Consider the following 56343-nt stretch of genomic DNA (forward strand, 5'->3'; position numbering starts at 1 on the left):
GCCCGGCCGGGGCAGCGGCTTCTCCCTCGAGGCCCCGGAAGGCGTGCGTTTCCTCATCCGTTCCCGACTGGTCGGCACCTAGCCACCTGCCCTGCACCCATCCGGCGCTGCCCTCTGGTGCACTTTCTGACCGACCCTCAGACTGGGGCGGTTGGACGGCCAGAAGGACTTCAGGGGGCTACGGGTGGCATCACCGCACAAGCACATCGTGGGACGGTTCAGAACGGCGAGAGCGGCGCTCTCAGTATTGACGGCATTCGGAACGCTGGCCGGTGCGGCTCTGATGGGAGCGGCACCGGCCGGCGGCGTGGAGGCGGACGACAAGACTGCGGCGTCGCGGATCGCGCCGGGCGTGGAGTACCGGCAGTTCGACATCCCGGCCTCCCACGGCACGGCCCGCGCGCACGTACTCGACATCGATCTGAACAACAAGAACACGGGAGTCGACCTGCTGTATCCGGGCGCGGTGGGCGCCCGCTCCGTCGTCTCCGCGCTCGCGGACGAGGCGGGGGCGGTCGGCGGGATCAACGGCGACTTCTTCAACATCTCCGAGACCCAGCATCCGGGCGTCGAGCCCACCGGCGCGCCCGTCGGCCCGGCGGTCGCACGGGGCCGGGCCCTCAAGGCGGCGGTGCCCAACGGTCAGCGCTTCGGGCCCGCGATGCCTCCCGGCGTGACCACCGAAGCCGTGCTCGGCGTGGGCTTCGACCGCAGGGCCCGCATGGACAACCTCAGCCTCGACGGCGAAGTACGGACCGCGCAGACCCGTTTGCCGCTCGGCGGACTCAACCAGTACGCCATCCCGGTGGGCTCCGTCGGCGCGTTCACCAGCGACTGGGGCAGCACATCGCGGGTGCGCTCCACCTGCGGCACCGACACCAGCCGCGGCGCGCCCTGCAGCACGGACACCCATGAGGTGACGGTGCGCGACCGCCGTGTCGTGGCGTCCGCGGGCACACCCGGCAGCGGTCCGGTGGCCGCCGGCACCACGGTCCTCGTCGGACGCGAGGCGGGCGCCCAGGAGCTGCGCAAGCTCTCGGTCGGTGACCGGGTTCAGGTCAAGCACCGGCTGGTGGCGGCCCACTCCGGCGCTCCGTTCCGCTTCGCGCTCGGCGGCTTCCCCGTCCTGCGCGACGGCGCCCCGCTGCCCGGCCTGGACTCCGTCACGTCGGCCGTGCGCACGGCGGTCGGGATCTCCGACAACGGCCGACGCCTCCTGCTGCTCTCCCTGGACGGCTCACCCGAGTTCCGTACGGGGCTGACCATCGCCGAAGTCGCATCGACTCTGCGGGAGTTGGGCATGCGGGAGGGCTTCAGTCTGGACGGCGGCGGCTCGTCCACCCTGGCCTCCTCCACCACCCTGGTCGCCAGGGCCCCGGGCGCCGAGGCCGTCACCGTACGCAACAACCCGAGCGGCGGCGTGGAACGCGCGGTGCCGAACGGCATCGGCGTGTTCTCCCAGGGCTAGCCGACCGGCGTGTTCACTCGGTGTCCCGCACCGCCACCAGGCCGTTGAACACGCCCACGTACGCGGTGCCGTCCGGTCCGAGGGTCACCGGCGCCCAGTTGTTGTCGTACGCGACGCCCGTGCCGGCGAGCCGTTTCCACTTGGTCTCGCCGGTGCGGAAGTCGACGGCCGTCAGGTACCACGCATCGATGCCGAGGCTGCTCGGCTCCTTCGTGTAGAAGTACAGCAGGCCGTTGGCGGTGGACAGTTTCGGCACGTTCGACGGGGCGCGGACGCCGCTCTCCCACACCGTGTCGCAGCCGCTGCCGTCCTCGCGTACGTCGATCCTGCTGACGCCGCCGACGACACTGCGCCCGAAGGTGAGTGAGGTGATGTTCTCGTAGCCGTAGTTGTTCTCGACGACGAGGCTGTTGCCCCAGGTGATCAGCGAGTTGTCGGTGGTCGACGCGCCGGAGCGGAAGACGGGGACCTTGCAGACGAGGCGCTTGTCGTCGGCGATGTCGTCGCCCCTGCGGTAGACGAGGACGTTCATGCGGTCGTCGGCGTTGTCGGTGATCGCCACGTACGCGTCGTCGCCCTTGCCGAAGAGGTCGGGCGTGGTGCCCGAACCCTGGTTGACCGAGCCGGGCTTGGTGCCTGTCCCCCGGTCGTACGTCTGACGCCAGACGGCCTTCGGGGTGCCGTCCGCGTCCGCCCGGAAGCTGTAGAGCGCGTGGTCGGAGACGATCGAGACGCCGTCCTCGGCGACGGAGAACGAGTTCTGGATCTCCTCGCCGTCGAGCCGGACGGAGCGGACGTCACCGGACGCGGGGTCGACGGTGCCGACGCGCCCCTGCCGGGTCACCCACCAGATGCGGCCGTCCCAGTCGGGCATCACCGACGTGACCGGGTCGCATTCACCACTCGGGTAGAGATTCGACCAGGTCACGCAGTCGTGCGGGACCTGCGCCGTCAGATCCCAGTCCTTGTCGACGACGAAACGCCAACTGCCGTCCGCCGTCTGCTCGTGCGCGAGGCGGACGATGTGCTGCCGGGAGTCGGCGAGGACGAGCCGGTCCTCGTTGTCGAGGTAGGAGTAGGCGCCGCCCGAGGTGTCCTTGAAGATCTTCGAGAAGTCCAGGCGCGTGATCGCCTCGACGGTGGAGGGGCGCTGCGGGAGCTTGTACTCGGCGAGCGTGTCCATCGTGTCCGGGTCGAGCAGCTTGACCAGGAAGCCGGTGAACGTACCGCAGACGGTGACGATGCGGCCGGCCCGGTCGAAGGTGACGGTGGCGCACTCACCACCGAGCGCCGCCATCTTCTCGCTGCTGACGCGCGGCTTCTTCCCCAGCGGCCCGTTCCAGGGGTACGTCCCGCTGCCCGCGGCGTCCGCGTGCATACCGCTGCGGCCGTTCGCTGCGAGGTACGGGTGCTGGGGCGGCTGTTCACCGGGCAGCGGCCGGGCGTCGACGGGCGCGCCGGTGTACTGGTCGACGAGCCGGTGCCCCGGCGCCTTCGGTATGTCGTCCGCCTGAGCGGCAGGGGCGAGGGACACGGCCGAGACCGTGAGGGCGGTCAGGGCGACGGCGGTGCTGAGGGTTCTACGACGCGGCATGGGCCGAAGCTAGGGGCAGTGCCTTGAAGTGTCCATGGAAACGTGACAGTTGTTCACGAACACGCAACGATCACGGCCCGAGGGTCATGGCTGCAGACCGCTGACGATGTCCGCGGCCGCCGTGACCCCGTTGTGAATGGTCGGCGCCATGCTCGAACTCGCCAGATAGAAGCCGAGCAGCGCACAGACGAGGGCGTGCGAGAACTTCAGCGCGCCGTTGCGCAGAAAGACCACTGCCAGGATCACGAGCAGCAGCACCACAGAGACCGAAATGGCCATGGGGACAACCTCCTCCGCCACGTCAACACCGCGGCTTTCGGCCGAGTGTGGCGCAGCGGAGGGACCATCCGGACGACCGGCGTGTCCTCCGAACGGGTGTTATGTGCCGGGGCGTTGCTTCAGCGGTCCGGAGCCTAGCGCCCGCGAGCGTCGAGGAACGCCTCGAGCCCCGCCAGGTCGTCCGTGTTCAGGTGGTCGACGCCCGCGGCGAGCAGCTCGCCCCACACCGCGTCGCGTGCCGGGCCCGCCAGGTCGGGTGTCGCCCAGAAGCGGACGCGCTGACCGCGCTTGTGCGCGGTGGCGACGATGCCGCGCAGCCTGTCGCGTTCGGCGGCGGGGATCGCGCCGACGCCCTGCCAGCTGAAGTTGAGCGTCCAGTTGTCGCTGATCAGCGGGATGAGCGAGGCGGGCGCCGGACCGCCCAGGTCGGCGAGGCGGCCGTCGTAGAAGGCGCGGCGCACGCGCTGGGCCTCCATCGGCGCGCGGGCCGCGCGGTCGCCGGAGATCACCGCCGTCACGGGTCCGCGGCGCACCTTGCCGTGGGAGTACGTGGTGAACAGGTGCCGGTAGCGCCGCAGATGCCGGTCGAGTTCCAGGTAGGTCGCGGCGCCCTCGGTCTTGATGTCGATCAGGAGCTGGAAGGGGGCGCGGTGGTAACCGCGGTACACGGAGCCGTGGTGGGCGCGCACGCGGGCCGCCAGGGGATCCAGGTAGAGGGATTCGAGGGTGCGGGCGGGGTCGAGATCGATCGGGTCGTGTGCGACCAGGAGTTGCCCGTCGACGAGGTAGATGTCGGCCTCGACGCTGCCGAAGCGGTGGTCCAGCGCGTCGTACAGGGGCCGGGGGTGCTCGTAGTCGTTGTGCGCGTGGGCGCGGATGAGGGGGCGTGGGTGCTGCCCTCGCTCGGTGGCCTGGGCGTACGCGGGAACGGCGGCGGTGCCGGCGAGTGCGGCGCCGATGGTCAGGGCTCTACGACGGGTGACGAGTGCCACGGAGACTCCCGGGGAGGACGAGGACGACGGGCGGGCCTCAGTGAGTATGAGGCCATGCTCGCGTCAAGAAACCCCTCAGGGAAGGGAGTTGGCGCTATCGACGCCCCTCGTTCATTCCGGACGCGTCACACGTCCCGTGGGGCCTTCCCCACCAGTTCGTCCCAGTGGACGGTCCGCTCGCACCACCGCTCCAGGAGCACCCGGTCGTGCCCGACCGCGAGCAGTCCGCCGCCGCTCTCGCGCCGGTACTCCTCCACGGCGTGCACGAGTGCCGCCGTCGTCGAGGCGTCGAGCATCGCCGTCATCTCGTCGCAGATCAGCCAGCGCGGGCGCAGCACCAGGGCGCGGGCCAGGCAGGCGCGCTGGAGCTGGCCGTCGCTGACCTCGTGCGGCCTGCGGCCCAGGAGGTCCTCGCCGAGGCCGACCGTGGCCGCCAACTCCCGTACGCGCTCGGCGGCTTCGCTTCCGCGCCCCGCCGCGCGCAGCGGCTCGGCGATCAGGTCCGTGAGGGTGAGGCGCGGGTCGGCGGAGAGGCGGGGCTGCTGGAAGACCACGCCGAAGGCGGTGCGTTGGGCGCGGGGGGCGCGGTGCCGCCAGCCGCGGGCGGGCTCACCGTCGATGACGACGCGGCCGGCGTCGGGCTTGTGCAGCAGGGCCGCGACACGGGCGAGCGTCGACTTGCCGCAGCCGCTGGGGCCGAGGAGACCGACGGAGGCACCGGGCGCGAGCGTGAGGTCCACGCCGCGCATGACGGGGGCGCGGCGGTCGTACCCGGCGGTGACGGAGAGGAGTTCAAGCATGGGGTGCCTCCAGCACGGCCGCCCTGTGGGGGTGGTGGCAGGCGACTCCGGCCACGGCCTGCGGGACGGTCCCGCAGGCCTCGTCCGCTCCGGTGCAGCGCGCCGCGAACGCGCATCCGCCCGGCAGCGCGGAGAGTTCGGGCGGCATGCCGGGGATCGGCGTGAACTCCCGCTCCGGGAGGGCGTTCAGGAGGCCGCGCGCGTACGGGTGTCGGGGCCCGGTGGCGCCGAAGAAGTCCTCGGCGTCGGCGAGTTCGACGATGCGGCTCGCGTACATCACGGCGACGCGGTCCGCGATGCGCTCGGCGGCGGCGAGATCGTGGGTGATCAGGAGCAGCGCGCGGTCCTCGCCCACGTGCTTGCGCAGCTCGTCCACCGTGCGGTCGACGAGATCGCGGTCGAGTCCCGTCGTCGGCTCGTCGGCGAGCAGCAGCGGTGCGTCGCCGATGAGCGCGAGGGCGGTCGCGGCGCGCTGGGCAAGGCCGCCGGAGAGCTCGTGCGGGTAGCGGTCGAGGTGCCCCGCGGGGAACGCGGCTCGCTCGGCGGCTTCCTCGGCGGCCTTGCGCAGCTGCGGACGCGGACGGCGCACGTCCGCCAGCTCACGCAGGGTCTCCTCCAGCTGGGCGCGGACCGTGCGCACCGGCGTGAGGTGCGCGGCCGGGCTCTGCGGTACGAGACCGACGCGCCGCCCTCGGACCGTGCGGGCCAGGGTGCGCTCGTCGGCGGTCAGCAGGTCCACGTCGCCGATGAGCGCGGACCCGGCCGTCTCCGCGTTCTGCGGGAGCAGCCCGAGCAGCGCGGAGGCGAGCACGGACTTGCCGCAGCCGCTCTCGCCGACGAGGGCGAGGCACTCCCCCGCCGCCAGGTCGAAGTGCGCGTCGGTGACGGCGGAGACGAAGGTGTCGCCGCGCATACGGAACCGTACGGAGAGACCTCGTACCGACAGCACGGGGGACGAGGAGGACGGGTTCGAAACGGGCTCGGTCACAGCATCAGCTCCGATCGGCGCCGGGGGTTGATCCGTTCCCGCCAGGCGCCCGCGAGGCCCGCGATCGCCAGGGTGGGCACGATGATGAACAGGCCGGGGAAGAGCGTCGGCCACCAGTCCCCGGCGAGGAGCGAGCCGCGCGCGCTCTGCACGAGGGTGCCGAGGCTCGCCTGGTGGGTGGGCAGACCGAGCCCGAGGAAGGACAGCGCGGACTCGTGCCAGATGGCGTGCGGCACCATCAGGACGGCGGCGAGACCGGCCTGCGGCAGTACGCCGGGCAGCAGATGGCGCACGGTCACGCGCATCCGCGACGCACCGCCGGAGATGGCGGCGTCGACGTACGGACGTGACCGCAGCGAGAGCACCTCGGCGCGCACGATGCGAGCCGTGGACAGCCAGTGCGTGAGCGCCACCGAGACGACCACCGGCCATACACCCGGCCGGAACATCGCCACGATGAAGATGCCGAGCAGCAGGTGCGGCACGGACGAGAAGACGTCCACGAGCCGCATCACGATCCGGTCGACCCAGCCGCCCGACGCGGCGGCGAGCGCGCCCACGGCCGTGCCGATGACGGTGGCGACGACAGCCGCCACCACACCCACGAGGAGTGAGACCCGCAGCCCGTACACGCAGCGCAGGAGAAGGTCGCGGCCCACGTCGTCGGTGCCGAAGGGGTGGTGCCAGGAGGGCGGTTGCAACTTGGACGCCAGGTCGACGGCCTGTTCGTCGAGGTTCACCAGGGGCGGCACGAGAAGGACGGCGAGGACGATCGCCGCGACGATCACCGCCGAGGAACGCACCCGCCACGCGCGCGTGGAGCGGCTTTTGGAGGCACCCCCGAGGGAGGCACGCCACGTAGTCGTGTCAGCCATCGAATCCCACCCTCGGGTCGGCCAGGCCGTACAGCAGGTCGGCCAGGAGGTTGCCCAGGAGCACCGCGGCCGTGGCGAGGACGGTGAGCGCGGCGAGCAGCGGGAAGTCCACGGCGGTCGCCGCCGACACGGTGGCCGCGGCGATGCCGGGCCAGCTGAAGACGGTCTCCACCAGGAGCGCGCCGGTGATCAGTTCGGGGACGCGGGAGCCGATCAGCGTGAGCACCGGCAGCATGCCCGAGCGCAGTGCGTGCCCGAGGAGCACGGTCCGTTCCGCGAGGCCACGCGCGCGTGCACCGCGGACGGGGTCGTCGCCGAGCGCGTCGCCGACCCCTTGGCGTACGTAGAGGACGAACCACGGCAGCTGCGAGATCGCCAGGACACAGGCGGGCAGCACGAGGTGGCTCGCGACCTGCCCTGCGGTCACGGCCGAGCTCGCGGTGTCCGTGAGCCCGCCCGAGGGCAGCACACCCAGCTTCAGGGCGAAGAGCCACACGGCGAGCAGGCCGATCCAGAACGGCGGGGCGGCTTCGAGCGTGTACGCGAGCGAGGTCACGACGCGGTCGAGCCAGCCGCCGGGGCGGCGCGCGGCGAGGACACCGAGCAGGGTGCCGACGAGGATGGCGAGCAGGAACGCGGTGGCGGCGAGCAGCACGGACCAGCCGATGCGCTCACCGATGACGTCGGAGACGGGCTGGCGCAGGGTGCTGGAGTCCCCGAGGTCGCCGTGCACGGCCGACGTCAGCCAGTCCCACCAACGCTGCGCGAGCGGCTGGTCGACGCCGAGGTTGGCACGCAGCTGGTCGAGGTTCTCCTGCGATGCGGTGAGCCCGGCCGTGCCCGCGTACGCCTTGACCGGGTCGAAGGGGGACGCGGCGGCGATCGCGAAGACGCCGAAGGTCACGGCGAGCAGGACCGGGACGGCGAACAGGGCCCGCCGTCCCGTCATGCGCGCCATCGGCCCCCAGGGGAGCTTCCGGAGCGCGGATCTCACTGCTTCGGCTGCCAGTCCTCGACGTTCCACCACGGCCCGGACGCGAGGCCGTGGTCGTGCGGCTCGGTCTGGGTGGTCAGGTCGCCGAAGCGCTTGTCGACGACGTACAGGTGGTCGATGTGGGTGAGGAAGGTGTAGCCCGGGTTCTTCACCAGCTCGCGCTGGATGGTGTCGTACGCGGCCTGCCGCTCGGCGTGGTCGCCGCTCTCGCGGGCCTCGTCGAGGGCCTTGTCGACCTTCGGGTTGTCGTAGTGGGCCATGTTGTTGAAGCCGTCACCGGCGAGCGAGGACTTCAGGAGGGTGTACTGGTCGAAGTCCGGGTCGGCCGGTGAGCCGCCGCCCGCGAGGACCGCGTCCTTGGGCATACGCGGCTCGATGACCTCCCACGTGCCGGCCTGCACCTCGACCTTGACGCCGAGCTTCTTGGCGTCGGAGGCGTAGGCGAGCGCGTGGTCCTGACGCAGCTTGTCGCCGGAGAGGTACCAGAGCGGGAACTTCGCCTGGACGCCGTCCTTCTCGCGGACGCCGTCCTTGCCCGGCTTCCAGCCCGCGTCGTCGAGGATCTTCTTGGCCTTGGCGGCGTCGAACTTCCGCTCGGTGCCCTTGGTGAACCAGGGGCTGTCGGTCGGTACGGGGCCGTAGGCCTCCTTGCCCGCGCCGTCCAGGATCGAGTCGACCATGGCCTTGCGGTTCACGCCGGTGTCGAGCGCGCGCCGGATGTCGGTGTCACCCGTGACCTCGTTGCCGGTGGGCAGGGTCACCACGCGGTAGTCGAAGGTCTTGGCGGCGTACGACTTCTTGTTGCCGTCGCTCGCGTACTTCTTCGCGAGGTTGGGCGGCAGGATCGCGCCGTCCAGCTCACCGGCGTCGAGCCGGGTGGCGCGGATGTCGTCGTCCTTGATGATCGCCATGGTGAAGTTCTTGACCTTCGGCGCGCCGCCCCAGTAGCCGGGGTTGGCCTTGAAGGTGAGCTTCTCGCCCTTCGACCACTTCACCAGCTTGTACGGGCCCGTGCCGACCGGCTTGGTGGTGAACTCACCGGTGTTCACGTCCTGCTTGCCGGCTATGTGCTCGGGAGCGATCGGCAGGACGGTGCGCTCGGCGAAGGGCGCGTAGGGGTACTTGAGGTGGAAGACGACGGTGTCGTCGCCCTTCGTCTCGACGTTCTTGACGGCGTCGAGCTCGGTCTTGGCGGCGTTGTTGGTCTTCTTGTCGAGGATCGTCTCGTACGTGAAGACGACGTCCTTGGAGGTGAAGGGCTTGCCGTCGCTGAACTTGACGCCCTTGCGCAGCTTGAAGGTGTACGTCTTGCCGTCGTCGCCGACCTTGGGCAGCTCGGCCGCGAGCGCGGGCTTGAGCTTCATCTCGGCGTCGTGCGTGAGCAGACCGTCGAAGATCTTGGAGTTGCCGTCCTTGCCGTAGCCGAGGAGCGGGCTCAGGGTGTCCGGTTCGTACGCGATGCCGACGACCGCGGAGTCCTTGGCGCCGCCCGCGTTCTTGCCGTCACCCGGCGCCGAACAGGCCGATGCGGCGACCGCCAGTGAGGCGGCCGCCGCTACCGCGCCCGTGCCCCGTATCGATCGGGCCCTCATGCTCCACACCCCTACTGAAGATCAAACGTTATTGCGAACGGGTCGCAATTATGCCTCATGTAATGGGTGCGTAAAACGTGCGGACCGTACCGAGTGGATCACGATGGCGGCGACCGCCGAGGTCAGGGCGCGGGCAGGTCCGCCAGCGCGGCCAGCTCCTCCCGATGCCGCCCCACCGTGCCGAGCGCGATCGAGTCGGCCTTGGCCCGCTTGAGGTAGAGATGGACGGGGTGCTCCCAGGTCATCCCGATACCGCCGTGCAGCTGGAGCGCCTCCTCGGCGATGTGCACCGCGGCGGGCGACGCGTAGGCCTGCGCGAGAGCCGCCGCGACATCGGCGTCCGCACTCCCGGCGGCGAGGGTGTCGGCCGCGTTGCGGGCGGCGGCGCGGAGGTTGACGACCTCGAGCCAGAGCTGGGCGAGGCGGTGCTTGAGCGCCTGGAAGGAGCCGACGGGCCGGTTGAACTGGTGCCGCTCCTTCGTGTACCGGACGGTTTCGGTCAAGCACCAGTCGGCTAGGCCCAGTTGCTCGGAGGCGAGGAGCCCGGCCCCCGCCCGCAGACCACGCCGTACCGGCGTTCCGGATTCCGGAGCGACCACGCGCGCGCGTGCCCCGTCGAAGGTGACCGTCGCGAGCGGCCGGGTGGGGTCGAGGGAGGTCCGGGGCACGACGGTCACCCCGGCCTCTTCCGCGTCCAGCGCGTACAGCCCCGCGGCCGTCGGCACGAGGAAGACATCGGCGGCGACCGCGTCGGCGACACCGGTGATGCTCCCGCGCAGGGCACCTTCCTCCACGCGTACGTCGGGCAGTGGGCCGCCGGGAGCGGTGGTCAGCGGCACGGCGAGCACACCGACCCTGCGCCCCGCCGCGAGCGCGGTCAGGAGTTCCCGCGCCCCGTCGCCGTCACAGGCCAGCAACGTCTCGGTGGCGATGACGGCACTGGTCAGATACGGCACGGGCGCCACCGCGCGACCCAACTCCTCCAGGACGACGGCGGCTTCGCGATGCGTGGCACCCTGGCCGCCGAGCTCCTCGGGCACGAGCAGGCCCGCGAGGCCCATGCCGTCGGTGAGTGCCTTCCACAGTTCGCGGTCGTGCGGCTCAGCGGACTCGGTGCGGGCGAGCACGGCTGTGGCGTCGCAGTGGTCGGCGAGGAGGCCGCGTACGACCGAGCGCAGCGCCTCTTCGTCTTCGGAGTACAGCAGGTCGCGCGGCGCGGGCTGCGGGATCTGGGAGGGCTGCGTACTCATCGGGCGAGGTCCTTCCACGCGACGTCCTTGTCGGTGCGCGGTTCGGACGGCAGTCCGAGTACGCGCTCCGCGACGATGTTGAGCAGCACTTCGTTCGTGCCGCCCTCGATGCTGTTGCCCTTGGCGCGCAGATAGCGGTAGCCGGCGTCACGGCCGACGAAGTCGACCGTCGCGGGCCGCCGCATCGTCCAGTCCTCGTACAACAGCCCGTCCTCGCCGAGGAGTTCGACCTCCAGGCCGCTGATCTCCTGATTGAGGCGGGCGAACCCGAGTTTCATGCCCGAGCCCTCGGGGCCCGGGTGCCCCGCGACGAGCTGCTGGCGCAGGCGCTCCCCGGTGAGACGGGCGACCTCGGCCTCGACCCACAACTTGAGGAGCCGCTGGTGCAGATCGTGGGTCCGCAGCTCCGGGCGCTCCCGCCAGGCCTCGGCGAGGGGGCCGATCATGCCGCCCTCGCGCGGGATGCGGCTGCCGCCGATGGACACGCGCTCGTTCATGAGCGTGGTCTGCGCGACCTTCCAGCCGTCGCCGATCTCACCGAGGCGGTGCGCGTCCGGGATACGTACGTCGGTGAGGAAGACCTCGTTGAACTCGGCCTCGCCGGTGATCTGGCGCAGCGGCCGGACCTCGACGCCCGGGTCGGTCATGTCGCAGACGAAGTAGGTGATGCCGCGGTGCTTGGGCACCTCCGGGTCGGTACGGGCGATGAGGATGGCCCAACGGGCGGCGTGCGCCCCGGACGTCCACACCTTCTGCCCGTTGACCACCCAGGCGTCACCGTCACGGACGGCGCGCGTACCCAGGGCGGCGAGGTCGGACCCGGCGCCGGGCTCGCTGAAGAGCTGGCACCACACCTCGTCGCCGACCCACAGCGGCCGCAGGAAGCTGCGCTTCTGCTCGTCGGTGCCGAAGCGCAGGATGGTGGGCGCGGCCATGCCGAGACCGATCCCGATGCGGCGCGGCTCGTTGTCGGGCGCGCCCGCGGCCTCCAACTCGGCGTCCACGACAGCCTGCAGGGAGCGCGGAGCCCCGAGCCCGCCGAGCCCCTCCGGGTAGTGCACCCAGGCGAGTCCGGCGTCGAAACGGGCCTTGAGGAACGCCGCGCGTTCCGTGGCGGCGGGCGGGTGCGCGGCGAGGAACTCCCGCGTCCGGCGGCGCAGTTCGGCGGCGTCCGTCATGCGTCGCCTCCGCCCGGGACCACGGCCACCCGCCCGGTGGTGACACCGTCGGCGACCCGCTGGACAGCCGCGGCGGCCTCGCCCAGTGGCACACGCTCACTGATCAGCGGCTTGATCGCGCCCTTGGCCGCGAGCTGGGTGAGCTCCTCGTGGCAACGCAGGATCGCTTGCGGGTCCTTGGCGTTGTAGAGACCCCAGTGCAGACCGAGGACCGAGTAGTTCTTCACCAGGGCGTGGTTGAGCGCGGGCGTCGGGATGACTCCGCTCGCGAAGCCGACGACGATGATCCGCCCCTCGAAGGCGACACACTTGGTGGACTGCGTGTACGCGTCGCCGCCCACGGGGTCGTAGACGACATCGGCGCCACGACCGCCGGTGGCTTCCTTGACGGCGCCGATGACGTTATCCGTACGCCGGTCGATGACGACATCGCAGCCGAGCTCCCGCGCGACCTCGGCCTTCGCCGCGCCGCCGACGACGCCGATGACCTTGGCGCCCGCCGCCTTGCCGAGCTGGACGGCGGCGCTGCCCACTCCCCCGGCGGCCGCGTGCACCAGGAGCGTCTCGCCCTCCTGGAGGTGCGCGCGGCGGTGGAGGCCGAACCAGCCCGTCTGGTAGCCGATGTGCAGGGCTGCGGCCTCGGCGTCGTCCAGGGCGTCGGGCGCGGGCAGCACGGCCGCCGCGTCCGCGATGGCGTACTCCGCGAAACCTCCGTACGGGAGAGCGGGGTTGGCGATCACGCGCCGTCCGTCCTCGGTCTCGCCGCAGATCTCCACGCCGGGCGTGAACGGCAGCGGGGGCGTGATCTGGTACTGCCCGCGGCAGAGCAGGGCGTCGGGGAAGTTGATGTTGGCGGCGCGGACCTTGAGGAGCAGCTGTCCGTCGCCGGGCACCGGCCGGTCCACGTCCTCGAGGCGCATCACCGCGCCCGGCTCGCCGTTCTGGTGCACTTGCCATGCCTGCATGCGGGGCCTCCACGGGGCTTTCGTAGACCGGGCTCCGTCGCATACTAAGCGGTCGCTTGCAGCCAGGGGAACCGTCTCGTCAGTCCGTTGTGCGCTTCTGCCGGGAGGGCTGTGCCCGTACGTGCATCCGCTCGCCCTGCGGCCCGAAGAGGCTGAGGAATTCCGCGGGCCCCTCCCCCGTGGACCCGAACCAGTGCGGGAGCCTGGTGTCGAACTCCGCGGCCTCGCCGGCCGTGAGGACCACGTCGTGATCGGCGAGGACGAGCCGTAGCCGGCCGGAGAGCACATACAGCCACTCGTAGCCCTCGTGGGTCTTGAGGTCGGGCTCCGCGGAACGCTTGGGCTCGAACACCTTGTACGCCTGGAGGCCCCCGGGCTGGCGGGTCAACGGGACCATCGTGCGGCCGTGCCGGACGATCGGCTTCGCTCGCACCCGCGGGTCACCGACGGGCGGGGCGCCGACCAGCTCGTCCAGCGGGACCTGGTGGGCGCGGGCGATGGGGAGCAGGAGTTCGAGGCTGGGCTTGCGGTGGCCGGACTCCAGACGGGAGAGGGTGCTCACGGAGATGCCGGTGGCGGCGGCGAGGCCCGCCAGCGTCGCACCGCGCTCCTTGCGGATTCTCCGCAGCCGGGGGCCCACCTCGGCCAGGACGCCGTCGAGACGCGCACTGTCGTCATCGTTCTCTGCCATGCCTTCATTGCAGTATCGGCAAAGCCAATTGTCAATCCCGCACGCCATGCGCGGGGCGTGCGCCGCCCGGACGCACGGGCGCGGACATGAGTTCCGTACCGGGCATGGAGCTTTGCAGCGTTACGCGATAGCGATGCGGCCATGACGGACCACGCGAACGAAAGCATGCTGCCGGGGCTGCCGGCCCCCGCCCCGCCGGGCACGAGCGCCCTGCCCGAAGGAACGTACGAGGGGGTGGTGGTCCTGGTGACCGGCGGCGGGAGCGGCCTCGGCAAGGCGATCGCGACGGAGTTCGCGCGGCTCGGCGCGGATCTGGTGATCGCGGGCCGCAAGGAGGAGCGGCTCAAGGCGGCGCGGGACGAACTCGCCGGCCTCGGTGGGCGGGTGGCGGCCAGGCCCTGCGACATCCGGGACCCGGACCGCGTAGCCCAGGTCTTCGAGGCGGCGCAGGACGCGTTCGGACTGCCGGACGTCCTGATCAACAACGCGGCGGCGAACTTTCCCGTGCCCGCCGAGGACATGTCCCCGAACGCGTGGCGCTCGGTCGTGGACATCACGCTGAACGGCACGTTCTTCATGACGCGGGAGTTCGCCCGCCGCCATCTCGCGGCGGGCACGCCCGGCTCCGTCATCAACATCGGGGCGTCGTACGCGTGGACGGGCGGCCCCGGCTTCGCGCACAGCGCGGCGGCCAAGGCAGGCGTGAAGAGCCTGGTCGAAACCCTGGCGGTGGAGTGGGGCCCGTACGGAATCCAGGTCAACGGCCTGGTGCCGGGCCTGATGCCGCACGAGGACATGACGGCCGACGTCCGCGCGAACCTCGGCCGGGCGGCGCCCCCGGAGCCCCGCGAACCGGACGCGGCCGTCGGGGAGTTGAACGCTCGCCAGCCGGCCCTCCGCGTCGGCGCCCCACGCGAACTGGGCTGGGCCGCGACATTCCTGGCCTCGCCCTACGCCCGCTTCATCACCGGGCACACCCTGGTGGTCGACGGCGCGAACTGGCAGCGGCGGGGGTTGGTGAGCCCGGAAATGGTGACGGTGCGGGGGCAGATGGGGAGGGGTCGATTCGGGGGATAGCGGGCCCACACACCCCGGGCCCTCCCCCGTGACGGCGAGACAGTCTGGTGCACCCGCGCATACACGCCGCGCGAACAGACGAGACGCGGACGCTCGGGGGGTTGCGGGGCGCCTCGCCTCCCCGTATCCCACACCGCGCCCTGCGCGGCCCTGCTCCCTTCGCGGCAGCGGTGGCGGTTACTTGCCCTCGAACCGCGCTGTCCGCCTCTCCCCCTTCGCCGCGTACCCCGCACGCGAGTCCTCGGACGTCAGCGTGATCGCCGCGTTCATCGCGACCCGGTCGAGAGCGGCGTCCATCCCCGCGTCCGCGTACGCGTCGATGCCCCGCTTGATGCCCTGGACGGCCAGCGGGCCGTTCGCCGCGATCTCCGCGGCGATCTCACGGGCCGTCTTGGTCACCTCGTCCACGGACGTGACGAGTTGCACCAGCCGAAGCCGTTCGGCCGTGGCCGCGTCGATGCGGCGTCCGGTGAGCGAGAGCAGCTTGGCCCAGCCCGCCCCGGCCTCGCGCGCGATGCGCAGATCGCCGCCCGCGTCCACCGTGACACCGATCTGCGCCTCGGGAAGCGCGAACACCGCGTCGTCGGACGCGATCCGTACGTCCGCCATCAGCGCGAGCTCGAAGCCGAACCCGAGGCAGTACCCCTGCACGGCGGCGACGATGGGCTGCGGAAGGCCGGCGAAGGCGCGGAACCGTTCATGGACCCAGCGCAGGGCCTCGTAGTAGTTGCGCGTCTGCTCGGAGCCCGAACGGCCTTCGATCACACCACCGATGTGCGCGGTGATGTCGATCCCCGCACAGAAGGCCCGCCCCTCTGCCCGCAGCAGGACCGCCCTGATCGAGTCGTCGAAACGGATCCGGTCGGCGAAGAGGCCCAACTGGCGCGTGGACTCCCAGCTCCACGCGTTGAGCTTCTTCGGGTAGCAGAGGGTGAGGATGCCGAGGCCGTCCTCGATGTCGAGGCGCAGCCTCTCCTCGCCCTCCGGGATGTCCGTGCCGATGGTGTCGATCATCAAGCACCAGCTCCTGCCTGCGTTTCTGACGGCCCGTCAGTAATGCGATGCCTCGTCAGCTTAGTGGCGGCGGCTCAGCGGCTGAAGACCTCGTCAGCGGCTGAAGACCTCGAAGGCCACCGCGGGCTTACCGCCGAAGCGTGGCGCCAGCTGCTCTGCGTAGCCCACGAGGAACTCGCGGCAGTACTTCTCGGGATCCTCCGTCGTCAACGCCTCGATGTACGTGCGGTGTTCGAGGAGCGAGGCCACGGCGCGCTCGAGCCCGGCCGTCGCGTCCACCGCGTGGGTGGGCGACGACGAACCGGCGATGGCCACCCAGCGCACGCCGTTCCAGGGCTCGAGCGCGTCCTCCTCGATCAGCTCGGGGAAGATCCAGCGGTTGCCCGCGTCCGCGACGGCGTCGAGCGTGGCGCGGCCGACGGCGACGTGGTCCGGGGTGTTCCAGGCGACGCCGCCCCACGTGTCGCGGTGGTTGAGCGTGATGACGAGCTCGGGCCGGTGCCTGCGGACCGCGGCGGCGATGTCGCGGCGCAGCGCCGTCCCGTACTCGATCACGCCGTCCTTGTGGTCGAGGAACTCCACGGCCGACACACCGACGACGGCCGCGCTCGCCCGCTGCTCACGTTCGCGCAGCGGACCGCACGTGGCGGGGTCGAGCGTGTCGATGCCGGCCTCACCGCGGCTGGCCAGGAGATAGGCGACCTCGCGCCCGCCGTCCGTCCATCCGGCGATCGCTCCCGAGCAGCCGTACTCCAGGTCGTCGGGGTGGGCGACGACGGCAAGGGCCCGCTGCCAGTCCTCGGGCATGGGGGTGAGCTGGTCGTTCTCGTTCAACGGCTCTGTCATGCCCGCAGCCTAACCGCGCGGGCCCCCGCACGGACCAGCCGCGCGGGCCCACGCACGGAGGTGGCTCAGGCCTCGTCCCTGGCGAGGGCGAGGAGCCGGTCGAGGACGCGGGGCGAACCCGCCCGGAGCCCGTCGTGCTCGTACTCGTCGGTGACCCACGTCCGCAGGCCGCGGATGGAGCGGGCGGTGCGCAGCGACTGTTCGGTGTCGACGTACAGGTCGTCGTGGTAGATCGCGGCGGCTGCCGGTACCTCGTTCGCGGCGAGGCGTGCCGTGTCGTACAGGGGCGTCCAGCCGGTGCGTGCGGCGAGGAGGCCGGCGGTCTCGCGCAGCGGCCGCAGGGCGGGGTCGCAGTCGAACTGGCGGCGCTGGACGGCTTCCCCGGTGAACAGGAGCGGCGCGTCACCGGCGAGCGTCTTGCCCGGGTCGAACTGCGGGAACTCCCCGCGCAGCCGCTGCGCCGACCAGTCCGTGGGCCGGTCGCCCTGACCGTAGATGGATTCGTGCAGGAGCGCGAACAGGGGGTGGCTCCAGTGCGAGAGCGCGGCCTGTACGCCTTCCTGGAACGCGTCGGAGAGCGTGTGCCCCGCCGGGGTCCGCACGAAGGCGTCTTCGAGGAGGTAGTGGAGGCGGTGGCTGCCGTCGCCCGAGCCGAGCAGCATGCCGAGGGACTGGAACGCCTCGACGGTGAGGCGGTAGCCGCCGTTCAGGACCGGCTCGTGCTCGGCGATGTGGGCGGCGATGCGGCGGGCGCGCTCGACGTCCTGGGGATAGCGGGCGTAGTGGGCGCGGGTCTTGCGCTCCATGCGCGGATAGGCGGCGCGGTAGACGTCGTCCGCGTGGCCGTCGAGGGTGGGCAGGCCGCCGGTGATGATGGCGGTGTGCAGCCCTTCGGGGGCCGCCGACAGGTAGTGGGTCGCGCAGAAGCCGCCGAAGCTCTGGCCGAGTACGGTCCAGGGAGCGCCGCCGGTCAGCTCGCGGCGGATCAGCTCGCAGTCGCGGACGATGGAGTCGGCTCGGAAGTGCGTGAGGTAGTCGGCCTGTTCGCGAGGGCCGCCGCGCAGCGGGAGCGTCTGGCGCGTCGCCGGAGTGGAGCTGCCGGTTCCGCGCTGGTCGAGCAGGAGCACCCGGTAGTCCTGCAGAGCCCTGCCGAGCCACGCCTCCTTGCCCACGAACCGGTTGGCCCCGAACCCCGGGCCACCCTGCAGATACACCAGCCACGGCAGGCTCGCGTCCGCGTGCGCGCTCGCCACGGCCTCCCGCGCGAAGACCTCGATCCGCTCCCCCGCCGGGGCGTCGTGGTCCAGGGGCACGGAGAAGCGGTGGTCGGTGAGGACGACGCCGGGCTGACGGTAGGTGGCGGTGGCGGTCAAGAGGGCTCCTGGCGGCATACGTGAACGGGACGGTTCGCCCCAGTCCAGCACATCCGCCGCGGAGACGATCAGCGGGGCGTCAGGCTGGAGCGCCGCACCACGAGCTCCGGCTGGAGCACCACGCGCCGGTGTCCGTGCTGACCGGGGTCGGCGTCCGCCTCGGTCTCCTCCAGGAGGAGCTCCGCGGCCATCGCGCCCATCTTGATGGCGGGCTGGCGCACCGAGGTGAGCGGGACGACGGCCGCCGCGGCGAACTCGATGTCGTCGTAACCCACGATGGCGATGTCCTCGGGCACGCTCACCCCGGCCGCGTACATCGCCTGGAGCACGCCCAGAGCGAGCAGGTCGTTGGCGCAGAAGACGGCCGTCGGCCGCTCGGCGAGGCCGAGGACGCGGGCGCCCGCGTCGCGTCCCGCGGCCACGTCGAGGCGTTCGGTGGGCAGCTCCCGCAGCGCCGACGCCGGAAGCCCGGCCTCGGTGAGGGCTTGCAGCGCCCCCTGCCTGCGGTCCTTGACCTGGTTGAGTCCGGGCGGACCGCTCACGTACGCGATGCTGCGGTGCCCCGTGTCGACGAGATGGCGCACCGCGAGCGCGCCGCCGAGGACGTCGTCCACGGAGACGGAGCACTCGGTGGCGCCCTCGGCGACCCGGTCGACCAGGACGAACGGGATGGAGTGCCTGCGGAAGGCCTCGATGTTGCGTCCGGTGGCGTCCGCCGGGGTCAGCAGCACGCCGCGTACCCGTTGTTCGGCGAAGAGCGCCAGATACTCGGCCTCTTCGGAGGGGCTCTGTCCGCTGTTGCACATCATGACGCGCAGCCCGGCGTCGAGCGCGGCCCGCTCGGCGCCGCGCGCGACGTCCACGAAGAAGGGGTTGCCCATGTCGAGCACGAGCAGCGCCATGATGCGGCTCTGCCCCGCGCGCAGCTGCCGCGCGGACTCGCTGCGGACGTAGCCGAGCCGGTCGATCACGGACTGCACCCGGTGGCGTGTCTCCTCGGAGACGACGTCCGGGCGGTTGATCACGTTCGACACGGTGCCCACCGACACGCCGGCGTGCTTCGCCACGTCTTTGATGCCGACCATGCGTCCCCTTGTTCCGTTGTGCGTGCGGCGCCTTGTGCGCCGTCGCGTGCGGTCCCCTCAGAATTTGTACTGGTCGATGTTCTTCTTGTCGAAGACGGTCGGCTCGCCGAGATCGACGACTCCCTTGTCGCCGATGGTGAAGCTGCCGAGGTCGCCCGCCTCGAACTTCTCACCCTTCTTGCCGGTGATCTGGCCGGACTTCAGGGCCACCGCGGTGTGCGCGGCGAGGGCGCCGAGCTTGGCCGGGTCCCACAGCTCGAAGCCCTCTACGGTGCCGTTCTTCACGTACTGGCGCATGTCGTTGGGGGTGCCGAGGCCGGTGAGCTTGACCTTGCCCTTGTACTTCGATCCCGAGAGGTACTGGGCGGCGGCCTTGATGCCGACGGTGGTCGGGGAGATGATCCCGGCCAGCTTCGGGTGCTCCTGGAGGAGGCCCTGGGTCTGCTGGAAGGACTGCTGGGCGTCGTCGTTGCCGTAGGCGGTCTTGACCAGCTTCATGTTCTTGTACTTGGGCTTCTTCAGCTCGTCCTTCATGAACCCGATCCAGGTGTTCTGGTTCGTCGCGGTCTGGGCCGCGGAGAGGATCGCGATGTCTCCCTTGTAGTCGAGCTGCTTGCCCAGGAGCTCCACCTGGGTGCGGCCGAGCGCCTCGGCGCTGGACTGCGAGACGAACACGTCACGGCATCCGGGGTTGGTGTCCGAGTCGTAGGTGACGACCTTGATGTCGTTCTTCATGGCCTGCTTGAGGGCCGTGCACAGGGCGCCGGGGTCCTGCGCGGAGACGGCCATCGCGTCGACCTGCTGCTGGGTGAGCGTGTTGACGTAGGAGACCTGTCCGCTGGTGTCGGTGGCGCTGTTGGGTCCCGTCTCCTTGTACGTCGATCCGAGCTCCTTGAGCGCCTTCTCACCGCCCTTGTCGGCGACGGTGAAGTAGGGGTTGTTGACCTGCTTGGGCAGGAAGGCGACCGTGAGGTCCTTCTTGGTCGGCGCGTTGGGATCGGCCTTGGCGTTCGATGCCTTGGCCGCGTCGTCGTCCTTCGACGACTCCTTGGTGGTGCCGCCGCAGGCGGTGGCGGTGAGGGCGAGCGAGGTGACGGCTGCCAGGGTCACGCAGGCGCGGGTGAGGGCGGTGCGGCGCACGGGTCGGCGGGCGGATCGGGGGACGGATCGGCGGGGAGAGATCATCGTTGGTCCCTTTCGGACTTTCGAGACGGTACGAGGGGTCAGCGGGCGGGAGCCGCGGCGCGGCGGCCCGCTCGGGCGACGGCGATCTGGCGGGCCACGCGCGGCCCGAGGACGGACACCACGAGCAGCACGCCGGTGACGACGATCTGCGACTGTGCGGAGACGTTGAGCAGGCTCATGGCGTTCTGCAGGGCGCCGAGCAGGAAGACTCCGGCGATCGCGCCGCCGAGGGTCCCCTTGCCGCCGTCGAAGTCGATGCCGCCGAGCAGGACGGCGGCGACGACGGACAGTTCGAGGCCGGTGGCGTTGTCGAAGCGGGCGCTCGCGTAGTGCAGGGCCCAGAAGATTCCCGTGAGGGAGGCCATGAGCCCCGTGGCGACGAACAGCCACAGCTTGTGCCGCTTGACGCGGACGCCGGCGAACCGCGCCGCCTCCTCGTTGGCGCCGATCGCGAAGAGCGAGCGCCCGAAGGGCGTGGCGTGCAGGACGATGACGGCGATCGCGAGCAGCGCGAGGAAGGGCAGGAAGGCGTACGGCAGGAAGGTGTCGCCGATGCGCCCGGCCGCGAAGTCCAGGTACTGCGAGGGGAAGTCGGTGACGGCGTCCGAGCCGAGGACGATCTGCGCGATGCCGCGGTAGGCGGCCATGGTGCCGATGGTCACGGCGAGCGAGGGCAGCCCGAGGCGGGTGACCAGGAGACCGTTGACGAGGCCGCAGACGACTCCGAGGAGGAGCACGAGCGGGATGGTCGTCTCGATGGCCATGCCCGCGTTCCAGAGGGCGCCCATCACGGCTCCGGAGAGCCCCGCGGTCGACGCCACCGACAGATCGATCTCTCCGGAGACGACGAGAAGCGTCATCGGCAGTGCGATCAGCGCGATGGGCAGCGTGTTGCCGATGAGGAACGACAGGTTGAGGGCGTTGCCGAAACCGTCGACAAAGGAGAACGACATCAGGAGGAGCACGACAAGGAGAGCGCCGACAACGGTGTCCCAGCGGATGGCGCGCGTGACGTCGAGCCGGTTGGAGTCAGCCATGTCGGCCAGCCCTTCTGTTCGATGCGGCCCTCTTCGTCAGGGCCTTGGCGACGCGCAGGGCGACGATCCGGTCGACGGCGATGGCCAGGACGAGCAGCACGCCGTTGATGGCGAGCACCCACACGGAGCTGACGCCGAGCGCGGGCAGCACGCTGTTGATGGAGGTCAGGAGCAGCGCGCCGAGCGCCGCGCCGTAGACGCTGCCGGAGCCGCCGGTGAAGACGACGCCGCCGACCACGACGGCGCTGACGACGGTGAGTTCGTAGCCGTTGCCGGTGGCGGAGTCGACGTTGCCGAAGCGGGCCAGATACAGCGCTCCCGCGAGCCCGGCGAGCGCTCCGCACGCGGTGTAGGCGGCGAGGATGCGCTTGCGTACCGGGATGCCGGCGAGCCGGGCGGCCTCGGGGTTGGAGCCGAGTGCGTAGAGCTCGCGTCCACCGCCGAAGTGCCGCAGGTAGTAGGCGACCGCGACCAGGACGGCGAGCGCGATGAGACCCAGGTACGGCACAGCCGAGATCCCGCCGGAGCCGAAGTCGACGAAGCCGTCCGGCAGGTCGGACGCGGTGATCTGCCGGGAGCCGACCCAGATGGAGTCGACACCCCGGATGACGTAGAGGGTGCCGAGGGTGACGACGAGGGCGGGCACTTGGCCGAGGCTGACGAGCGCCCCGTTGAGCAGGCCGCAGCCGACGCCGAGCGCGACCGCGAGGAGGATCGCGACCGTCGAGTCGCCGCCGCCCTGGAGGTAGTTGCCGGCGGCGAATGCGCTGATCCCGAGCGTCGAGCCGACCGACAGGTCGACGTTGCGGGTGATGACCACGAGGGCCTGACCGGTGGCGACGAGGACCAGGATGGTCGCGTTCAGGAGCAGGTCCTTGATGCCCTGCTCGGACAGGAACTCACTGTTGCCCGCCTGGGTGATGCCGATCATCACCAGGAAGACAAGGAGGATGGCGAGTTCGCGCATCTTGAAGACGCGGTCCACCAGGCGCGTTCCCGCGGCCTTCTCCGGGTCGACGGTGGGCGCGGGACTCTGGGTGGTCACACTCATGCCGTCCTCCCCGTGGCTGCCGCCATCACGGACTCCTCGGTCGCCCGCGCGCGCGGGATCTCGGCGGCGAGCCGCCCTTCGTGCATGACGAGCACCCGGTCGGCCATGCCGAGGATCTCCGGCAGGTCGGAGGAGATCATCAGGACCGCGACCCCGTCGGCGGCGAGTTCGGAGAGCAGACGGTGCACTTCGGCCTTGGTGCCGACGTCGATGCCGCGGGTGGGTTCGTCGACGATCAGGACCTGGGGCCGGGTGGCGAGCCACTTGGCGAGGACGACCTTCTGCTGGTTGCCGCCGGACAAGGTGCCGACCGCGTCGGCGATGCGCGCGTACTTCACCTGGAGGCGCACCGCCCAGTCGAGCGAACGGCTGCGTTCGGCGCCACGGTCCATGAGGCCCGCGCGCACGGTCGTCCGCAGTCCGGTGAGTCCGATGTTGCGCTCGATCGACATGTCCATCACCAGGCCCTGGGCACGGCGGTCCTCCGGGACGAGCGCGAGCCCGGCCGCCATGGCGGTGCTCGGGGCGCCGTTGACCAGCTCCCTCCCTTGCACCTCGACCGTCCCGGCGTCCCACTTGTCGACGCCGAACACGGCCCGCGCGACCTCGCTCCGTCCGGCCCCGACGAGCCCCGCGAGCCCGACGATCTCGCCGCGCCGCACATCGAACGAGACGTCGGTGAAGATGCCCTCACGGGTCAACCGGCGGACGCTGAGCGCGACTTCGCCGACCCTCGTCTCCTGCTTCGGGTAGAGCTCGTCGAGGTCGCGGCCCACCATGCGGCGTACGAGATCGTCCTCGGTCAGGCCTTCGAGCGGCTCGCTCGCGATCAGACCGCCGTCCCGCAGCGTCGTGACGCGCTGGCACAGCTCGAAGATCTCCTCCAGGCGATGCGAGATGAAAAGCACCGCGGCGCCTTGTTCGCGCAGCGTGCGCACGACGCCGAAGAGGCGGGCCACCTCGCTGCCGGTGAGCGCCGCGGTCGGCTCGTCCATGATCAGGACCCGGGCGTCGAAGGAGAGCGCCTTGGCGATCTCGACGATCTGCTGGTCGGCGATGGACAGGCCGCGGGCGGGCTGGTCGGGGTCGAGGTCCACGTCCAGGCGCTTGAAGAGCGCGGCGGCCGCGGCGTGCACGGCCTTGTGGTCGACGCGGCCCAACGAGCGGCGCGGCTGGCGCCCCATGAAGATGTTCTCCGCAACGGAGAGGTCGGGAAAGAGCGTCGGCTCCTGGTAGATGACGGCGACGCCCGCGTCCCTGGCGTCTCCCGGGCCCTGAAAGACGACCGGGGACCCGTCGAGCGACAGCCCCCCCGCGTCGGGGCGATGGACCCCGGCGAGGGTCTTGATGAGGGTGGATTTCCCTGCGCCGTTCTCACCCGCGAGGGCGTGCGCCTCACCGGCGTACAGCTCCAGGGAGACGTCGTGCAGGGCGCGCACAGCCCCGAAGGACTTGCTCAGGCCCTGCACGGCAAGGACGGGGGGCTCTCTCATAGATAGCACCGATCGGTAACTCGCCGGACACCCGGCGTGAAAGGTTTCAATCAATTTCCAGGGAAGCTAGACCCGCGCCAACTGTGCCGTCAATGGGCAGGACTTGAAAATCCGCACGAGACTCTGTGCGCCAAGGGCCCATCACGCCGGGGCACTTGACAGCAGACGGCGCACTCCCTAGCTTCGCCTCTCGTGAAACGATTCATCGTCGAGTCGTTACGGAGTCAAGTTGTGATCAGCAGAAGACGACTGCTCAGCACCACCGCCACGGCCGCCCTGGGTACGGCGATGGCCGCCGGGGCCGTTCCGGCGGCCCACGCCGCCCCCTCTGCGGGGGGCCGGGCCCTACGCGTGACCAAACCGACCGTCGAGTACGTGAGACACCCGCTCGGTCTCGACGTACCCCGTCCCAGGCTGAGTTGGCCCCTGGTGTCCGATGCGGACGGCCAGGCTCAGAGCGCTTACCAGGTGCGCGTGGCCACCACCCCGGAGCGCCTCTCCAAGCCAGACGTGTGGGACAGCGGGAAGGTCGCCTCCAGCGACTCGGTCCTGGTCCCCTACGCGGGGCCCGACCTCACGTCCCGTACGCGCTACTACTGGTCGGTGCGGGTCTGGGACACCGCCGGCAAGGCGTCCGCCTGGAGTGAGGCCTCCTGGTGGGAAACGGGGCTCTCCGGGGCGAAGGACTGGACGGCGCGGTGGATCGGCGCCCCCGCCTCCCTCATCGGCGCGCCCTCCCTGGCCGAGGCCTCCTGGCTCTGGTTCCCCGAAGGTGACCCCGCGAACAGCGCACCTGCGGCCACCCGTTGGTTCCGCGGTCGCGTCGATGTCCCCGAAGGGGTCACCCGAGCGCGGCTCGTCATGACGGCCGACGACGGGTACACCGCATACGTGAACGGCACGCAGGTGTCGCACACCGAAGCGGACAGCGCCGCCGACAACTGGCGCCGGCCCGCGGTCGTCGACGTGACCGACCGGCTTCGTGCCGGAGCCTCGGTCATCGCCGTCTCCGCCACCAACGCCACGACCGGGCCCGCGGGTCTGCTCGGTGTCCTGGAGCTGACGACCGCCGACGGCGTCCGCACCCTGACCACCGACGGCACATGGAAGACGACCGGCAAGGAGCCCTCGGGCGACTGGCGGTCGACGGGATACGACGACGGCTCCTGGACGGCGGCCAAGGTCCTCGCGCCCTGGGGTTCCGGCCCGTGGGGAAAGGTCGCACCCGAGCACTGCCCCGCCGCCCAGCTGCGACACGAGTTCCGCCTCCGGCCGGGCAAGAAGGTCGCGCGGGCCCGCCTGTACTCCACGGCCCTCGGTCTCTACGACGCCTGGCTGAACGGCGAGCGCGTCGGCGACGACCGCCTGGCGCCCGGCTGGACCGACTACGACAAGCGGGTCCATTACCAGACGTACGACGTGACCAAGCAGCTCAAGTCCGGCGCCAACGCGCTCGGCGTGACGCTCGCGGTCGGCTGGTACGCGGGCAACGTCGGCATGTTCGGTCCGCATCAGTACGGCGAACGCCCGGCGCTCCTGGCCCAGTTGGAGGTCACGTACACCGACGGGTCCACGGACCGTGTGCTGTCGGGCACCGACTGGCGCGCCGCCATGGGGCCGGTCACCGCCGCCGACCTCCTGTCGGGCGAGGACTACGACGCGCGCCTGGAGACCGCGGGCTGGACGCGCGCGGGCTTCGACGACTCGAAGTGGGCGGCCGCCGACGGCGTCGATGACGTCAAGGCCGCCGTCGTCGCTCAAGTCGACGGGCACACGCGCGTGGAGAGCGAGATCTCCGCCCAGAAGGTGACCGAGCCGAAGCCCGGCGTCTTCGTCTTCGACCTCGGTCAGAACATGGTCGGCGCGGTGCGTCTCACCGTCTCCGGGAAGGCCGGTACGAAGGTCCGGTTGCGCCATGCGGAGGTCCTGAACCCCGACGGCACGCTCTACACCACCAATCTGCGGACCGCGCGTGCCACCGACACCTACACGCTCAAGGGCGGCGGCAAGGAGACGTTCGAACCGCGGTTCACCTTCCACGGCTTCCGCTACGTGGAGGTGACGGGCTACCCGGGCAAGCCACCGCGCGACGCTGTGAGGGGCCGCGTGATCCACACGTCGGCTCCGTTCACGATGGACTTCGAGACCGACGTCCCCATGCTCAACCAGTTGCACAGCAACATCACATGGGGGCAGCGCGGCAATTTCCTCTCCGTTCCCACGGACACCCCCGCGCGTGACGAGCGGCTCGGCTGGACCGGCGACATCAACGTCTTCGCACCGACCGCCGCCTACGTCATGGAGTCGGCGCGCTTCCTCACCAAGTGGCTGGACGACCTGCGCGACGGCCAGGCCGACGACGGTGCCTTCACCGACGTCGCGCCGTTCGTCGGCACGGTCGGCAAGGGAGTGGCCGGCTGGGGCGACGCCGGCGTGACCGTCCCCTGGGCGCTCTACCAGGCGTACGGCGACCAGCGCGTACTGGAGCAGTCCTGGTCCTCGATGCTGAAGTGGCTCGACTACCTGGAGAAGCACAGCACCGGATATCTGCGCCCCGCCGAGGGTTACGGAGACTGGCTCAACATCCAGGACGAGACTCCCAAGGACGTCATCGGCACCGCCTACTTCGCCCACAGCGCCGACCTCGTCGCGCGGGCGGCCGAAGCACTGGGCAAGGACCCGGCCCCGTACAAGAAGCTTTTCGGGAGCGTCCGTGACGCCTTCCGTGCGGCGTACGTGACCGGTGACGGGCGGGTGAAGGGCGACACGCAAACCGCGTACGTTCTCGCCCTGTCGATGGATCTGCTCGCCGACAGCGACCGCGCACCGGCGGCAGCACGTCTGGTGGAGCTCATCAAGTCCAAGGAATGGCACCTGTCGACAGGCTTCCTGGGCACACCCCGCCTGCTCCCCGTCCTGACGTCGACCGGCCACACGGACGTCGCCTACCGCCTCCTCGTCCAGAAGTCCTTCCCCAGCTGGGGCTACCAGATCGACAAGGGCGCCACGACGATGTGGGAGCGCTGGGACTCCATCAAGCCGGACGGCAGCTTCCAGGACGCCGGCATGAACTCCTTCAACCACTACGCCTACGGCTCGGTGGGCGAGTGGATGTACGCCAACATCGCGGGCATCGCACCGGCCGACCCCGGCTTCCGCAAGATCCTCGTCCGCCCGCGCCCCGGCGGCGGCGTGACCGAGGCGCAGAGCAGTTTCGACGCGCTCTACGGCCCGGTCAGCACCGACTGGAAGAAGGACGCGGACGGGTTCCGGCTGACCGTGACCCTGCCCGCCAACACCACCGCCGAGGTGTGGATCCCCGCCGGCAAGCGCTCGCAAGTGACGCACGGCGCGGCGGAGTTCCTGCGGATGGAGGACGGCTGCGCCGTCTTCGCCGCCGCATCCGGCACGCACCGTTTCTCCAACTGACCCACCCCGACCGCTCTTTCGGAAGGCTGCGCGATGACCGCCGGAACCAGCAAGGACGCCGTGAAAGCGGCACTCACCACCCAGGCCCTGGAGACCCCGTCCTGGGCGTACGGCAACTCCGGTACGCGCTTCAAGGTCTTCGCGCAGCCAGGTGTCCCGCGCACGACCCGGGAGAAGCTGGACGACGCCGCCCGTGTGCACGCCCACACCGGCGTCGCACCCCGGGTGGCCCTGCACATCCCCTGGGACAGGGTCGACGACTACGCGGCTCTCGCGGAGTACGCCGCCGAGCGCGGCGTGACGCTCGGCGCGATCAACGCCAACGTATTCCAGGACGACGACTACAAACTCGGCTCGGTCACCAACCCGGACCCGACGGTCCGGCGCAAGGCACTCGACCACCTCCTCGAGTGCGTGGACATCATGGACGCCACGGGTTCACGCGACCTGAAGCTGTGGTTCTCGGATGGCACCAACTACCCCGGCCAGGACGACATCCGCAGCCGGCAGGACCGCTTGGCGGAGGCCTTGCGGACGACGTACGACCGGCTCGGCGACGACCAGCGCATGCTCATCGAGTACAAGCTCTTCGAGCCCGCCTTCTACGCGACGGACATCCCGGACTGGGGCACGGCCTACGCGCACTGCCTGAAGCTGGGGCCGAAGGCGCAGGTCGTCGTCGACACCGGCCACCACGCGCCCGGCACCAACATCGAGTTCATCGTCGCGACGCTGCTGCGCGAGGGGCGCCTCGGCGGCTTCGACTTCAACTCGCGCTTCTACGCGGACGACGACCTGATGGCGGGCGCCGCGGACCCCTTCCAGCTCTTCCGGATCATGTACGAGGTCGTCCGGGGCGGCGGCCTGGATTCGGACATCGCCTTCATGCTCGACCAGTGCCACAACATCGAGGCGAAGATCCCCGCGATCATCCGTTCGGTGATGAACGTGCAGGAGGCCACGGCGAAGGCGCTTCTGGTCGACGGGGACGCGCTGGCCGAGGCCCAGCGGACCGGCGACGTGCTCGCCGCCAACGCCGCCCTGATGGACGCCTTCAACACCGACGTCCGCCCCCTACTGGCAGAAGTCAGGGAGGACTCGGGGCTCGACCCTGATCCCATGAGGGCCTATCGGGAGTCAGGCTGGCAGGAGCGAATCGTCAAGGACCGCGTGGGCGGCGAGCAGGCCGGATGGGGGGCATGAGCGGCATGACACAGGACGCACAGGGCGCACAGGAAGCACAGCGCGCACAGGGCACACGGCAGGCACAGGAAGCACAGCAGGAACCGCACGCGCGGATCAAGGAACTCCTCGACCGCGCCCACCGCTTGGGCGCCGACCCGCGCAACACCAATTACGCGGGCGGCAACGCGTCGGCGAAGGGCACGGCCCCCGACCCGGTCACGGGCGCGGACACCGACCTGATGTGGGTCAAGGGCTCGGGCGGCGACCTGGGCACGCTCACCGAGGAGGGCCTCGCGGTCCTGCGCCTGGACCGCCTCCACGCGCTGAAGGAGGTGTACGCGGGCCCGGACCGTGAGGACGAGATGGTCGGCGCCTTCGACTACTGCCTGCACGGCAAGGGGGGCGCGGCACCGTCCATCGACACCGCGATGCACGCCTTGGTGGACGCGCCGCACGTGGACCATCTGCACCCCGACTCGGGCATCGCCCTGGCGTGCGCCACGGACGGCGAGAAGCTGACCGCCGAGTGCTTCGGCCCCACGGTGGCCTGGGTGCCCTGGCGCCGCCCCGGTTTCCAGCTGGGCCTGGACATCGCGGCGGTACAGGCGGCGAACCCGGACGCCATCGGCTGCATCCTGGGCGGTCACGGCATCACGGCGTGGGGCGCCACGGCGGAGGAGTGCGAGCGCAATTCGCTGCACATCATCCGCACGGCGGAGGCGTTCCTCTCCGAACGCGGCAAGCCGGCGCCCTTCGGCCCGCCCCTGGACGGGTACGGCCCCCTGCCCACCGCCGAACGCCGCCACCGTGCGGCCGAACTGGCCCCGCACATCCGCTCGCTGGCCTCGCAGGACCGTCCGCAGATCGGCCACTTCACCGACACGCACACCGTCCTCGATTTCCTGGCCTCCTCGGAGCACCCGCGCCTGGCGGCCCTGGGCACATCCTGCCCCGACCACTTCCTCCGCACGAAGATCAGGCCCCTGGTCCTCGACCTGCCCCCCACCGCACCGCTCCAGGAGGCCATCACCCGCCTCAAGGAGCTGCACGCGGCGTACCGAGAGGAATACGCGGCCTACTACGCGCGCCACGCCGACCCGACCTCTCCCGCGATGCGCGGCGCCGATCCGGCCATCGTCCTCGTTCCCGGCGTGGGAATGTTCTCCTTCGGCAAGGACAAGCAGACCGCACGCGTGGCGGGCGAGTTCTATGTGAACGCGATCAACGTCATGCGCGGCGCCGAGGCGGTCTCCGCTTACGCCCCCATCGACGAGTCGGAGAAGTTCCGCATCGAGTACTGGCCCCTGGAGGAGGCGAAGCTCCAGCGGCTTCCGAAGCCCAAGCCCTTGGCCACCCGCGTCGCCCTTGTGACCGGGGCGGGCAGCGGCATCGGCAAGGCGATTGCGCACCGCCTGGTGGCGGAGGGCGCCTGTGTGGCGGTCGCGGACCTCAACGCGGAGAACGCGGCGGCGGTGGCGGAGGAGCTCGGCGGCCCGGACAAGGCCGTGGCCATCCCCATGGACGTCACGTCGGAGGATCAGATCGCCGCCGCCTTCGCGTCGGCAGCCCTCGCCTTCGGCGGAGTCGACCTGGTGGTGAACAACGCGGGCATCTCCATCTCCAAGCCGCTGCTCGACACCACGGCCCGGGACTGGGACCTGCAGCACGACATCATGGCCCGCGGCTCGTTCCTCGTCTCCCGCGAGGCGGCGCGCATCATGCGGGACCAGGCGCTGGGCGGCGACATCATCTACATCACGTCCAAGAACGCGGTGTTCGCAGGCCCGAACAACATCGCGTACTCCGCGACCAAGGCGGATCAGTCCCACCAAGTCCGTCTCCTGGCAGCCGAGTTGGGCGAGCACGGCATCCGCGTGAACGGCATCAACCCGGACGGGGTGGTGCGGGGTTCGGGCATCTTCGCGGGCGGCTGGGGCGCGCAGCGTGCGGCGACGTACGGGATCGAGGAGGAGAACCTGGGCGAGTTCTACGCCCAGCGGACCCTCCTCAAGCGAGAGGTGCTCCCCGAGCACGTGGCCAACGCGGTCTTCGCCCTGACGGCGGGCGACCTCACCCATACGACGGGCCTGCACATACCGGTGGACGCGGGCGTCGCGGCGGCGTTCCTCAGGTAGCGCAGCCCTTCCGGCCGCCGCGCCATGCCCCCCGGGGGGGGCCACCACCTACGGAGAGGCGGGCGCCCCACCGACCCGCAGCCGCGCATCCCACCGAAGGGGACGTGTCGGTATGTCCGCCCGGAGCACGGCACGCGGCGCTCCGGTGCCGCAGTAGCCCTACGTGCAAACCGAGATGGCGAGGACGGACATACCGGCGCGGCGCCGCACCACAGAGCACCGGGCGACCACGGGTACCCCGCACCGCCCCGCACCACAGAGCACCGGACGACCACGGGCGCCCGCACCGCACTGGACCCACTCCGTGCGACCGCAGGCACCCGCACCCGACCCATCCCGTCCGGCCACAGGCACCCCGCACCCGTCCCGCGGGATGTGCCCACGCAAGACCCGCACTCGACCCTCACCCCTGCGAACCACGCAAGGCCGCACTCGACCTTCACCCCTGCGATTACGCAAGTCAGCCCCCGGCCCTCACCCCTACAACCACGCGCAAGCCCCCCGCACCCCGGCCTTCAACACTGCGAGCCACCATGCCCATCGCCACCCCGAAGTCCCGCTCCTCGGACCACCACTTCGCCGCGATCGACCTCGGCGCCTCCAGCGGACGCGTCATGGTGGCGAAGGTCGGCGCCGAGACGCTCGCCCTCCAGGAGGCGCATCGCTTCCCCAACCGGCCTGTCCGCGCCGCAGGCACCCTGCACTGGGACATCCTGTCCCTCTACGCGGGGGTCATCGACGGTCTCCGCGCGGCAGGTTCCGTCGCCCCCCTGACCTCCGTCGGTATCGACGGCTGGGCAGTTGACTACGGTCTCCTCGACGCGAACGGCGCTCTCCTCGGCAACCCCGTGCACTACCGGGACACCCGTACCGAGGGCGTTGCGGACAAAGCGTGGGCCACTGTCCCGGCCGCCGAGCTGTACGCCACTACCGGAATCCAGTACGCGCCCTTCAACACCCTGTACCAGCTGCTGGCCGCCCAGGGCTCGGCTCAACTGGCCGCAGCCAAGCACCTCTTGCTTGTTCCCGACCTGCTGACGTACTGGCTGACGGGCGAACTGGGCACAGAACTCACCAACGCCTCCACCACGCAGCTCATGGACCCCGGCACGGGAAGCTGGGCCCCCGAGGTCGCCGCACGCCTCGGCGTCGATCTGGGGCTGTTCCCGACGCTGCGCCACCCCGGCGACCCGGCCGGCCATCTGCTCCCGCATGTCCTCCAAGACGCCGGTCTGACCTCGCCCACGCCCGTGACGACGGTGGCCTCGCACGACACCGCGTCGGCCGTCGTCGCCGTCCCCGCCACGACCGACGACTTCGCCTACATCTGCACCGGCACCTGGTCGCTCGCGGGCCTGGAGCTGACCGCCCCCGTCCGCACGGAGCAGAGCCGCGAGGCGAACTTCACCAACGAGCTGGGTATCGATGGCACCGTCCGCTACCTGCGCAACATCATGGGCCTGTGGCTGCTCCAGGAGTGCCTGCGCACCTGGAACTCAGGCTCAAGTGCCCCCGCCCCAAGCGCCCCCACCCTCGAAGCACTGCTGATCGAAGCCGCCGCCGCTCCCGGCCTGCGCTCCCTCGTCGACGCGGCGGACCCCGCCTTCCTGGCCCCCGGCGACATGCCGCGCCGCATCGCCCAAGCCTGCGAGGCCACAGGTCAGCCCATCCCCTCCACTCCCGCAGAGACGACACGCTGCATCCTCGACTCCCTCGCCCTGGCCCACCGCCGGGCCATCGAGGACGCCCAACGCCTCGCGGACCGAGCCGTGGACGTGGTGCACATAGTCGGCGGCGGAGCCCGCAACGCGCTCCTGTGTCAGCTGACCGCGGACGCCTGCGGACTGCCGGTCGTCGCGGGGCCGGCGGAGGCAGCGGCGTTGGGCAACGTACTCGTCCAGGCCAGGGCACACGGGCTGATAGGCGAGGACCGCCACGAAATGCGCACCCTGCTGGCCCGCACCCAGCAACTGAGTCGCTACGAGCCGACCCGCGACCCCGCGAGCAGGGCAGCGTGGCAGGAGGCGTCCCGCCGCGTCCTCCCATGACGCGCGCCCCGTTGACGACTCCCGCGCAGCGCCCACAGCGCATACGCTGCACCCATCCGATGATCGACGAGGAGGAACCCGCGATGCGTGTCGCTCTGTTCCTGACCTGTGTCAACGACACGCTCTATCCCGACACAGGCCGAGCGGTGGTGAAACTGCTGACCAGACTGGGAGTTGACGTCGACTTCCCGATGGCGCAGACCTGCTGCGGGCAGGCGCACTACAACACGGGGTACCGCCACCAGGCAGAGCCGCTCGCCCGTCATTTCTCCGATGTCTTCGGCGCGGAGGAGTACGACGCGATCGTCACGCCCTCCGGGTCGTGCGGCGCGATGGTCCGCGAACTCTACCCCCGCATGGGAGAGCGGGCCCGTGCCGAGGGCCGAGGTGGCGGCCTGGCGGCGACGCTGGCGCCCGTCGTGCCCAAGACGTACGAACTCACCGAGTTCCTGGTGGACGTTCTCGGCGTGACGGATGTGGGGGCGTACTACCCGCACACGGTGACGTACCACCCGACGTGCCACGGTCTGCGCAGCCTCGGCCTCGGTGACCGTCCCACGCGACTGCTCCAGGCGGTGAAGGGGCTCGAACTGCGGGCGCTTCCGGGAGCGGACGAGTGCTGCGGCTTCGGCGGCACCTTCGCGATGAAGAACTCCGATGTCTCGTCGGCGATGGGCACGGACAAGGTGCGCAACGCGGAGTCGACGGGCGCCGACGCCCTGTGCGCCGCGGACAACTCCTGTCTAATGCACATCGGGGGGACGATGTCCCGGCTCAAGAGCGGCCTGCGCCCGGTCCACATCGCGGAGATCCTGGCGAGCACGGAAGAGGAGCCCCTGTCATGAGCGGCACATTCGTAGGCATGCCCGCCTTCCCCGCCGCCGCTCGCGAGGCCGTGGGTGACAAGACCCTGCGCGCCAATCTGCGGCACGCCACGCACACCATCCGCGACAAACGGGCCCGCGCGGTCGCCGAGCTGGACGACTGGGCGCAGCTCCGCGAGGCGGGCAAGCGGATCAAGGACGAGACCCTGCGCCATCTCGACCGCCATCTGGTCCAGTTGGAGGAGTCGGTCACGGCGGCGGGCGGCACCGTGCACTGGGCGGCGGACGCCGACGAGGCCAACCGGATCGTCGCGGACCTGGTCAAGGCCACCGGTGAGTCCGAAGTCGTCAAGGTCAAGTCGATGGCGACCCAGGAGATCGGCCTCAACGAAGCTCTCGAGGCCGAGGGCATCGCCGCGTACGAGACCGATCTCGCCGAACTCATCGTGCAGCTCGGCAAGGACAGGCCCTCGCACATCCTCGTGCCCGCCATCCACCGCAACCGCGGTGAGATCCGCGAGATCTTCGCGCGCGAGATGAGCGAGTGGGGCCGCCCCGCCCCGAACGGTCTCACCGACACGCCCGCCGATCTCGCGGAGGCCGCCCGTCTGCACCTCCGGGAGAAGTTCCTGCGTGCCAAGGTCGGCGTCTCAGGGGCGAACTTCATGGTCGCCGAGACGGGCACCCTGGTCGTCGTCGAGTCGGAGGGCAACGGCCGCATGTGTCTGACGCTGCCCGAGACGCTGATCTCGGTCGTCGGCATCGAGAAGGTCGTGCCGACCTGGCGGGACCTGGAGGTCTTTCTCCAGACCCTCCCCCGCTCCTCGACGGCCGAGCGGATGAACCCGTACACGTCGATGTGGACCGGCACGACCGACGAGGACGGGCCGCGCGACTTCCACCTCGTGCTCCTCGACAACGGACGCAGCGACACGCTCGCCGACGAGGTGGGCCGCCAGGCGCTGCGCTGCATCCGCTGCTCGGCCTGCCTCAACGTCTGCCCCGTCTACGAGCGGGCCGGAGGTCACGCCTACGGCTCGGTGTATCCCGGCCCCATCGGTGCGATCCTCAGCCCTCAACTCCGGGGCACGCAGAGCGAGATCGACGCCTCGCTCCCCTACGCCTCGTCCCTCTGCGGCGCCTGCTACGAGGTGTGCCCGGTGGCCATCGACATCCCCGAGGTCCTCGTCCATCTGCGGGAGCGCGTGGTCCAGGGCGGTGAAGTGACAAGGAACGGCACGAGGGCGACGCTGCGGCCCGCGAAGGGGCACGCGGCCGAGCGGGCCGCGATGCGCGCGGCGGGCCTGGCCTTCGGCCGGCCGGGGGTGCTGCGGGCCGGGCAGCGGCTAGCGTCCGGGACCCGGCGCTTCCACCCGCGCACGCTTCCCGGCCCCGGGCAGGCGTGGAGCGGGACGCGCGATCTGCCGAAGGTGCCCGCGGAGCCGTTCCGCGACTGGTGGCGGCGTACGAACGGCGGCCAGGTGGAGAAGGCGCGGAAGGGCGGCACGAAGTGAGCAGCAGGGAGCAGATCCTCGGCCGCGTCCGGCGAGCGCTGGCCGACGTACCCGACGGCGATGAACAGCAGGAGAGTGACGCCGACGACGCAGCCGTCCCCCGCGACTATCTGCGTGAGCACGGCCACCGCAGCACCGACCAGACCGTCGACCTGCTCGCGGAGAACCTCGCCGACTATCGCGCGCTCGTGCACCGCTGCGCGGACACGGAGCTGCCGGATCTGCTCACGCGGCTGCTCGCGGCACGCGGCACGCGAACCGTGCTCGTGCCGCCCGGTCTCCCGCCGCACTGGCTCAAGGCTGCCGACGCGACCCGTGTCCATGACCGCGCCGCGAGCACTCCGCACGAGCTCGACGCGGTGGACAGCGTCGTCACCGGCTGCGCGGTCGCCGTCGCCGAGACCGGCACGATCGTCCTGGACGGCGGGCCCGACCAGGGCCGCCGGCGGATCACGCTCGTCCCCGACCACCACATCTGTGTCGTACGGGTCCCGGACCAGGTGGTCTCCTCCGTACCGCAGGCACTCGAACGGCTCGACCCCGCCCGGCCGCTGACCTGGATCTCGGGACCGTCCGCGACCAGCGACATCGAACTGGACCGGGTGGAGGGCGTGCACGGCCCGCGCACCCTGGAGGTGGTGCTGGTGAGCGGAGTCTGAGGGCCGCGGTTAGCGTGAGTGCATGATCCGGTTCGAGCAGGTGAGCAAGCGCTACCCGGACGGCACGATGGCCGTGGACGACCTGTCCTTCGAGGTCGCCGAGGGGGAACTGGTCACGCTCGTCGGCCCTTCCGGCTGCGGCAAGACGACCACGATGATGATGGTGAACCGTCTCATCGAGCCGACCGCCGGCCGCATCTTCGTGAACGACGAGAACATCGCGGACGTCGACCCGGTCCGCCTTCGGCGCCGTATCGGCTATGTCATCCAGCAGGTGGGGCTCTTCCCGCACCGGACGATCCTCGACAACACGGCGACCGTTCCCGCGCTGGTCGGCTGGAAGAAGGCGAAGGCACGGGTGCGGGCGGCCGAGCTGCTCGACCTGGTGGGCCTCGACCCGAAGACCTACGGCTCCCGCTACCCCGAGCAGCTGTCCGGCGGGCAGCGCCAGCGGGTGGGCGTGGCACGCGCCCTCGCGGCCGACCCGCCCGTACTTCTCATGGATGAGCCGTTCGGGGCGGTCGACCCCGTGGTGCGCGAGCAGTTGCAGGACGAGTTCCTGCGGATGCAGGCGACGGTCCGTAAGACGGTTCTCCTGGTCACGCACGACATCGAGGAGGCGGTCAGGCTCGGTGACCGGATCGCGGTCTACGGGGAGGGCCGCATCGAGCAGTACGACACGCCCGGCGCGGTGCTCGGCACCCCGGCGACGCCGTACGTCGCCGGGTTCGTGGGCGCCGACCGCGGCCTGAAGCGGCTGTCGGTCACCGAGATCCAGCCGGACGACCTCGAGCAGCCGACGGTGGTCCGGCTCGACGAGCCCGCCGCGCACGCCGCGGCTCGGCTGCGCGAGGAGGACGCCCGCTGGGGCGTCGTCCTGGACACGGGCGGGGATCTGCACGGCTGGGTCGGCATCGACGAGGTGGCGCTGGCCGGCGAGGGCGGCAGAGTGGGTGATCTGGCCCACCGCATGAAGGCGTGGGTGCCGGTGGGCGCCCCGCTCAAGCAGGCGTTCGGCGTGATGCTCCAGCACGACGCGGGCTGGGTCGCGGTCCTCGACGGGGCGCGCTTCCTCGGCGTACTGACCCCGGCGAAGCTGCACGAGGCGCTGCGCCGCTCGGTGGACGCGGACGCGCAGGGCGTGCCCCGGGATCAGGTGGAGTTCGACTCGGTGGCCGACGCCTGAACCCTGCCCGAGCGGCAGCCTCACCCCACCACGACGGGGCTCACAGCAGCCCCTTCTCCTCCAGGAACGTCCGCGCCACGTCCTGCGGCAGCCGCCGCCAGCTGTCCACCTGTTCGTTCATGGACGCCAGGTCCGCCGTCGTCAGCACGGAGTTGAGGCGGCCGAGTGCTTTCGCGACGCCCTCGCTCCCGGCGCGGGAGCGGTTGACGACCGGGACGATGTAGTCGGCGTTCTGGAGCTTCTTGTCGTCCTTCAGCAGGACGAGGCCGAAGTTGTCGAGCGTGGCGTCCGTCGACGTGGTGAGGACCATCTGGTCCTGCCCGCTCTGCACGGCCTTCTTGGCCTGGGTCGTGCCCACACCCTTCGGGTCGACGGAGGTGATGTCGATGCCGTAGACGTCCTTCAGGCCGGGTTCGCAGTACGGGCGTTGCACGCATTCGTCGCCCGCGGCGAGGCGTACCTTCAGGCCGGACTTGCCGAGGTCGCTCAGGGTCTTGAGGTGGTGCTCCTTGGCGAAGGACGCCGTGACGGCGAACGCGTTCTGGTCCACGGCCTTGCCCGGGTCGAGGACGGTGAGGCCGCGCGGCGCGGCGAGTGCGCGCAGGGCCTTCATGGTGGCGTCCAGGTCGGGTGAGCCGACCGGCTTCGCGTCGGCGCCGTTCTTCTTGGCGTTCAGCCAGTCCGCGAAGGTCGCCGCGTACTCGGGGACGACGTCGATCTGCCCGGACTCCAGGGCGGGTTCGTAGAGCTCGCGGTTGGCGACGGAGAGGATCTCCGCGCCGTATCCGGCCTTCTGCAGGAGCAGGGAGTACATCTGGGCGAGCAGATCGCTCTCGGTGAATCCCGCCGACCCGACGACGAGGTGGTGGCTGTCGCCGGGTGGCGCGGTCACCTCGCCCTGGGTCTCCAGGGAGGGCCCCGAAGCGCAGCCGCCCAGGAGCAGGACGCCCCCGGCGACGGCAGCCGTACCCCGTCCCGCGCGGCGCCTCATCCCGTCCGTCCTCTCCCCCGCGCCCATCCGGGGGCGAGCCGTTCGCCGATCTCGAAGAGCCCCTCGACGATCAGCGCGAACACGGCGACCAGCACGGCGCCCGCCACCACCTGCGGGGTGCTCGCGAGGTTGAAGCCGGCCGTGATGATCCGGCCGAGCCCCCCGCCGCCCGCGAGGGCCGCGATCGTGGCGGTGGCCACGAGCTGCACGGCGGCGATCCGCACCCCGCTGAGGACCAGCGGCATCGCGAGCGGCAGTTCGACCCGCCACAGCATCTGCCGTCCCGTCATGCCCATGCCGCGCGCGGCCTGTACGACGCTGCGGTCGACGCCGCGCATACCCACGTACGCGTTGGTGAGCAGCGGCGGCACGGCGAACAGCACGAGAGCGACGACGGTGGGGCCCTCGCCCCACCGCCCGATGGGGGTGAGGAGCAGCAGGACGAGGACCGCGAAGGTGGGCACCGCGCGGCCGACGTTGGAGATGTTGACCGCGAGGGCGCCGCCCTTGCCGAGGTGGCCGAGGACGAGCGCGACCGGCAGCGCGATCAGGCAGCTGAGCAGCAGGCACACGACGGTCAGGACGAGGTGCTGGGTGAGCCGGTGCCAGATGCCGTCGTCGCCCGCCCAGTGGGCCGAGTCGGTGAGCCACTGCCAGGCTTCACTGATGGTGTTCATGAGCGGACCGCCCTCGTCCACGGGGTGAGGATCCGCTGCACGCCGAGGAGCAGCAGATCGGCGAGCACGGCGATGACGACACACAGCACGGACGCGGTGAGGACCTGCGCCTTGAAGTAGGTGTTCATGCCCGTGTAGATCAGGTTGCCGAGCCCGCCGAAGCCGACGATCGCGCCGACCGTGACGAGGGACACCGCGGAGACGGTGGCGATGCGCAGTCCTGCCATGGCGGCGGGCAGCGCGAGCGGCAGTTCGACCGTGAGCAGGAGCCGGATCGGTCCGTAGCCCATGCCGCGGGCGGCCTGCCGGGTGTCATCGGGGACGGCGCGCAGCCCGGCCAGGATGTTGCGCACGAGCAGCGTCAGCGAGTACAGGACGAGCCCTGCGACCACGAGGGACGCGGACAGGCCGTACACGGGGAGCAGCAGCGAGAACATCGCGAGCGAGGGGATCGTGTAGAGGACCGTGGTCAGCGCGAGGACGGGACCGGCCGCCAGGGCCCAGCGGCGGGCGACGACGGCGAGCGGCACGGCGATGACGAGCGCGATGAGGACGGAGACCGCGGTCAGCTCCAGATGCTGGAGGACCGCGTCGACGATGATCTGGCGGCGGGTGCTCAGATACTCACCGCAGATCCACTCGTTGCGCGCGAGGCAGTCGTCCGGGGGCGCGGTCACGTGTTCATTCCAGCGGGCGTGGCGTGCGACGGCGCGTTCTGGTCCCCCGTACGAGCGGCGACCGATGGGCAGCCCCTCGCCCACGACTACACATAAAGAAAAAATAAGAGCAGAATGGATATGTGCGACATTCCGCCGCGCGAGGTCATCAGGCCTGCATCAAGCAGAGGAGAGTCTCATGGCCGACGTCTCACACAGGGGAGACATAGCCGCTCACCCTGACGTATCCGAAATGCGGGACCGGTACGCCCGCGTACTCGGTGGAAAAGATGTGGCACTCGTGGACGGGCCTGTGTTCCTCACGGGCCTCTTCTGTGCCATCTCCCCGTGGGTGGTGCACTTCGCCACCAGCCAGCCAGTCCTCACGACGCACAACCTCATCATGGGCATCGCGATCGGCCTGCTGGGCCTCGGGTTCACCGTCGCGCCCGCCAGGATGTACGGCCTGAGCTGGGCCATGTGCGCCATGGGCGTGTGGATGATCGTGTCGCCGTGGGTCGTCGGCTCGAGCCCTGACACGGGCGTCATCCTGACCAACATCATCATCGGCGGCCTCACTCTCCTGTTGGGCCTCGTGTGCATCGGCGCATCGGCGAAGGAGGGCCGAAAGGCGACCTCGACCTGACACGGGAAACGGAGCCACACCAGCGCGGCGGCCCCCGGATCGGCGGAGAGCCGGGAGCCGCCGTCGGTCGTGCGAGCGCGTCAGGCGGCGCGGCTCACGCGCCCCTGGTGGTCGCGGATGATGTCGGCATAGCGCAGCCCGCTGCCCTTGACGGTGCGTCGCTGCGTCTCGTAGTCGACGTGGACCAGGCCGAAACGCTTGTCGTAGCCATAGGCCCACTCGAAGTTGTCGAGCAGGGACCACGCGTAGTACCCGGCCAGCGGTGCTCCCTTGCGGGCGGCGCTCGCGCAGGCGGCGAGATGCCGGACGAGGTAGTCGGTGCGCTCCGGGTCGTCGATCGTGCCGTCGGGGCGTACGACGTCGGGGTAGGACGAGCCGTTCTCGGTGACGTACAGCTTGCGCGCGCCGTACTCGTTCGTCAGGCGCAGCAGGAGCGTCTCGATGCCGCTCGCGTCGATCTCCCAGTCCATGCCGGTGCGGGGCACGCCTTCGCGGCGCACCTGGTGGGCGTAGGGAGCGGGCCCCGCGGGGTCGTCGGAGACGACGGCCGGGAAGTAGTAGTTCAGGCCCAGCCAGTCCAGCGGCTGCGCGATGGTCGCCAAGTCGCCCGCGCGCTCCGGGAGTTCGACCCCGTATACCTCTTGCATGTCGGCGGGGAAGTCGCGGCCGTGCACCGGGTCGAGCCACCAGCGGTTGGTGTGGCCGTCCACGCGGCGGGCGGCGGCGACGTCCTCGGGGCGGTCGCTCGCGGGCTCCACGGTGGAGAGGTTGTTGACGATGCCGATCTGCGCGCCGGGCGCCGCGGCGCGGATGGCCTGGGTGGCGAGCCCGTGCCCGAGCAGCAGGTGGTAGGAGGCACGCACGGCGGCGGTCAGGTCGGTCAGGCCCGGCGCCATGCGGCCTTCGAGATGGCCGATCCAGGCCGAGCAGAGAGGTTCGTTGAGCGTGGTCCACTGGGTGACGCGGTCGCCGAAGCGCTCGGCGGCGATGGACGCGTACGCCGCGAAGTGCTCGGCCGTCTCCCGCTCGGGCCAGCCGCCGCGGTCCTGGAGCATCTGCGGCAGGTCCCAGTGGTAGAGCGTCACCGACGGGGCGATGCCCGCTTCGAGCAGGCCGTCGATCAACTGGTCGTAGAAGTCGAGGCCCTTGGCGTTGACCGGTCCGTCGCCGCCGGGCACGACGCGTGGCCAGGCGAGGGACAACCGGTAGGCGTTGGTGCCCAGTTGCTTCATCAACTCGATGTCCTCGCGCCAGCGGTGGTAGTGGTCGCAGGCCACGTCACCGTGATCGGCGTTGTCGGTCTTTCCGGGGGTGTGCGAGAAGGTGTCCCAGATCGAGGGGGAACGGCCGTCCTCGGAGACGGCGCCCTCGATCTGGTACGCCGAAGTGGCCGTCCCCCACGCGAAGTCGTTCGGCAGTGCGGCAAGGTCGATGAGCTCGGACACAGACGTCCTCTCAGACGGGGTGGTGACAAGGGAGTGGGTCACTTGACGGCTCCGGCGGTGAGGCCGGCGACCAGATAGCGCTGGAGCAGGAGGAAGCCCGCCACCACGGGAATGCTCACGACCAGCGACGCGGCCATGATCTGGTTCCAGTAGACGTCGTTCTGGGTGGAGTAGCCCTGCAGGCCGATGGCGAGGGTGCGGGTGGCGTCGTTCGTCATGACGGAGGCGAAGAGCACTTCTCCCCACGCGGTCATGAACGCGTAGACGGCGACCGCGACGATGCCGGGGATCGCGGCGGGCACGACGACCTTGAAGAGCGCCCCTATCGGCCCGCAGCCGTCGACGAGCGCCGCCTCGTCCAGATCGCGCGGCACCGAGTCGAAGTACCCGATCAGCATCCAGATCGAGAACGGCAGCGAGAAGGTCAGATACGTGAGGATGAGCCCGCCCCGGGAGCCGAACAGGGCGATCCCCGTGGCGTTGCCGATGTTGACGTACATCAGGAACAGCGGCAGCAGGAACAGGATGCCGGGGAACATCTGCGTGGACAGGACCGTCACCGTGAAGACGCGCTTGCCGCGGAACTGGTAGCGGCTGACGGCGTAGGCGGCGAAGACGGCGATCACGACCGAGCAGACGGTGGCCGCGCCCGCCACGATCAGCGAGTTCATGAAGTACTTCGCCAGCGGAACGGTCTTCCAGATGTCGATGTACGGGCGGATCGTGAGCCCGCTCGGCATCCAGCGGAACTTGCCCGACACGTCTTCGAGGGGCTTGAGCGAGCTGGAGACCATCACGAACACCGGGAGCAGCACGAAGCCCGTGAGCAACGTCAGGAAGATCCGCCGTGACCACAGGAACGAGCGGGGCGCCGCCATCGGCGACCGGGGCTTCGCGGCCCCGCGGGGCGGCGCGGCCGTGCGGACGCTAGACATGAGCGGACTTCCTCTCGCGCGAAGTGACCCACAGATAGACGCCCGTCACGGCGAGCAGGAACAGCAGCAGCAGGACGGACATGGCGGAGCCGGTGCCGAAGTTCCAGGTGACGAACGAGGACTGGTAGATGTGGATCGAGACCAGGTCCGCGGCCTCGGGCGCCGACCTGCCGAACAGGACGTACGGCGTGTTGAAGTCGTTGAACGTCCACAGGAACAGGACGAGCACGAGGACCTGGTTGACGGAGCGCAGGGACGGCAGGGTGATGCGGCGGATCTGCTGCCACATGCCCGCGCCGTCGAGCGCGGCCGCCTCGTACATCTCCCTGGGGATGTTCTGCAGCCCGGCCATCATGATGAGGAAGGCGAACGGCCAGCCCTTCCACACCGACACGGTGAGCAGCGCGACGAAGCTGTTGTCGCCGATGAGCCAGAACGGCGCGCTGTCGGTGAGGCCCAACTGGTCGTGCAGCACGTGGTTGATGAGGCCGTTGTCGCGCTGGAACATGAAGCCCCAGGTGATCACCGCGGCGTAGACGGGCAGTGCGTACGGGACGAGGAAGAGCGCCCTGAGGAAGCCCCTCCCCTTGAACGTCTCCTGCAGATAGATCGCGGCGGTCGTCCCGATCAGCCAGCACAGGCCCACCGAGAGCAGGGTGAAGGCGCAGGTGACGAGGAACGAGTGCAGCAGCGCCTCGCCCACCGGGGCGTCGAAGTCGACCGCGATCTCGTAGTTGTCCAGGCCGGACCAGGGCGCGGCGCCCCAGTCGCGGATGAAGAACTGGGTGAGCTCCTTGAAGCTCATCGTGATGCCGATGACGATCGGCAGCAGATGGACGAGGAGTTCGAGCAGGAGGGCCGGCAGCAGCAGGAGGTACGGCAGGCCGATGCGGCGGAGCCGTCCGGGACGGCGGCGCGGGCCGCGCTCCGTCTCCGGGGCGTTCGCGGACGGCTCCTTCGCGCTGTGCACGACGGTCGTGGTTCCGGTTCCGGTCACGGTCGTGTCGCTCACTGCGAGGACATCTGCTGCTGAGCCTTGACCAGTTCGGCCTTCACCGACGCCGTGGTGACCTCACGGCCGTCCGCGGCGTTCGCGAAGAGGTTCTTGACGGCGGTGCCGACCGCGGTCTCGAACTGCGACTCGTTGGGCACCTGGGGCAGCGGTGCGGCGCTCTTGGCGAGGGTGTCGCGCAGGACCTTCAGCTCGGGGCGGTCGAAGGCCGCGTCCTCCTGCGCCGCCTTGACCGGCGGCACGGATCCGTAGGACTTGCACAGGATCTTCTGTTCCGCGTCGCTGGTCATGAACTTCACGAACTTCAGTGAGCCGTCGATGTTCTTGGTGTTCTTGAAGACAGCCATGTTGATGCCGGCGACCATCGAGTTGGTGGCCTTGCCCGCGCCCGGAGCGCCGGAGTCGACCGGCACGGGCGCCACGCCCCACTCGTCGTCGCTCATGCCCTGCGACTTGAAGGTGGTGGCGGCGGCCTGCCACAGCACCATCGCCGTCTTGTCCTTGGCGAAGTCGCTCAGGGACTGGTTCTGCGCGTACTCCGCGTTGCCCGGGGCGATGATCTTGTCCTTCGCCATCATGTCGACGTACTGCTTGACGGCCGCGACCGCGCCGTCCGACGTGAAGTCCGCCTTGCCGTCCGCGGTGAAGAAGTCGGCGCCGTGCTGCTTGCCGAGGGCGAAGACCTGGTGGATGTTGTTGGAGAGGTTCGCCCCTTCGGCACCCAGGGCCCACTTGCCGCCCTTGGAGATCTTCTTGCCGTCCTCGACCAGCTCGTCCCAGGTGGCGGGCGGCTTGTCTATGCCGGCCTCATCGAACATCTTTTTGTTGTAGTAGAGGGCGTACGCCATGGAGTACAGCGGCACGGCTGCCGGGTCCTTGTCCGGTGCTCCGGCCGAGCCAAGCGCGGACTCCACGAAGCGGTCCTTGCCGCCGATCTTGTCGAAGTTCTTCTCGTCCCAGGGCAGCAGGGCGCCGCTGGCCTGGAGCGACGCGCTCCAGGTGTTGCCGATGTTCAGGACGTCGGGGCCCTGGCCCGAGGTCGTCGCGGTCAGGATCCTGTTGAGCAGCTCCGACCACGGGACGACTTCGAGCTTGACCTTGATCCCCGTCTGCTTCTCGAACTTGGCCAGTTCGGGCTTGAGGATCTTCTTGTCCGCCTCGACGTTGGGGCCTTGGTTGGACGCCCAGTAGGTCAGCGTCTTCGGCGAGTCGTTGGACCCGCCGCCCCCCGACGTCGAACCGCCGCCGCAGGCGGACGCGGTGAGGGCGAGCGAGAGAGTGGCGGCGCCGACGGCGGCGGCTCGGAATCTGCGCATGGCTCCAGGTGTCCCTTCCGGAGGGAGTCATGGGGAGGATGGCTGGCCCAGCGCCGGGTCGAGCAGCGCCGCGTTCAACTCTTGAATGCCCTCATGACTTAATTTAGGACGTGAGTTAAACCGGCAGGGAAGATACCGTCAAGGGGTCACACAGAACCAACTTCGAGGCAGAGCAGGCCGGAAGGAACCACATGGCAGGGCAGCGCAACGGGCGTACGGTGCACGACCTGCGGCGGGAGAACCGCGCCGCCGTACTGCAGCGGCTGTACTTCGAGGGACCGATGAGCCGCTTCACGCTCGGGCCCGCCACCGGGCTGAGTTCAGGTTCCATCAGCAATGTCGTGGCCGAGCTGGTGACGGAGGGGTGGGTGGAGGAGGCGGGCAGCGTGGAGTCCGACGGCGGACGCCCGCGTACGCTGCTGCGGGTGGCGCCCGGCCGGGGTCAGCTGATCGGCGTGGACGTCGGCGAGACCCGCGTACGCGTCGAACTCTTCGACCTCTCCCTGTCCGAACTCGCCAGGGCAGAGCGCCCGTTGACCCTGAAAGGCCATGACGTCGGCGGCATCGCGGAGCACATCCGCGACGGTATCGGCGACGTACTCGACGCGGCGGGCGTCACGGAGGAGGGACTCCTCGGCGTCGGTATCGGCGTACCCGGAATCGTCGCGCGCGACGGCGAACGCGGTGCCGTCGTGCACGGGCAGACCATAGGCTGGGACGCGGTGCCGCTGGAATCACTGCTGCGGGGGGCCGGCCAGGGGACCACTCAACTCCCCGACTCCGTCCCGTACTTCATCGACAACGGCGCCAAGACGCTGGGCCAGGCGGAGATGTGGTTCGGCGCGGGGCGCGGGACACGCAACGCGGTGGTGGTCCTGTTCGGCTCCGGTGTCGGAGCGTGCGTCGTCACCGAGGACGTGGAGCAGGGCCGCGCCGTCGAGTGGGGTCACCTCACGGTTCGGGTGCAGGGCAGACGGTGCCGGTGCGGTGGGCTCGGGTGCCTGGAGGCGTACGCGGGGGCGGAGGCGCTGCTCGAACGGTGGCAGGAGGCGGGCGGGCACCCACCCAGAGGCACGGACGAGGAGAGAACGCTCACCGCCATGCTCGACGCCGCCTACCCGAAGGGCGGCGGCGCGCCAGATCCGACGGCCCTGGCCGTGCTGGAGGAGACCGCCGAGTACCTGGGCGCGGGCCTCGCCGACCTGATCAACCTCTTCCAGCCGGAGCGGATCCTCGTCGGCGGCTGGGCCGGGCTCCAGCTCGGCCAGCGCTTCCTGACCGCGGTGAAGTGCTACATCCCGACGTACGCCCTTTCCTACCCCGCGGGACGCGTCACCATCGACCTGGGCCGCCTCGGCCCCGACGCGGTGACGGTCGGCGCCGCGACACTGCCGCTCGCCGACTTCTTCGCGCGCGGCGGACGGCGCGCGGCCCCGGTGCGGGAGGCCGAACTCCCCGCCTGGCAGACCGCGTTGGAGGGGCGCCAGCCGTCCTAGAGGTGCACTTCTTGGCTACGGGCGCGACTACAGGAAGTCGCCGAGCCTGCCTCGGCGGCGTCCCGTCTTCGGTCCGGGGCAGGGTCAACTGCGCGATCTGGCCGCACTGTTGGTCCAGCTGGGTCACGTACGACGCCCGTCGTCGGGCCGCGATGGTGAGGGGCGACCGCTGGGCGGTGCGTCAAGACGTTCGCGGCGATGTGCGCCGGGCCTGGGGAGGGGTGCGGTGAGGTGAGGCGAGCGGTGGGCGCGGGTGGGTCGGGCGGTGGCCCATGTCTGCCGAAGAAGCGGTATGAACTCATTGCTCGACCGGGCCGCCGCCCGTCTCTTTCCCGACGTCGAGGGACATCACGGCGTGCTGCCTCCGCTCCTCGTCGTGCTGACCTTCGCCACGGGCCTCGTCGACGCCGTCAGCTATCTCGGCCTCGATCGTGTCTTCGTCGCCAACATGACCGGCAACGTCGTTTTCCTGGGCTTCGCGCTCGCGGGCGACGTGCAGCTGTCGGCGACAGCCTCGCTCCTCGCGGTCGGGGCGTTCGTCGCCGGCGCGTGGGCGGGCGGGCGGCTCGCGCCGCGGATCGCGCGGCCGCTGCGGCTGTTCGCGCTCCTTGTCGCGGCGCACGCCGTGCTGGTGACGGCCGCCCTGGTGCTCGGCCTCGTGGTCGACGCCAAGCACGTCCTGATCGTGCTGCTCGCTCTCGGCATGGGGCTGCAGAACGCCGTGGTCCGCAAACTCGCCGTACCGGACCTGACCACCACCGTCCTCACCATGACCCTGACGGGCCTGGCATCCGACCGGCCCTTCCCCGCCTTCACACGCAGGTTCGCGGCCGTCGCGGCGATGTTCGCCGGGGCGCTCGCGGGCGGGCTCCTCCAGCTTCACCACGGCACGGCCGCCACGCTGGCGCCGGCGCTCCTCCTGCTGGCCCTCGTGGCTCTGACGGCGGCACTGCGGGACGCGGCCGAGTCGCGTGCGCGCTGAGCCGCCTACCTCGCCGACTCGACGAGCCGGGCGAGATGCGTCAGCGCCATGCGCGTCCCCGTCTCGTTGTCGGCGGCGGACACGCTGTCGGGGATGCCTTCGTGCACGACCAGGACGTCGGTTCCGCCGTCCGCTCCCCCGTCGGTGAGCGTGGTCGTCATCGTCATCGTGCCGCTCAGCTCGGGATCCTCGGTCTCGAAGGCGAGCACCTCGACCACCTGCTCGTTCGGTACGAGCTTCGCGAAGTGACCGTGGTACGTGTCGGTGTGCGAGGCCGACTTGCCGGTGCCCGCCTGTCCGTCGTAAGTGAGCGAGACGCGGAACCGACCTCCCTCGCGGGCGTCGAAGGTGTGGACCTGACTGCTCATGCCGTCCGGGACACGCCAGCGCGCGATCGCGTCCGCGTCGAGAAGTGCCTGGTAGACGGCTGCTCGCGGGGCGTTCACGTGCCCTGACACCTGTGTCGAGTACATGGGACCCAATCTAGGACGCCGCCCGCCCACGCGGGCCGTCATGCTCCTCCGGTAGCCGGTCGCCGGTAGCCGGTAGCCGGTCGCCGAGGCGTGCCAGTGGGAAACCGTTTCGACTGCGCCTGACCGGAGCCTGCCCGGCGGCCCGGTAGCACCGCCGCCCGGCGGCTCCGCAGCCCTCCGAAGGGATCAGGCAGCGGCGGGCGCGGCCTTCTCGGAGAGGCGGGCGACGATCTCGGTGAGGGCCGTGACCACCTCGGTGTCGTCGGCCGGGTGCGTCTCGGCGAAGCGCGTCAGGGAGGCGGGGATGGACAGCTTGGCCTCCTCGACGACGACGCCACCGGCGAGGCCCGCGGCCTTGCGGGCCTCGTCCTGCGCCCACACGCCGCCGTACTGGCCGAAGGCGGTGCCGACGACGGCGACCGGCTTGCCGGAGATCGCACCGGCGCCGAAGGGCCGCGACAGCCAGTCGATCGCGTTCTTCAGGACCGCCGGCATGGTGCCGTTGTACTCGGGCGAGAAGAGGAGGAACGCGTCGCTGCCGCCGGCCACCTCACGCAGGCGGAGCGCCGCGGCCGGGACGCTGCCTTCGACGTCGATGTCCTCGTTGTAGAAGGGCAGATCCGCAAGGCCCTCGAAGACCTCGATGTCCGCACCCGCGGGCGCGTGCTTCACGGCGGCCTCGGCGAGCTGACGGTTGTGCGAGCCGGCGCGGAGGCTGCCGACGAGGGCGAGGATGCGTACAGACATGGCGGAACTCCTGAAAGACGTGCGCACGGAACATATGCGGGAGGGGCGATATCAAGCGGACCGAGGTCCGTTTAAAGTTGTACCACCTATCCGGACCGCGGTCCACTTCGCTGGTCGAGGCGCTACGCTGGATCCCATGACCGGCTCCGTTCCCCCGCCCCTTCCCTCGCCCGACACCCCGGGCCGGGCGGCTGAGCTCGAGCTGACCCCGGCCGGCGAACCGCCCTCGCTCAGGGCCGACGCGGCGCGCAATCGCACGCGTCTGCTGGAGGCCGCCTCACAGCTGATGGCAGGGTGCGGAGCCGCGCAGCTGACCATGGACGCGGTCGCGGCGGCGGCCGGGGTCGGCAAGGGAACCGTCTTCCGGCGCTTCGGCGACCGCACCGGGCTGCTCGTCGCCCTGCTCGACCACCGCGAGCAGCAGCTCCAGGCCGCCTTTCTGTCCGGGCCGGCCCCGCTCGGCCCGGACGCCCCGCCCCTGGAGCGCCTGCACGCGTTCGGGCCTGCCCTCATCCGCCACGAACGCGACCACCACGAACTGATCCTGTCCTCACGGACCGACCCGCTGCGCACCTACGGCGTCCCGGCGAACCGGCTGCGCCTCACGCACGTCACGATGCTGCTGCGCCAGGCGGGCGTGACGGGCGACGCCGAGCTGCTCGCCCACACCCTGCTCGGCTCCGTCGACAGCGTCCTCGTCCACCACCTGACCGTCGAACGCGGCATGCCGCTCGACCGCGTCGAGGCGGGGTGGCACGACCTCGTCGACCGGCTGACGCCCAGGCCGTAACTCGGCCACCGCGCCCGGTCGGCACGCCTGTGCCGCGCCGGCCGCTACACGCCGATCGCGCCGTCCATCCGCTCGCGGAGCAGGTCGGCGTGGCCGTGGTGGCGGGCGTCCTCCTCGATCATGTGGACGAGCACCCAGCGCGGCGACGCCGTTCCGCGCCACCCGTCGTCGCCCCCTATGTTCGCCGCCTCGACGATCACGTCGTCGTCGCGAGGAACTGTGTCGCCGCCAGCTCCCCGTACAGGGGATCGGCCGCCACCAACTCCTCATGGGTGCCGGACGCGCGGACCCGCCCCGCGTCCATCACCACGATCCGGTCGGCCAGCGTCACCGTCGAGAGGCGGTGCGCCACCACGAGGACCGTCACCTCCCGTGAGATCTCGGCCACCACATCACGCAGGGCCAGTTCGTTCACCGCGTCGAGCTGCGACGTCGCCTCGTCGAGGAGCAGCAGGCGCGGCTTGCGCAGGAGCGCCCTCGCGATCGCCACGCGTTGGCGTTCGCCGCCTGACAGTTGGGAACCGCGGTGCCCGACCAGCGTCTGAAGACCGTCCGGCAACCGGTCCACGAGGGTGTCGAGCCGGGCGCGCACGAGAACGTCGTGGATCTCCTCGTCGGTCGCGCCGGGCGCCCCGAAGAGGAGGTTCTCGCGCAGGGTGCCCGCGAGGACGGGCGCGTCCTGTTCCACGTAGCCGATGACGGAGCGCAGTTCGGCGAGCGGCCACTCCCGCACGTCGCGGCCGTCGACGAGGACGCGTCCGCCCGTCGCGTCGTAGAACCGCTCGATGAGGCCGAAGACGGTGGTCTTGCCCGCGCCCGACGGGCCGACGAAGGCCGTCGTGCCGGGGCCCGGGATGTCGAAGCTGACGCCGTGATGGACGTATGGAAGGGCGTCCCGGTAGCGGAAGGTCACGTCCTCGAAGGTGACGGCGGCGGGGTCGCCGCGTTCCGTCCGCGGCGCGGGCCCGGCGACGTCCTCCGTCTCCAGACGTTCGGCCCGTACGATCCGCGCGATGGCCGCCGAGCCGACCTGGTACTGCGAGACGCCCTCGACGAGGCGGGAGACCGGGTCGATCAGGTAGAAGAGGAAGAGCAGGAAGGCCACGAGCGTCGAGACCGAGATGGCCCCGGACGCGACGCGCGCGCCGCCGATGCCGAGGACGGCGAGGAAGGACACCTGCACGGCGAAGCCGACCGAACTCCAGGCCACCGCCTGCCACTTGGCGGATCGCACGCCGTGCCGCCAGGCCTCACGCGCGGCGGCCTGCACGGCGGCCGACTCGCGCTCCTCCGCGCCCGAGGCCTTGAGCGTGCGGAACGCGCCGAACGCCCGCTCCAGCGCGGTCGAGATCGCGCCGACCGCTTCCTGGGCCCGTTCCGTCGCCCGGGCGATCTTCGGCATCACCAGGGCCACCGCGCCACCGATGAGCACGATCACGCCGAGGGTGACGCCGAGCAGGACGACGTCCATGAGGCCCATCATCACGATCGTCGCGATGAAGGAGAGCCCGCCCGCGACGGCGGACACCACGGACTGCGTGGTGACCGCGCGCAGCAGTGTGGTGTCCGAGGTGATCCGGGACATCAGGTCGCCGGGCTGGGTGCGCTCCACCTCCGGCAGGCGCAGCCGCAGCAGCCGCCCGATCAGGGTGCGCCGGGCCGCGAGCACCACGGATTCGGCGGTGCGTTCAAGGACGTACGCGCCGACGGACTCGATGGCGGTGCCGACCACCACGAGTGCGGTGAGCAGGAGGATGATCCCGGCGATCGAGCCGTCGCTGCCGAGCCGGTCCACCAGGGCTTTCGCGGCGAGCGGCTGGGCGAGGCCGGTGGCCGCGCCGATCAGTGTGCACAGGGCGCCGAGGGCGACGACCCAGCGGTGCGGACGGAAGTAGCGGTACAGCGCCCGCCAGGTCTCACCGGCGGAGAGTCTCTCCTGCGCCGGTATCTCCGCCGCCGGTCTCTTGTGGGCCGGCTGCTCCGGCTCGTTCTTGGTCACGTCGGAGAGGACGCCAGAAAGGGCTGACTGCCTGACCGGCCTATCTGCCTGACGGGCTGCTCGGCTGACCGGCTGCTCGGCTCCTCGCCCCGTAACCCCGCTCGGGACACGGAGTTAGAAGGACTGTCGAATTCTTTGCAGTGACGATTCTGCACGCCGAGTGCGGCGGGGGGAAGGCAGGCGGGTGCGTGTAAGCGGGGGTGGCCTGCTGGGCCGGGCCGAGGATCTGTCGGGACTCCGTCGTCTGCTGGCCCAGAGCAGGCTGGTGACGGTGACGGGCGGCGCGGGCGTCGGCAAGAGCGTCCTCGCGGCGCACGCCGCGGCGGCGGTGGCCGGCCAGCTGCCGGACGGCGTGGTCGTCGTGCGGTGGTGGGACGGCGGCCTCACGCAGGGCCACTCGGTGGCGCGGGCGGTGGCCGCGGCGATGGACGGGGAGGCGGCCGGGGAGGCGGCCGGGGAGGCGGCCGGGGAGATGGCCGGGGAGATGGCCGGGGAGATGGCCGGGGGTGAGAACGGCGCGTCCGTGGCCGGAGGCGGGCGAGGCGGGGGTGAGCGACGCGGCCACGAGCAGGACGGCGGCGAGCGAGGCGGGGGTGGGCAGGACGGCGGCCGACCGCACGACGGCGATCGGGACGGCGGGTGGCCACACGGAGGCGAACGGGACGGCAGCTGGCCACACGAAAGCGAGCGAGGCAGCGGCTGGCCACATGAAAGCGAACGGGACGGCGGCAGGCCACGCGAAGGCGAGCCAGGCGGTGGCAGGCGAAACAGCAACGAGCAGAACGGCGACGGACCACTCGGAGGGGGGCGGGGCAGCCGCGGGTCGCTCCGCGACGAGCACAGCGGCTCTGGTGAGGCGGAGCTTGTTGCGCGGCTTCGGAATCGCCGGGTCCTGGTTCTTCTCGATGACTTCGATCCCGTACGCGACGAGTGCGTACGCCTGGTGCAGTCGCTGCTGCTGGAGGCGCCGGGCGTGCGCGTGCTCGCGGCGGGGCGGCAACCACTGGGCCTCGGGCAGGAGTTGGTGCATCACCTCAGGCCTCTCGCGGTCGTCGCCCCGGGGGCGGAGGAGGAGCCGGGGCCCGCGGTGGAGCTGTTCATGGAGCGGGCGCGCGGCACACGGCTCCGGGCGGACGCAGCGCCCCTCCCTTCGCCCCCGGCACCCGACGAAGCCGAACTGCGCGCCGTCAGCGACATCTGCGCGCGGCTGGAAGGCGTACCGCTCGCGGTGGAGCTCGCCGCCGCGCAGACCGCCCTGCATCCGCCCGCGCAGCTCGCCCGGATGCTGCGGCCCGCCCAGGGGTGGCTCGGCAAACCGGGGGCGCCCTTGCGGCGACACCGGTCCCTACGGGCCGCTGTGGGCGCGAGTTACGCGCTCTGCGGGCAGGCCGAGCGCAGCGTCTGGGCGCGGCTCAGCGTCTTCGCGGGCGAGTTCGACGAGGACGCCGCCGTCCACGTGTGCGCGGGCGGCGGGCTCGCCCCCGAGCAGGTGGCGTCCTGCCTCGCGCGGCTCGTCCTGGCTTCGGTGCTGGAACCCGTACGGGACCCCGGCGGCGTGCTGCAGCCCCGCTACCGGCTGCCGGCGGCGGCCCGCGAGTTCGGCGCCGAACGCCTCGAATCCGTGGGCGAGTCCGGCACGGCGGCCACCCGCCACCTCGCCTGGTACCGCGCCGTCGCCTCGACCGCCCACGAGTTGTGGAGCACCGGACGGCACGACCGGGCGACCCTCCTGCTGCGCGACGAGGAGCCCGACCTGCGGGCAGCGCTGGAGCGGGCAGCACTGGAGCCGCCCCGGCACACCGCCGACCGGAGTACGAGCGCGGATACGACCTCCGCGGGTACGACCGCCCTCGGCATGGTCGTGGACCTGTGGTTCTGGTGGGCAGTGTGCGGACACGCCACCGAGGGGCGTCAGCATCTGCGGCGGCTGCTGCCGCTCGGCCGCGCGGACGGCCCGCGCTACGGGCAGGCCCTGTGGCTCGCGGGCTGGCTCGCGGCGTGCGACGGCGCGCCGGAGGCCGAGGAACTTCTCGGTCAGGCCTGGCGCGTTGCCGTTCTCGCCGGTGACGACGCGACCATCGGCAGGGTCGCCCACGTACTGGGCCTCATCGCGCTGCGCGGCGGTGAGACGGAACGCGCCATCGAGTATCTGCGGGAAGCCGCCCACACCGTCCCCGCCCACGCCCACCACGGCCCGTCCGCCGCGGTCAGCTGGGCCGGGCTCGCCGTGGCGCAGGCCCGCGTCCGCCCGGCCGACGCGCTGCGCAGTGTCCGCCGCGCGTCGGCCGGGACGCAGACGCGGCACGACATATGGACGCGCTCCGTGACGCAGTACGCGCTCGCCCTCGTCGAGTACCTGCGCGGTCGGCGCAGCCGGGCCTGGCGCCGCGCACACAAGGCGCTCGCCGGGGTCGTCTCCGTGGCCGGGCCGCCCGGCGCCGCCTCGGTCCATCAGCTGATCACCGCGATCGAGCACGGGCCCGCGCTCGGCGGGATCGAGTGGCCGCCTCCGTGCGGGTGGAATCCACCGGGGACTTGAGGCACTCGGGTCAACATGCACGAAAGAGGCCCAACCACCTGATTCGTTCATCTTCCCGCGGTCTACACATGGTTCGACCCGGAAGCGAACGAACGGAGCGAGCGTGTGAATCGGTTGAAGCTGAAGTACGCGTCGGTGAAGTACACGTCAGTGGCGGGTATCGCGGCCCTCGCCGTGCTGGCGGGCCCGGCGGTGCCCGGCGCCGGCGCCGTGAGCCCGCATTCCTCGCACGCACCCGGAAAGGCGGTGACCGCCCCACGTCCGACCCTGACCGCGAAGTCGACCGTGGCAAGCGTGCGTGCGTGGCAGAACTTCTACGTCTACGGAGTCGGCCGCAACATGCGGCCCGGCACCCGCGTCACTCTGCAGCAGAAGCAGGGCAAGCGTTGGGTGTCGCTGCCCGCGTCGGTGTACACCGCGCGCAACGGCGCGTACAAGATGCGGGTCAAGCTCGGCCTCAAGGGCCGCAACTCCCTGCGCATCGTCGGGGGCCGCGCCATCTCGAACGTCGTCTACGTGAAGGTGCGCTGAGCCCGTAAACCCCCGGACGAGCACGAGGTGGGCCCGGTCCTCCTCGGCGCGAGCGTGAGCACGCCGCCCTCTTACGTCATCGAGCCGACCTCTTACGTCATGGACAGGACGGCCGGATGCAGCGCGGATCCGCTTGCCGAGACCCTGCTCGCCGTGCCTGTGGTGTGGGCACAACGCGAGCGAGGTCGCGGCAAACCGAGGCGCCTGCGGCGTCCCGAGTACGTCACCCGGACGCGCCGCGAGGGTGGCCGCCCTCGCCCGATATCCGGACGTAATGTCCCCTTCACCCCCACCCCCAGGCGAAGGAGATTTCCTACGTGCGCGCCCACCGGACCCCCCGGATCCCCCCGCGGCTCCTCCCCCGCCTCGTCGTCCTCTTCCTCCTCCCCCTGCTCACCACCCTCAGCGGCACCCTGATCGCCCCGGGCCATGCCCACGCGGACGTGCCCGCGCGGCACGCGCCGGCCGTCACCAGCCTGCATGCCCCGCCGCCCGCTCCCGAAGAGCCGTGCACCAGTAAGGACGCCGCGGTCTGCCTCATCCGGCAGATGACTCCGGAGGAGCGTGAGCAGGCACGTGAGGTGCGGCTGCGCTACCACCAGCTCCTGGACACGATGGAGCGCGTCGCGGACCGTATGCATGAGGAAGGCCGCTCCGACGAGGAGATCGCCCGCGTCCTCGTCGACATGCGCAACGAGGCCAAGGACATCACCCGCGCCGGGATGACCCCCGAGGCGGTACAGGCCCTGGAGGAGCGGAACATGAAGAAGTACGGCAATCCGCTCGGCCCGACCGCGGACCAGCAGTTCGCCAAGTACGGCAGCTGGGCCAAGGTGATCGAGGCGTCCACCCGCACCAGCGCCGCCGTCGACCAGGAACTCGGCATCCCGCCGCGCGCCTGACGTCCATGCTGCTCAAGGACTACGACCAGCACGGCCGTACGTGGGCCCTCGACCCCCGCACGGGGCTCCTGTCGCCCGCGTCCGGCCGCTGCCACGGTTTCGTCCACGCGGGCGGGGAGGCGGCAGCGGCGCTGTACGCGGACCCCGCCGACGAGGAGCCGGTTCTCTGGCTCCAGTACGGCCGACGCCGCTGGAACTGCGACACGGTGGCAGCCCATCAGGCCACCCGCCCGGACGGCACCCGCCGCTTCACCGTCGAGGACACGCGGGGCACGGTCCTCCTCGAACTCCTCTACCCCGCACCGGATACCGGCCCCTTCGACCCGACGTACGACTGGGTGGACGCGGAGGCGGACGACTTCTTCCTCTGGGTGGCGGGCCGCCTGACGGACGGAGACGCAGCGTCGGATACCACACTCCTGACGCACTTCCGGGCTGGTTTCCTCCCAGCCTGAGGTCACAAGTAGCCTTTCCGAGCGATGAGTTGAGGCCTCCCCCGGAGTCTTCACTCACACAAGGAGAAACCGAACAAGACCGGGCCGCGCACAAGGTTCGCGACCCCCACCCGGAGGTACACCATGTGCGCCCACCAGCCCCCGTGCCCGCTCGTCGCGAGCCCCGACCACCTCGCGGCCCGGACCGTCTCCGCCCATCCCGAACAGGGCTGGAGCCTGCTGTGCAACGGCACGATCGTCTTCGACGACACCGGCGAACTGCTGCCGGACGGCCGGGTGGTGGGCGTGGCCAGGACGCCGGCGATGGCGGCCTGAGAGCACGGGGCCGACACGCGCGACCCGACACGCGCAAGGGGTCGCCTTACGGGGCGATCGCACCCAGCAACGCCCTCGCGCACAGGTCTCGTACCTGCGCGCGAGGCAGCAGCTCAGGCTCCTCCAGCCACTCCAGACAGACGGTCACCATGAAGGCGAGCCAGCCGCGCACGGCCAGGCGCAGAGCGGGGGCGTCGTGGGGGGTGGCAGCCGTCTCGGGGTCGGCGGCCAGTGCTTGCAGGATCTGGTCCTCGTGGGCCGCGAGGCCTTCGCGGTAGATCCTGCGGACCGTGGCGTCGCCCGTCTCCTCCGCCCGGTGGAAGGCGCGGAAGCCCTCGGCGTGCGACTCGACATACGCGAGGAACGTCTCAAGGCCCGTGCCGATCTGGTCGCGGACCGGGACTCCGGGCACCGCCGCCGTCAGGCGCAGCATCCGCCGGCTCTCGCGCTGCACCACGGCGGCGAAGAAGTCGCTCTTCGTCGGGAAATAGTGGTACAGCAGGCCGCGTGAGACGCCCGCGATCTCCGCCACCCGCTCGACCCACACGTCGTCGTACGGATTCTGGGCGAAGAGCCGTGCCCCTGCCTGGAGCAGCTGCTCCCTGCGCTCCTCGGTGCTGAGTCTGCGG

At 70.9% G+C, this 56343-nt stretch carries 51 protein-coding genes and 1 pseudogene (2 of these 52 only partly in view); 20 read left to right on the forward strand and 32 right to left on the reverse strand.

The window, feature by feature from the left end; translation table 11 throughout:
• Both ABXJ52_RS02920 and ABXJ52_RS02925 read left to right on the forward strand, forming a co-directional pair.
• A protein-coding gene (locus ABXJ52_RS02920; protein ID WP_367038954.1) for a DUF779 domain-containing protein crosses the window boundary here: on the forward strand, positions 1-82 show its final stretch. 275 nt of this gene lie to the left of the window's left edge; 82 of the gene's 357 nt are visible here — the last part of the coding sequence; its start codon lies off the left edge, out of view; its stop codon occupies positions 80-82.
• 201 nt (positions 83-283) lie between these two features.
• On the forward strand, positions 284-1468 hold the full coding sequence (locus tag ABXJ52_RS02925; protein ID WP_367038955.1) for a phosphodiester glycosidase family protein: 1185 nt from the start codon (positions 284-286) through the stop codon (positions 1466-1468).
• Between the two features lie 13 nt (positions 1469-1481).
• Here the strand turns inward: ABXJ52_RS02925 and ABXJ52_RS02930 are convergent, their stop codons facing one another.
• The 12 genes from ABXJ52_RS02930 to ABXJ52_RS02985 all read right to left on the reverse strand — a co-directional run bounded on the left by ABXJ52_RS02930 (position 1482) and on the right by ABXJ52_RS02985 (position 13666).
• Positions 1482-3062, reverse strand: a complete 1581-nt coding sequence (locus tag ABXJ52_RS02930) for a hypothetical protein (RefSeq protein ID WP_367038956.1) — start codon at positions 3060-3062, stop codon at positions 1482-1484.
• A gap of 84 nt (positions 3063-3146) precedes the next feature.
• Complete coding sequence (locus tag ABXJ52_RS02935; RefSeq protein WP_160503040.1) at positions 3147-3341, reverse strand: hypothetical protein; 195 nt, start codon at positions 3339-3341, stop codon at positions 3147-3149.
• Positions 3342-3475: 134 nt separating this feature from the next.
• Positions 3476-4333: a phosphatidylinositol-specific phospholipase C/glycerophosphodiester phosphodiesterase family protein gene (locus ABXJ52_RS02940; RefSeq protein WP_367038957.1), complete on the reverse strand. Its 858-nt coding sequence runs from the start codon at positions 4331-4333 to the stop codon at positions 3476-3478.
• A 125-nt stretch (positions 4334-4458) separates the two neighbouring features.
• A complete protein-coding gene (locus ABXJ52_RS02945) occupies positions 4459-5133 on the reverse strand; it encodes an ATP-binding cassette domain-containing protein (protein ID WP_367038958.1) in 675 nt (224 codons plus the stop codon).
• The gene (locus tag ABXJ52_RS02950) at positions 5126-6046 is read right to left on the reverse strand and encodes an ABC transporter ATP-binding protein (RefSeq protein ID WP_367048775.1); all 921 of its coding nucleotides are present in this window, start codon (positions 6044-6046) and stop codon (positions 5126-5128) included. The genes ABXJ52_RS02945 and ABXJ52_RS02950 overlap by 8 nt, the downstream gene beginning before the upstream one ends.
• Positions 6047-6117: 71 nt before the next feature.
• Entirely contained in the window at positions 6118-6996 is an 879-nt protein-coding gene (locus ABXJ52_RS02955) for an ABC transporter permease (protein ID WP_367038959.1), read from the reverse strand.
• On the reverse strand, positions 6989-7954 hold the full coding sequence (locus ABXJ52_RS02960) for an ABC transporter permease (protein WP_367038960.1): 966 nt from the start codon (positions 7952-7954) through the stop codon (positions 6989-6991). The genes ABXJ52_RS02955 and ABXJ52_RS02960 overlap by 8 nt, the downstream gene beginning before the upstream one ends.
• Positions 7955-7986: 32 nt before the next feature.
• The gene (locus tag ABXJ52_RS02965) at positions 7987-9582 is read right to left on the reverse strand and encodes an ABC transporter substrate-binding protein (RefSeq protein ID WP_367038961.1); all 1596 of its coding nucleotides are present in this window, start codon (positions 9580-9582) and stop codon (positions 7987-7989) included.
• 122 nt (positions 9583-9704) lie between these two features.
• Entirely contained in the window at positions 9705-10832 is a 1128-nt protein-coding gene (locus ABXJ52_RS02970) for an acyl-CoA dehydrogenase family protein (protein WP_367038962.1), read from the reverse strand.
• Positions 10829-12010, reverse strand: a complete 1182-nt coding sequence (locus ABXJ52_RS02975) for an acyl-CoA dehydrogenase family protein (protein ID WP_367038963.1) — start codon at positions 12008-12010, stop codon at positions 10829-10831. The genes ABXJ52_RS02970 and ABXJ52_RS02975 overlap by 4 nt, the downstream gene beginning before the upstream one ends.
• Positions 12007-12975, reverse strand: coding sequence for an NADPH:quinone oxidoreductase family protein (locus ABXJ52_RS02980; RefSeq protein ID WP_367038964.1), 969 nt, complete (start codon positions 12973-12975; stop codon positions 12007-12009). Before ABXJ52_RS02980 ends, ABXJ52_RS02975 begins: the two co-directional genes overlap by 4 nt.
• A 79-nt stretch (positions 12976-13054) precedes the next feature.
• Positions 13055-13666, reverse strand: coding sequence for an XRE family transcriptional regulator (locus ABXJ52_RS02985; RefSeq protein WP_367038965.1), 612 nt, complete (start codon positions 13664-13666; stop codon positions 13055-13057).
• Between the two features lie 141 nt (positions 13667-13807).
• On the opposite strand from ABXJ52_RS02985, the gene ABXJ52_RS02990 reads away from it, so the two are divergent.
• On the forward strand, positions 13808-14743 hold the full coding sequence (locus ABXJ52_RS02990) for an SDR family oxidoreductase (protein WP_367038966.1): 936 nt from the start codon (positions 13808-13810) through the stop codon (positions 14741-14743).
• A 177-nt stretch (positions 14744-14920) separates the two neighbouring features.
• Here ABXJ52_RS02990 and ABXJ52_RS02995 read toward each other — a convergent pair whose 3' ends face one another.
• The 8 genes from ABXJ52_RS02995 to ABXJ52_RS03030 form a co-directional block, all read right to left on the reverse strand.
• Positions 14921-15757 carry an enoyl-CoA hydratase/isomerase family protein gene (locus ABXJ52_RS02995; protein ID WP_367038967.1) on the reverse strand — a complete coding sequence of 279 codons (837 nt, stop codon included), beginning with the start codon at positions 15755-15757 and terminating at the stop codon, positions 14921-14923.
• Positions 15758-15850: 93 nt separating this feature from the next.
• A complete protein-coding gene (locus ABXJ52_RS03000) occupies positions 15851-16603 on the reverse strand; it encodes a PIG-L deacetylase family protein (RefSeq protein WP_367038968.1) in 753 nt (250 codons plus the stop codon).
• Positions 16604-16668: 65 nt separating this feature from the next.
• The gene (locus tag ABXJ52_RS03005; protein WP_367038969.1) at positions 16669-17994 is read right to left on the reverse strand and encodes an alpha/beta fold hydrolase; all 1326 of its coding nucleotides are present in this window, start codon (positions 17992-17994) and stop codon (positions 16669-16671) included.
• A gap of 50 nt (positions 17995-18044) precedes the next feature.
• Positions 18045-19061 carry a LacI family DNA-binding transcriptional regulator gene (locus tag ABXJ52_RS03010; protein ID WP_367038970.1) on the reverse strand — a complete coding sequence of 339 codons (1017 nt, stop codon included), beginning with the start codon at positions 19059-19061 and terminating at the stop codon, positions 18045-18047.
• 57 nt (positions 19062-19118) lie between these two features.
• Positions 19119-20201 (reverse strand): rhamnose ABC transporter substrate-binding protein, encoded by a 1083-nt coding sequence (rhaS, locus tag ABXJ52_RS03015; protein WP_367048777.1) that lies wholly within the window; start codon positions 20199-20201, stop codon positions 19119-19121.
• A gap of 83 nt (positions 20202-20284) precedes the next feature.
• Entirely contained in the window at positions 20285-21283 is a 999-nt protein-coding gene (locus tag ABXJ52_RS03020) for an ABC transporter permease (RefSeq protein WP_367038971.1), read from the reverse strand.
• Entirely contained in the window at positions 21276-22334 is a 1059-nt protein-coding gene (locus tag ABXJ52_RS03025) for an ABC transporter permease (RefSeq protein WP_367038972.1), read from the reverse strand. The genes ABXJ52_RS03020 and ABXJ52_RS03025 overlap by 8 nt, the downstream gene beginning before the upstream one ends.
• A complete protein-coding gene (locus ABXJ52_RS03030) occupies positions 22331-23827 on the reverse strand; it encodes a sugar ABC transporter ATP-binding protein (RefSeq protein WP_367038973.1) in 1497 nt (498 codons plus the stop codon). The genes ABXJ52_RS03025 and ABXJ52_RS03030 overlap by 4 nt, the downstream gene beginning before the upstream one ends.
• A gap of 231 nt (positions 23828-24058) precedes the next feature.
• On the opposite strand from ABXJ52_RS03030, the gene ABXJ52_RS03035 reads away from it, so the two are divergent.
• From ABXJ52_RS03035 to ABXJ52_RS03070, 8 genes are all read left to right on the forward strand, one after another.
• Positions 24059-27256, forward strand: a complete 3198-nt coding sequence (locus tag ABXJ52_RS03035; protein ID WP_367038974.1) for an alpha-L-rhamnosidase — start codon at positions 24059-24061, stop codon at positions 27254-27256.
• 33 nt (positions 27257-27289) lie between these two features.
• Positions 27290-28459 (forward strand): L-rhamnose isomerase, encoded by a 1170-nt coding sequence (rhaI, locus tag ABXJ52_RS03040; RefSeq protein ID WP_367038975.1) that lies wholly within the window; start codon positions 27290-27292, stop codon positions 28457-28459.
• Positions 28456-30576, forward strand: coding sequence for a bifunctional aldolase/short-chain dehydrogenase (locus ABXJ52_RS03045; RefSeq protein ID WP_367038976.1), 2121 nt, complete (start codon positions 28456-28458; stop codon positions 30574-30576). Before rhaI ends, ABXJ52_RS03045 begins: the two co-directional genes overlap by 4 nt.
• 533 nt (positions 30577-31109) lie before the next feature.
• The gene (locus ABXJ52_RS03050; RefSeq protein ID WP_367038977.1) at positions 31110-32624 is read left to right on the forward strand and encodes a rhamnulokinase family protein; all 1515 of its coding nucleotides are present in this window, start codon (positions 31110-31112) and stop codon (positions 32622-32624) included.
• A gap of 83 nt (positions 32625-32707) precedes the next feature.
• Positions 32708-33469 carry a (Fe-S)-binding protein gene (locus ABXJ52_RS03055; protein ID WP_367038978.1) on the forward strand — a complete coding sequence of 254 codons (762 nt, stop codon included), beginning with the start codon at positions 32708-32710 and terminating at the stop codon, positions 33467-33469.
• A complete protein-coding gene (locus tag ABXJ52_RS03060; protein ID WP_367038979.1) occupies positions 33466-34962 on the forward strand; it encodes a LutB/LldF family L-lactate oxidation iron-sulfur protein in 1497 nt (498 codons plus the stop codon). The genes ABXJ52_RS03055 and ABXJ52_RS03060 overlap by 4 nt, the downstream gene beginning before the upstream one ends.
• Positions 34959-35621: a lactate utilization protein C gene (locus ABXJ52_RS03065; protein ID WP_367038980.1), complete on the forward strand. Its 663-nt coding sequence runs from the start codon at positions 34959-34961 to the stop codon at positions 35619-35621. Before ABXJ52_RS03060 ends, ABXJ52_RS03065 begins: the two co-directional genes overlap by 4 nt.
• A 22-nt stretch (positions 35622-35643) precedes the next feature.
• Positions 35644-36807 carry a betaine/proline/choline family ABC transporter ATP-binding protein gene (locus ABXJ52_RS03070; protein ID WP_367038981.1) on the forward strand — a complete coding sequence of 388 codons (1164 nt, stop codon included), beginning with the start codon at positions 35644-35646 and terminating at the stop codon, positions 36805-36807.
• Between the two features lie 40 nt (positions 36808-36847).
• Here the strand turns inward: ABXJ52_RS03070 and ABXJ52_RS03075 are convergent, their stop codons facing one another.
• The 3 genes from ABXJ52_RS03075 to ABXJ52_RS03085 are packed head-to-tail and all read right to left on the reverse strand — an operon-like array spanning position 36848 to position 39152.
• Complete coding sequence (locus ABXJ52_RS03075; RefSeq protein ID WP_367038982.1) at positions 36848-37798, reverse strand: ABC transporter substrate-binding protein; 951 nt, start codon at positions 37796-37798, stop codon at positions 36848-36850.
• Positions 37795-38475, reverse strand: coding sequence for an ABC transporter permease (locus tag ABXJ52_RS03080; RefSeq protein WP_367038983.1), 681 nt, complete (start codon positions 38473-38475; stop codon positions 37795-37797). The genes ABXJ52_RS03075 and ABXJ52_RS03080 overlap by 4 nt, the downstream gene beginning before the upstream one ends.
• Positions 38472-39152: an ABC transporter permease gene (locus ABXJ52_RS03085; RefSeq protein ID WP_367038984.1), complete on the reverse strand. Its 681-nt coding sequence runs from the start codon at positions 39150-39152 to the stop codon at positions 38472-38474. The genes ABXJ52_RS03080 and ABXJ52_RS03085 overlap by 4 nt, the downstream gene beginning before the upstream one ends.
• Before the next feature lie 178 nt (positions 39153-39330).
• Here ABXJ52_RS03085 and ABXJ52_RS03090 point away from each other — a divergent pair, with 178 nt between their 5' ends.
• A complete protein-coding gene (locus ABXJ52_RS03090; RefSeq protein WP_367038985.1) occupies positions 39331-39777 on the forward strand; it encodes an SPW repeat protein in 447 nt (148 codons plus the stop codon).
• 80 nt (positions 39778-39857) lie between these two features.
• Here the strand turns inward: ABXJ52_RS03090 and ABXJ52_RS03095 are convergent, their stop codons facing one another.
• Genes ABXJ52_RS03095 through ABXJ52_RS03110 form a run of 4 tightly spaced genes read right to left on the reverse strand, consistent with a single transcriptional unit; the run spans position 39858 to position 44485 of the window.
• On the reverse strand, positions 39858-41222 hold the full coding sequence (locus tag ABXJ52_RS03095) for a GH1 family beta-glucosidase (RefSeq protein WP_367038986.1): 1365 nt from the start codon (positions 41220-41222) through the stop codon (positions 39858-39860).
• Between the two features lie 38 nt (positions 41223-41260).
• The gene (locus ABXJ52_RS03100; protein WP_367038987.1) at positions 41261-42157 is read right to left on the reverse strand and encodes a carbohydrate ABC transporter permease; all 897 of its coding nucleotides are present in this window, start codon (positions 42155-42157) and stop codon (positions 41261-41263) included.
• Positions 42150-43127, reverse strand: a complete 978-nt coding sequence (locus ABXJ52_RS03105; RefSeq protein ID WP_367048779.1) for a sugar ABC transporter permease — start codon at positions 43125-43127, stop codon at positions 42150-42152. Before ABXJ52_RS03105 ends, ABXJ52_RS03100 begins: the two co-directional genes overlap by 8 nt.
• Positions 43128-43165: 38 nt before the next feature.
• Entirely contained in the window at positions 43166-44485 is a 1320-nt protein-coding gene (locus ABXJ52_RS03110) for a sugar ABC transporter substrate-binding protein (protein ID WP_367038988.1), read from the reverse strand.
• A 191-nt stretch (positions 44486-44676) separates the two neighbouring features.
• Here ABXJ52_RS03110 and ABXJ52_RS03115 point away from each other — a divergent pair, with 191 nt between their 5' ends.
• Both ABXJ52_RS03115 and ABXJ52_RS03120 read left to right on the forward strand, forming a co-directional pair.
• Positions 44677-45981 carry an ROK family transcriptional regulator gene (locus ABXJ52_RS03115; RefSeq protein ID WP_367038989.1) on the forward strand — a complete coding sequence of 435 codons (1305 nt, stop codon included), beginning with the start codon at positions 44677-44679 and terminating at the stop codon, positions 45979-45981.
• 292 nt (positions 45982-46273) lie between these two features.
• On the forward strand, positions 46274-46963 hold the full coding sequence (locus ABXJ52_RS03120; protein ID WP_367038990.1) for a YoaK family protein: 690 nt from the start codon (positions 46274-46276) through the stop codon (positions 46961-46963).
• Positions 46964-46968: 5 nt separating this feature from the next.
• On the opposite strand, the gene ABXJ52_RS03125 is transcribed toward ABXJ52_RS03120, so the two are convergent.
• Both ABXJ52_RS03125 and ABXJ52_RS03130 read right to left on the reverse strand, forming a co-directional pair.
• Positions 46969-47436 carry an SRPBCC domain-containing protein gene (locus ABXJ52_RS03125; protein WP_367038991.1) on the reverse strand — a complete coding sequence of 156 codons (468 nt, stop codon included), beginning with the start codon at positions 47434-47436 and terminating at the stop codon, positions 46969-46971.
• 186 nt (positions 47437-47622) lie between these two features.
• On the reverse strand, positions 47623-48183 hold the full coding sequence (locus ABXJ52_RS03130; protein ID WP_367038992.1) for an NAD(P)H-dependent oxidoreductase: 561 nt from the start codon (positions 48181-48183) through the stop codon (positions 47623-47625).
• A 136-nt stretch (positions 48184-48319) separates the two neighbouring features.
• Here ABXJ52_RS03130 and ABXJ52_RS03135 point away from each other — a divergent pair, with 136 nt between their 5' ends.
• The gene (locus tag ABXJ52_RS03135; protein ID WP_367038993.1) at positions 48320-48973 is read left to right on the forward strand and encodes a TetR/AcrR family transcriptional regulator; all 654 of its coding nucleotides are present in this window, start codon (positions 48320-48322) and stop codon (positions 48971-48973) included.
• Positions 48974-49017: 44 nt separating this feature from the next.
• On the opposite strand, the pseudogene ABXJ52_RS03140 reads toward ABXJ52_RS03135, so the two are convergent.
• A pseudogene (locus ABXJ52_RS03140) lies at positions 49018-49134 on the reverse strand (DUF664 domain-containing protein); the annotation flags it as partial.
• Positions 49135-49169: 35 nt separating this feature from the next.
• Entirely contained in the window at positions 49170-50921 is a 1752-nt protein-coding gene (locus ABXJ52_RS03145) for an ABC transporter ATP-binding protein (protein ID WP_367048780.1), read from the reverse strand.
• A 235-nt stretch (positions 50922-51156) separates the two neighbouring features.
• Between ABXJ52_RS03145 and ABXJ52_RS03150 the strand changes: the two genes are divergently transcribed.
• From ABXJ52_RS03150 to ABXJ52_RS03170, 5 genes are all read left to right on the forward strand, one after another.
• Entirely contained in the window at positions 51157-53511 is a 2355-nt protein-coding gene (locus ABXJ52_RS03150; protein WP_367038994.1) for a hypothetical protein, read from the forward strand.
• 105 nt (positions 53512-53616) lie between these two features.
• Positions 53617-54042 carry a hypothetical protein gene (locus ABXJ52_RS03155; protein WP_367038995.1) on the forward strand — a complete coding sequence of 142 codons (426 nt, stop codon included), beginning with the start codon at positions 53617-53619 and terminating at the stop codon, positions 54040-54042.
• 317 nt (positions 54043-54359) lie between these two features.
• Positions 54360-54944 (forward strand): hypothetical protein, encoded by a 585-nt coding sequence (locus tag ABXJ52_RS03160; protein ID WP_367038996.1) that lies wholly within the window; start codon positions 54360-54362, stop codon positions 54942-54944.
• Positions 54945-54949: 5 nt separating this feature from the next.
• The gene (locus tag ABXJ52_RS03165) at positions 54950-55399 is read left to right on the forward strand and encodes a hypothetical protein (RefSeq protein ID WP_367038997.1); all 450 of its coding nucleotides are present in this window, start codon (positions 54950-54952) and stop codon (positions 55397-55399) included.
• A gap of 123 nt (positions 55400-55522) precedes the next feature.
• Entirely contained in the window at positions 55523-55714 is a 192-nt protein-coding gene (locus ABXJ52_RS03170) for a DUF5999 family protein (RefSeq protein ID WP_367038998.1), read from the forward strand.
• Between the two features lie 46 nt (positions 55715-55760).
• Here the strand turns inward: ABXJ52_RS03170 and ABXJ52_RS03175 are convergent, their stop codons facing one another.
• Positions 55761-56343 carry the 3' portion of a helix-turn-helix domain-containing protein gene (locus tag ABXJ52_RS03175; protein WP_367038999.1) on the reverse strand. It continues 29 nt past the right edge of the window, so only the last 583 of its 612 coding nucleotides appear in the window; its start codon lies beyond the right edge, outside the window; its stop codon occupies positions 55761-55763.

The organism is Streptomyces sp. Je 1-332 (assembly GCF_040730185.1).
Lineage (GTDB): Bacteria > Actinomycetota > Actinomycetes > Streptomycetales > Streptomycetaceae > Streptomyces.

Bases quoted from the DNA above. Each gene is read 5' to 3' on its own strand.
- ABXJ52_RS03025 (WP_367038972.1), bottom strand. From the start codon at position 22,334: ATGAGTGTGACCACCCAGAGTCCCGCGCCCACCGTCGACCCGGAGAAG.
- ABXJ52_RS03050 (WP_367038977.1), top strand. From the start codon at position 31,110: ATGCCCATCGCCACCCCGAAGTCCCGCTCCTCGGACCACCACTTCGCC.
- ABXJ52_RS02965 (WP_367038961.1), bottom strand. From the start codon at position 9,582: ATGAGGGCCCGATCGATACGGGGCACGGGCGCGGTAGCGGCGGCCGCC.
- ABXJ52_RS02980 (WP_367038964.1), bottom strand. From the start codon at position 12,975: ATGCAGGCATGGCAAGTGCACCAGAACGGCGAGCCGGGCGCGGTGATG.
- ABXJ52_RS03090 (WP_367038985.1), top strand. From the start codon at position 39,331: ATGGCCGACGTCTCACACAGGGGAGACATAGCCGCTCACCCTGACGTA.
- ABXJ52_RS03120 (WP_367038990.1), top strand. From the start codon at position 46,274: ATGAACTCATTGCTCGACCGGGCCGCCGCCCGTCTCTTTCCCGACGTC.
- ABXJ52_RS02955 (WP_367038959.1), bottom strand. From the start codon at position 6,996: ATGGCTGACACGACTACGTGGCGTGCCTCCCTCGGGGGTGCCTCCAAA.
- ABXJ52_RS03060 (WP_367038979.1), top strand. From the start codon at position 33,466: ATGAGCGGCACATTCGTAGGCATGCCCGCCTTCCCCGCCGCCGCTCGC.
- ABXJ52_RS03030 (WP_367038973.1), bottom strand. From the start codon at position 23,827: ATGAGAGAGCCCCCCGTCCTTGCCGTGCAGGGCCTGAGCAAGTCCTTC.
- ABXJ52_RS03125 (WP_367038991.1), bottom strand. From the start codon at position 47,436: ATGTACTCGACACAGGTGTCAGGGCACGTGAACGCCCCGCGAGCAGCC.
- ABXJ52_RS03115 (WP_367038989.1), top strand. From the start codon at position 44,677: ATGGCAGGGCAGCGCAACGGGCGTACGGTGCACGACCTGCGGCGGGAG.
- ABXJ52_RS02935 (WP_160503040.1), bottom strand. From the start codon at position 3,341: ATGGCCATTTCGGTCTCTGTGGTGCTGCTGCTCGTGATCCTGGCAGTG.
- ABXJ52_RS02985 (WP_367038965.1), bottom strand. From the start codon at position 13,666: ATGGCAGAGAACGATGACGACAGTGCGCGTCTCGACGGCGTCCTGGCC.
- ABXJ52_RS02925 (WP_367038955.1), top strand. From the start codon at position 284: ATGGGAGCGGCACCGGCCGGCGGCGTGGAGGCGGACGACAAGACTGCG.
- ABXJ52_RS03020 (WP_367038971.1), bottom strand. From the start codon at position 21,283: ATGGCTGACTCCAACCGGCTCGACGTCACGCGCGCCATCCGCTGGGAC.
- ABXJ52_RS03165 (WP_367038997.1), top strand. From the start codon at position 54,950: ATGCTGCTCAAGGACTACGACCAGCACGGCCGTACGTGGGCCCTCGAC.
- ABXJ52_RS03005 (WP_367038969.1), bottom strand. From the start codon at position 17,994: ATGCCGCCAGGAGCCCTCTTGACCGCCACCGCCACCTACCGTCAGCCC.
- ABXJ52_RS02950 (WP_367048775.1), bottom strand. From the start codon at position 6,046: ATGCGCGGCGACACCTTCGTCTCCGCCGTCACCGACGCGCACTTCGAC.
- ABXJ52_RS03130 (WP_367038992.1), bottom strand. From the start codon at position 48,183: ATGTCTGTACGCATCCTCGCCCTCGTCGGCAGCCTCCGCGCCGGCTCG.
- ABXJ52_RS03110 (WP_367038988.1), bottom strand. From the start codon at position 44,485: ATGCGCAGATTCCGAGCCGCCGCCGTCGGCGCCGCCACTCTCTCGCTC.
- ABXJ52_RS03075 (WP_367038982.1), bottom strand. From the start codon at position 37,798: ATGAGGCGCCGCGCGGGACGGGGTACGGCTGCCGTCGCCGGGGGCGTC.
- ABXJ52_RS03000 (WP_367038968.1), bottom strand. From the start codon at position 16,603: ATGACAGAGCCGTTGAACGAGAACGACCAGCTCACCCCCATGCCCGAG.
- ABXJ52_RS02995 (WP_367038967.1), bottom strand. From the start codon at position 15,757: ATGATCGACACCATCGGCACGGACATCCCGGAGGGCGAGGAGAGGCTG.
- ABXJ52_RS02970 (WP_367038962.1), bottom strand. From the start codon at position 10,832: ATGAGTACGCAGCCCTCCCAGATCCCGCAGCCCGCGCCGCGCGACCTG.
- ABXJ52_RS03100 (WP_367038987.1), bottom strand. From the start codon at position 42,157: ATGTCTAGCGTCCGCACGGCCGCGCCGCCCCGCGGGGCCGCGAAGCCC.
- ABXJ52_RS03080 (WP_367038983.1), bottom strand. From the start codon at position 38,475: ATGAACACCATCAGTGAAGCCTGGCAGTGGCTCACCGACTCGGCCCAC.
- ABXJ52_RS03010 (WP_367038970.1), bottom strand. From the start codon at position 19,061: ATGGTCGGCATCAAAGACGTGGCGAAGCACGCCGGCGTGTCGGTGGGC.
- rhaI (WP_367038975.1), top strand. From the start codon at position 27,290: ATGACCGCCGGAACCAGCAAGGACGCCGTGAAAGCGGCACTCACCACC.
- ABXJ52_RS02975 (WP_367038963.1), bottom strand. From the start codon at position 12,010: ATGACGGACGCCGCCGAACTGCGCCGCCGGACGCGGGAGTTCCTCGCC.
- ABXJ52_RS02990 (WP_367038966.1), top strand. From the start codon at position 13,808: ATGACGGACCACGCGAACGAAAGCATGCTGCCGGGGCTGCCGGCCCCC.
- ABXJ52_RS02930 (WP_367038956.1), bottom strand. From the start codon at position 3,062: ATGCCGCGTCGTAGAACCCTCAGCACCGCCGTCGCCCTGACCGCCCTC.
- ABXJ52_RS03070 (WP_367038981.1), top strand. From the start codon at position 35,644: ATGATCCGGTTCGAGCAGGTGAGCAAGCGCTACCCGGACGGCACGATG.
- ABXJ52_RS03045 (WP_367038976.1), top strand. From the start codon at position 28,456: ATGAGCGGCATGACACAGGACGCACAGGGCGCACAGGAAGCACAGCGC.
- ABXJ52_RS03170 (WP_367038998.1), top strand. From the start codon at position 55,523: ATGTGCGCCCACCAGCCCCCGTGCCCGCTCGTCGCGAGCCCCGACCAC.
- ABXJ52_RS03135 (WP_367038993.1), top strand. From the start codon at position 48,320: ATGACCGGCTCCGTTCCCCCGCCCCTTCCCTCGCCCGACACCCCGGGC.
- ABXJ52_RS03055 (WP_367038978.1), top strand. From the start codon at position 32,708: ATGCGTGTCGCTCTGTTCCTGACCTGTGTCAACGACACGCTCTATCCC.
- ABXJ52_RS02960 (WP_367038960.1), bottom strand. From the start codon at position 7,954: ATGGCGCGCATGACGGGACGGCGGGCCCTGTTCGCCGTCCCGGTCCTG.
- ABXJ52_RS02945 (WP_367038958.1), bottom strand. From the start codon at position 5,133: ATGCTTGAACTCCTCTCCGTCACCGCCGGGTACGACCGCCGCGCCCCC.